Annotated in this window: 71 protein-coding genes and 2 other annotated features (1 of these 73 cut by a window edge); of the genes, 69 read left to right on the top strand and 2 right to left on the bottom strand. The window is 39.3% G+C overall.

Annotation, left to right across the window (positions count from 1 at the left end; translation table 11 throughout):
• From clpC to AC1M36_RS25405, 67 genes are all read left to right on the top strand, one after another.
• Positions 1–2191: the 3' portion of an ATP-dependent protease ATP-binding subunit ClpC gene (gene clpC, locus AC1M36_RS25735; protein WP_336453913.1), read on the top strand. 245 nt of this gene lie to the left of the window's left edge; the window shows 2191 of its 2436 coding nt (coding positions 246–2436); its start codon lies off the left edge, out of view; its stop codon occupies positions 2189–2191.
• Between the two features lie 95 nt (positions 2192–2286).
• Complete coding sequence (gene radA / locus AC1M36_RS25730; RefSeq protein WP_336453914.1) at positions 2287–3663, top strand: DNA repair protein RadA; 1377 nt, start codon at positions 2287–2289, stop codon at positions 3661–3663.
• 3 nt (positions 3664–3666) lie between these two features.
• Positions 3667–4740 (top strand): DNA integrity scanning diadenylate cyclase DisA, encoded by a 1074-nt coding sequence (gene disA / locus AC1M36_RS25725; RefSeq protein WP_174102806.1) that lies wholly within the window; start codon positions 3667–3669, stop codon positions 4738–4740.
• A gap of 160 nt (positions 4741–4900) precedes the next feature.
• Positions 4901–6013 (top strand): PIN/TRAM domain-containing protein, encoded by a 1113-nt coding sequence (locus AC1M36_RS25720; RefSeq protein WP_336453915.1) that lies wholly within the window; start codon positions 4901–4903, stop codon positions 6011–6013.
• 16 nt (positions 6014–6029) lie between these two features.
• The gene (gene ispD, locus AC1M36_RS25715; RefSeq protein WP_336453916.1) at positions 6030–6713 is read left to right on the top strand and encodes a 2-C-methyl-D-erythritol 4-phosphate cytidylyltransferase; all 684 of its coding nucleotides are present in this window, start codon (positions 6030–6032) and stop codon (positions 6711–6713) included.
• Between the two features lie 106 nt (positions 6714–6819).
• Positions 6820–7296 (top strand): 2-C-methyl-D-erythritol 2,4-cyclodiphosphate synthase, encoded by a 477-nt coding sequence (gene ispF, locus AC1M36_RS25710; protein ID WP_336453917.1) that lies wholly within the window; start codon positions 6820–6822, stop codon positions 7294–7296.
• An 89-nt stretch (positions 7297–7385) separates the two neighbouring features.
• Positions 7386–8843 carry a glutamate--tRNA ligase gene (gltX, locus tag AC1M36_RS25705; RefSeq protein ID WP_336453918.1) on the top strand — a complete coding sequence of 486 codons (1458 nt, stop codon included), beginning with the start codon at positions 7386–7388 and terminating at the stop codon, positions 8841–8843.
• 48 nt (positions 8844–8891) lie between these two features.
• Positions 8892–9139, top strand: a binding site (T-box leader).
• Between the two features lie 284 nt (positions 9140–9423).
• Positions 9424–10089, top strand: a complete 666-nt coding sequence (gene cysE / locus AC1M36_RS25700; protein WP_241818111.1) for a serine O-acetyltransferase — start codon at positions 9424–9426, stop codon at positions 10087–10089.
• Positions 10070–11467 (top strand): cysteine--tRNA ligase, encoded by a 1398-nt coding sequence (gene cysS, locus AC1M36_RS25695; protein ID WP_336453919.1) that lies wholly within the window; start codon positions 10070–10072, stop codon positions 11465–11467. Before cysE ends, cysS begins: the two co-directional genes overlap by 20 nt.
• Positions 11468–11469: 2 nt before the next feature.
• Entirely contained in the window at positions 11470–11877 is a 408-nt protein-coding gene (locus tag AC1M36_RS25690) for a Mini-ribonuclease 3 (RefSeq protein ID WP_336453920.1), read from the top strand.
• Positions 11874–12617, top strand: coding sequence for a 23S rRNA (guanosine(2251)-2'-O)-methyltransferase RlmB (gene rlmB / locus AC1M36_RS25685; protein WP_026593154.1), 744 nt, complete (start codon positions 11874–11876; stop codon positions 12615–12617). The genes AC1M36_RS25690 and rlmB overlap by 4 nt, the downstream gene beginning before the upstream one ends.
• A 2-nt stretch (positions 12618–12619) precedes the next feature.
• Complete coding sequence (locus tag AC1M36_RS25680) at positions 12620–13132, top strand: NYN domain-containing protein (RefSeq protein ID WP_017150116.1); 513 nt, start codon at positions 12620–12622, stop codon at positions 13130–13132.
• Between the two features lie 67 nt (positions 13133–13199).
• Positions 13200–13859, top strand: coding sequence for an RNA polymerase factor sigma-70 (locus AC1M36_RS25675; protein ID WP_479846327.1), 660 nt, complete (start codon positions 13200–13202; stop codon positions 13857–13859).
• 130 nt (positions 13860–13989) lie between these two features.
• On the top strand, positions 13990–14136 hold the full coding sequence (gene rpmG, locus AC1M36_RS25670) for a 50S ribosomal protein L33 (RefSeq protein WP_002055487.1): 147 nt from the start codon (positions 13990–13992) through the stop codon (positions 14134–14136).
• A gap of 32 nt (positions 14137–14168) precedes the next feature.
• Positions 14169–14348, top strand: a complete 180-nt coding sequence (gene secE, locus AC1M36_RS25665) for a preprotein translocase subunit SecE (RefSeq protein ID WP_003194325.1) — start codon at positions 14169–14171, stop codon at positions 14346–14348.
• 131 nt (positions 14349–14479) lie between these two features.
• Positions 14480–15013: a transcription termination/antitermination protein NusG gene (gene nusG, locus AC1M36_RS25660; RefSeq protein WP_174102814.1), complete on the top strand. Its 534-nt coding sequence runs from the start codon at positions 14480–14482 to the stop codon at positions 15011–15013.
• 169 nt (positions 15014–15182) lie between these two features.
• Complete coding sequence (rplK, locus tag AC1M36_RS25655; protein WP_001085872.1) at positions 15183–15608, top strand: 50S ribosomal protein L11; 426 nt, start codon at positions 15183–15185, stop codon at positions 15606–15608.
• A gap of 182 nt (positions 15609–15790) precedes the next feature.
• Positions 15791–16483: a 50S ribosomal protein L1 gene (rplA, locus tag AC1M36_RS25650; protein ID WP_336453921.1), complete on the top strand. Its 693-nt coding sequence runs from the start codon at positions 15791–15793 to the stop codon at positions 16481–16483.
• A 49-nt stretch (positions 16484–16532) separates the two neighbouring features.
• Positions 16533–16676 (top strand) — a sequence feature (ribosomal protein L10 leader region).
• Between the two features lie 40 nt (positions 16677–16716).
• A complete protein-coding gene (gene rplJ / locus AC1M36_RS25645; protein ID WP_017150118.1) occupies positions 16717–17217 on the top strand; it encodes a 50S ribosomal protein L10 in 501 nt (166 codons plus the stop codon).
• A 67-nt stretch (positions 17218–17284) separates the two neighbouring features.
• Complete coding sequence (gene rplL, locus AC1M36_RS25640) at positions 17285–17644, top strand: 50S ribosomal protein L7/L12 (RefSeq protein ID WP_336453922.1); 360 nt, start codon at positions 17285–17287, stop codon at positions 17642–17644.
• Between the two features lie 75 nt (positions 17645–17719).
• Positions 17720–18319 carry a class I SAM-dependent methyltransferase gene (locus AC1M36_RS25635; protein ID WP_336453923.1) on the top strand — a complete coding sequence of 200 codons (600 nt, stop codon included), beginning with the start codon at positions 17720–17722 and terminating at the stop codon, positions 18317–18319.
• Between the two features lie 290 nt (positions 18320–18609).
• Positions 18610–22143, top strand: a complete 3534-nt coding sequence (gene rpoB, locus AC1M36_RS25630) for a DNA-directed RNA polymerase subunit beta (protein WP_336453924.1) — start codon at positions 18610–18612, stop codon at positions 22141–22143.
• 37 nt (positions 22144–22180) lie between these two features.
• On the top strand, positions 22181–25795 hold the full coding sequence (gene rpoC / locus AC1M36_RS25625; protein WP_479846326.1) for a DNA-directed RNA polymerase subunit beta': 3615 nt from the start codon (positions 22181–22183) through the stop codon (positions 25793–25795).
• 113 nt (positions 25796–25908) lie between these two features.
• The gene (locus tag AC1M36_RS25620; RefSeq protein WP_336453926.1) at positions 25909–26157 is read left to right on the top strand and encodes a ribosomal L7Ae/L30e/S12e/Gadd45 family protein; all 249 of its coding nucleotides are present in this window, start codon (positions 25909–25911) and stop codon (positions 26155–26157) included.
• A 115-nt stretch (positions 26158–26272) separates the two neighbouring features.
• The gene (rpsL, locus tag AC1M36_RS25615) at positions 26273–26695 is read left to right on the top strand and encodes a 30S ribosomal protein S12 (protein WP_011983241.1); all 423 of its coding nucleotides are present in this window, start codon (positions 26273–26275) and stop codon (positions 26693–26695) included.
• A 29-nt stretch (positions 26696–26724) separates the two neighbouring features.
• On the top strand, positions 26725–27195 hold the full coding sequence (gene rpsG / locus AC1M36_RS25610; protein WP_001137493.1) for a 30S ribosomal protein S7: 471 nt from the start codon (positions 26725–26727) through the stop codon (positions 27193–27195).
• Between the two features lie 207 nt (positions 27196–27402).
• Positions 27403–29481 (top strand): elongation factor G, encoded by a 2079-nt coding sequence (gene fusA / locus AC1M36_RS25605; RefSeq protein WP_336453927.1) that lies wholly within the window; start codon positions 27403–27405, stop codon positions 29479–29481.
• Positions 29482–29598: 117 nt separating this feature from the next.
• Entirely contained in the window at positions 29599–30789 is a 1191-nt protein-coding gene (gene tuf, locus AC1M36_RS25600) for an elongation factor Tu (protein ID WP_336453928.1), read from the top strand.
• A 390-nt stretch (positions 30790–31179) separates the two neighbouring features.
• Positions 31180–31488, top strand: coding sequence for a 30S ribosomal protein S10 (gene rpsJ / locus AC1M36_RS25595; RefSeq protein WP_001040596.1), 309 nt, complete (start codon positions 31180–31182; stop codon positions 31486–31488).
• Positions 31489–31523: 35 nt separating this feature from the next.
• Complete coding sequence (gene rplC / locus AC1M36_RS25590) at positions 31524–32156, top strand: 50S ribosomal protein L3 (protein ID WP_336453929.1); 633 nt, start codon at positions 31524–31526, stop codon at positions 32154–32156.
• 25 nt (positions 32157–32181) lie between these two features.
• Positions 32182–32805, top strand: coding sequence for a 50S ribosomal protein L4 (gene rplD / locus AC1M36_RS25585; protein WP_336453930.1), 624 nt, complete (start codon positions 32182–32184; stop codon positions 32803–32805).
• Positions 32805–33095 (top strand): 50S ribosomal protein L23, encoded by a 291-nt coding sequence (gene rplW, locus AC1M36_RS25580; RefSeq protein WP_174102825.1) that lies wholly within the window; start codon positions 32805–32807, stop codon positions 33093–33095. Before rplD ends, rplW begins: the two co-directional genes overlap by 1 nt.
• Positions 33096–33123: 28 nt before the next feature.
• Positions 33124–33954 carry a 50S ribosomal protein L2 gene (gene rplB, locus AC1M36_RS25575; RefSeq protein ID WP_026593168.1) on the top strand — a complete coding sequence of 277 codons (831 nt, stop codon included), beginning with the start codon at positions 33124–33126 and terminating at the stop codon, positions 33952–33954.
• Between the two features lie 60 nt (positions 33955–34014).
• Positions 34015–34293, top strand: a complete 279-nt coding sequence (rpsS, locus tag AC1M36_RS25570) for a 30S ribosomal protein S19 (RefSeq protein ID WP_336453931.1) — start codon at positions 34015–34017, stop codon at positions 34291–34293.
• Between the two features lie 17 nt (positions 34294–34310).
• The gene (gene rplV, locus AC1M36_RS25565; protein WP_011983250.1) at positions 34311–34652 is read left to right on the top strand and encodes a 50S ribosomal protein L22; all 342 of its coding nucleotides are present in this window, start codon (positions 34311–34313) and stop codon (positions 34650–34652) included.
• Positions 34653–34655: 3 nt separating this feature from the next.
• Entirely contained in the window at positions 34656–35315 is a 660-nt protein-coding gene (gene rpsC, locus AC1M36_RS25560; RefSeq protein ID WP_336453932.1) for a 30S ribosomal protein S3, read from the top strand.
• A gap of 1 nt (position 35316) precedes the next feature.
• The gene (gene rplP / locus AC1M36_RS25555) at positions 35317–35751 is read left to right on the top strand and encodes a 50S ribosomal protein L16 (protein ID WP_336453933.1); all 435 of its coding nucleotides are present in this window, start codon (positions 35317–35319) and stop codon (positions 35749–35751) included.
• On the top strand, positions 35741–35941 hold the full coding sequence (rpmC, locus tag AC1M36_RS25550; RefSeq protein ID WP_000855718.1) for a 50S ribosomal protein L29: 201 nt from the start codon (positions 35741–35743) through the stop codon (positions 35939–35941). Before rplP ends, rpmC begins: the two co-directional genes overlap by 11 nt.
• A gap of 20 nt (positions 35942–35961) precedes the next feature.
• Entirely contained in the window at positions 35962–36225 is a 264-nt protein-coding gene (gene rpsQ / locus AC1M36_RS25545; protein ID WP_011983253.1) for a 30S ribosomal protein S17, read from the top strand.
• Between the two features lie 43 nt (positions 36226–36268).
• A complete protein-coding gene (gene rplN, locus AC1M36_RS25540; protein WP_011983254.1) occupies positions 36269–36637 on the top strand; it encodes a 50S ribosomal protein L14 in 369 nt (122 codons plus the stop codon).
• A 38-nt stretch (positions 36638–36675) separates the two neighbouring features.
• Positions 36676–36987, top strand: a complete 312-nt coding sequence (gene rplX / locus AC1M36_RS25535) for a 50S ribosomal protein L24 (protein ID WP_026593170.1) — start codon at positions 36676–36678, stop codon at positions 36985–36987.
• 26 nt (positions 36988–37013) lie between these two features.
• Complete coding sequence (rplE, locus tag AC1M36_RS25530) at positions 37014–37553, top strand: 50S ribosomal protein L5 (protein WP_017150134.1); 540 nt, start codon at positions 37014–37016, stop codon at positions 37551–37553.
• Positions 37554–37586: 33 nt separating this feature from the next.
• Positions 37587–37772, top strand: a complete 186-nt coding sequence (rpsN, locus tag AC1M36_RS25525; protein WP_001085700.1) for a 30S ribosomal protein S14 — start codon at positions 37587–37589, stop codon at positions 37770–37772.
• 29 nt (positions 37773–37801) lie between these two features.
• Positions 37802–38200: a 30S ribosomal protein S8 gene (gene rpsH, locus AC1M36_RS25520; RefSeq protein WP_000245511.1), complete on the top strand. Its 399-nt coding sequence runs from the start codon at positions 37802–37804 to the stop codon at positions 38198–38200.
• A gap of 31 nt (positions 38201–38231) precedes the next feature.
• Positions 38232–38771 (top strand): 50S ribosomal protein L6, encoded by a 540-nt coding sequence (gene rplF / locus AC1M36_RS25515; RefSeq protein WP_336453934.1) that lies wholly within the window; start codon positions 38232–38234, stop codon positions 38769–38771.
• A 31-nt stretch (positions 38772–38802) separates the two neighbouring features.
• Positions 38803–39165, top strand: coding sequence for a 50S ribosomal protein L18 (rplR, locus tag AC1M36_RS25510; RefSeq protein WP_017150136.1), 363 nt, complete (start codon positions 38803–38805; stop codon positions 39163–39165).
• A gap of 21 nt (positions 39166–39186) precedes the next feature.
• Complete coding sequence (gene rpsE / locus AC1M36_RS25505; protein WP_017150137.1) at positions 39187–39687, top strand: 30S ribosomal protein S5; 501 nt, start codon at positions 39187–39189, stop codon at positions 39685–39687.
• Positions 39688–39703: 16 nt separating this feature from the next.
• A complete protein-coding gene (rpmD, locus tag AC1M36_RS25500) occupies positions 39704–39886 on the top strand; it encodes a 50S ribosomal protein L30 (RefSeq protein WP_001085234.1) in 183 nt (60 codons plus the stop codon).
• 33 nt (positions 39887–39919) lie between these two features.
• Complete coding sequence (rplO, locus tag AC1M36_RS25495; protein WP_017150138.1) at positions 39920–40360, top strand: 50S ribosomal protein L15; 441 nt, start codon at positions 39920–39922, stop codon at positions 40358–40360.
• Positions 40360–41661: a preprotein translocase subunit SecY gene (gene secY, locus AC1M36_RS25490; RefSeq protein ID WP_336453935.1), complete on the top strand. Its 1302-nt coding sequence runs from the start codon at positions 40360–40362 to the stop codon at positions 41659–41661. The genes rplO and secY overlap by 1 nt, the downstream gene beginning before the upstream one ends.
• Positions 41662–41715: 54 nt before the next feature.
• Positions 41716–42366 carry an adenylate kinase gene (locus AC1M36_RS25485; protein WP_097898926.1) on the top strand — a complete coding sequence of 217 codons (651 nt, stop codon included), beginning with the start codon at positions 41716–41718 and terminating at the stop codon, positions 42364–42366.
• Positions 42366–43112: a type I methionyl aminopeptidase gene (gene map / locus AC1M36_RS25480; protein ID WP_336453936.1), complete on the top strand. Its 747-nt coding sequence runs from the start codon at positions 42366–42368 to the stop codon at positions 43110–43112. The genes AC1M36_RS25485 and map overlap by 1 nt, the downstream gene beginning before the upstream one ends.
• A gap of 63 nt (positions 43113–43175) precedes the next feature.
• A complete protein-coding gene (infA, locus tag AC1M36_RS25475) occupies positions 43176–43394 on the top strand; it encodes a translation initiation factor IF-1 (protein WP_001029884.1) in 219 nt (72 codons plus the stop codon).
• 35 nt (positions 43395–43429) lie between these two features.
• A complete protein-coding gene (gene rpmJ / locus AC1M36_RS25470) occupies positions 43430–43543 on the top strand; it encodes a 50S ribosomal protein L36 (protein ID WP_000868344.1) in 114 nt (37 codons plus the stop codon).
• A gap of 21 nt (positions 43544–43564) precedes the next feature.
• The gene (gene rpsM, locus AC1M36_RS25465; RefSeq protein WP_000090789.1) at positions 43565–43930 is read left to right on the top strand and encodes a 30S ribosomal protein S13; all 366 of its coding nucleotides are present in this window, start codon (positions 43565–43567) and stop codon (positions 43928–43930) included.
• A gap of 24 nt (positions 43931–43954) precedes the next feature.
• Positions 43955–44344, top strand: a complete 390-nt coding sequence (gene rpsK / locus AC1M36_RS25460; protein WP_000101801.1) for a 30S ribosomal protein S11 — start codon at positions 43955–43957, stop codon at positions 44342–44344.
• 180 nt (positions 44345–44524) lie between these two features.
• Entirely contained in the window at positions 44525–45469 is a 945-nt protein-coding gene (locus AC1M36_RS25455; protein WP_000569645.1) for a DNA-directed RNA polymerase subunit alpha, read from the top strand.
• A 35-nt stretch (positions 45470–45504) separates the two neighbouring features.
• A complete protein-coding gene (gene rplQ, locus AC1M36_RS25450; RefSeq protein WP_000331491.1) occupies positions 45505–45867 on the top strand; it encodes a 50S ribosomal protein L17 in 363 nt (120 codons plus the stop codon).
• Between the two features lie 111 nt (positions 45868–45978).
• Positions 45979–46821: an energy-coupling factor ABC transporter ATP-binding protein gene (locus AC1M36_RS25445; protein ID WP_336453937.1), complete on the top strand. Its 843-nt coding sequence runs from the start codon at positions 45979–45981 to the stop codon at positions 46819–46821.
• The gene (locus AC1M36_RS25440; RefSeq protein WP_336453938.1) at positions 46797–47678 is read left to right on the top strand and encodes an energy-coupling factor ABC transporter ATP-binding protein; all 882 of its coding nucleotides are present in this window, start codon (positions 46797–46799) and stop codon (positions 47676–47678) included. Before AC1M36_RS25445 ends, AC1M36_RS25440 begins: the two co-directional genes overlap by 25 nt.
• On the top strand, positions 47666–48460 hold the full coding sequence (locus AC1M36_RS25435) for an energy-coupling factor transporter transmembrane component T family protein (RefSeq protein WP_336453939.1): 795 nt from the start codon (positions 47666–47668) through the stop codon (positions 48458–48460). Before AC1M36_RS25440 ends, AC1M36_RS25435 begins: the two co-directional genes overlap by 13 nt.
• 14 nt (positions 48461–48474) lie before the next feature.
• A complete protein-coding gene (truA, locus tag AC1M36_RS25430; protein ID WP_336453940.1) occupies positions 48475–49218 on the top strand; it encodes a tRNA pseudouridine(38-40) synthase TruA in 744 nt (247 codons plus the stop codon).
• 152 nt (positions 49219–49370) lie between these two features.
• Positions 49371–49808 (top strand): 50S ribosomal protein L13, encoded by a 438-nt coding sequence (rplM, locus tag AC1M36_RS25425; protein ID WP_001260793.1) that lies wholly within the window; start codon positions 49371–49373, stop codon positions 49806–49808.
• A gap of 21 nt (positions 49809–49829) precedes the next feature.
• Positions 49830–50222: a 30S ribosomal protein S9 gene (gene rpsI, locus AC1M36_RS25420; protein WP_000079986.1), complete on the top strand. Its 393-nt coding sequence runs from the start codon at positions 49830–49832 to the stop codon at positions 50220–50222.
• Between the two features lie 649 nt (positions 50223–50871).
• Positions 50872–51300 carry a DUF2521 family protein gene (locus AC1M36_RS25415; protein ID WP_336453941.1) on the top strand — a complete coding sequence of 143 codons (429 nt, stop codon included), beginning with the start codon at positions 50872–50874 and terminating at the stop codon, positions 51298–51300.
• Between the two features lie 66 nt (positions 51301–51366).
• Positions 51367–52080: an N-acetylmuramoyl-L-alanine amidase CwlD gene (gene cwlD / locus AC1M36_RS25410; protein ID WP_174102836.1), complete on the top strand. Its 714-nt coding sequence runs from the start codon at positions 51367–51369 to the stop codon at positions 52078–52080.
• Positions 52081–52228: 148 nt separating this feature from the next.
• On the top strand, positions 52229–53296 hold the full coding sequence (locus tag AC1M36_RS25405; protein WP_336453942.1) for an Mrp/NBP35 family ATP-binding protein: 1068 nt from the start codon (positions 52229–52231) through the stop codon (positions 53294–53296).
• Positions 53297–53369: 73 nt separating this feature from the next.
• Here AC1M36_RS25405 and gerD read toward each other — a convergent pair whose 3' ends face one another.
• Positions 53370–53990 carry a spore germination lipoprotein GerD gene (gene gerD / locus AC1M36_RS25400; RefSeq protein WP_479846325.1) on the bottom strand — a complete coding sequence of 207 codons (621 nt, stop codon included), beginning with the start codon at positions 53988–53990 and terminating at the stop codon, positions 53370–53372.
• A 138-nt stretch (positions 53991–54128) separates the two neighbouring features.
• Here gerD and AC1M36_RS25395 point away from each other — a divergent pair, with 138 nt between their 5' ends.
• Positions 54129–54746 (top strand): KinB-signaling pathway activation protein, encoded by a 618-nt coding sequence (locus AC1M36_RS25395; RefSeq protein WP_336453944.1) that lies wholly within the window; start codon positions 54129–54131, stop codon positions 54744–54746.
• A gap of 123 nt (positions 54747–54869) precedes the next feature.
• Here AC1M36_RS25395 and pdaB read toward each other — a convergent pair whose 3' ends face one another.
• The gene (gene pdaB / locus AC1M36_RS25390) at positions 54870–55634 is read right to left on the bottom strand and encodes a polysaccharide deacetylase family sporulation protein PdaB (protein ID WP_336453945.1); all 765 of its coding nucleotides are present in this window, start codon (positions 55632–55634) and stop codon (positions 54870–54872) included.
• Positions 55635–56037: 403 nt separating this feature from the next.
• Between pdaB and AC1M36_RS25385 the strand changes: the two genes are divergently transcribed.
• On the top strand, positions 56038–56256 hold the full coding sequence (locus tag AC1M36_RS25385; protein WP_241818096.1) for a hypothetical protein: 219 nt from the start codon (positions 56038–56040) through the stop codon (positions 56254–56256).
• Positions 56257–56467: the final 211 nt, after the last annotated feature.

Below are 56467 nucleotides of genomic sequence, written 5' to 3'. Positions count from 1 at the left end.
ACGTGCAAAAAAAGTAATTGAGTTATCGATGGATGAGGCTCGTAAGCTTGGTCATTCTTATGTCGGAACGGAACACATTTTACTAGGGTTAATCCGTGAAGGAGAAGGTGTTGCAGCGCGTGTTTTAAATAATTTAGGTGTAAGTTTAAATAAAGCAAGACAACAAGTATTGCAGCTCCTTGGAAGCAATGAAGCTACATCAGGCCATCAAGGTGGTGCATCAGCCAATGCAAATACACCAACACTTGATAGTTTAGCGCGAGATTTGACAGTTGTTGCACGTGAAGGACGTTTAGATCCTGTTATTGGCCGTAGTAAAGAGATTCAACGTGTTATTGAAGTATTGAGCCGCAGAACGAAGAATAACCCAGTATTAATTGGAGAACCTGGAGTCGGTAAAACAGCAATTGCTGAGGGCTTAGCACAACAAATTGTAAATAATGAAGTTCCGGAAACGTTACGTGATAAGCGTGTTATGACATTAGATATGGGTACAGTGGTTGCTGGTACAAAGTATCGTGGTGAATTTGAAGATCGCTTAAAGAAAGTGATGGATGAAATTCGACAAGCGGGTAATATTATCTTGTTTATCGATGAACTTCATACATTAATTGGTGCAGGTGGTGCAGAAGGTGCGATTGACGCATCTAATATTTTGAAACCGTCATTAGCACGTGGTGAATTGCAATGTATTGGAGCGACAACATTAGATGAGTATCGTAAATACATTGAAAAAGATGCAGCGCTAGAAAGACGGTTCCAACCAATTCATGTTGACGAACCAAGCTTAGAAGAGTCCATTCAAATTTTAAAAGGGCTACGTGATCGTTACGAGGCGCATCACCGAGTTTCCATTACAGATGATGCAATTGATGCATCTGTAAAACTTTCTGATCGTTATATTACAGATCGTTTCTTACCTGATAAAGCGATTGACTTAATTGATGAAGCTGCTTCAAAAGTACGCCTACGTTCTTATACAACACCACCAAATTTAAAAGAGCTTGAAGTGAAGCTTGAAGAAATTCGAAAAGAAAAGGATGCGGCGGTACAGAGCCAAGAGTTTGAAAAGGCAGCTTCTTTACGAGATATGGAACAGCGCTTACGTGAAAAGTTAGAAGATACAAAACGTCAATGGAAAGAGCAGCAAGGAAAAGAAAACTCAGAAGTAACAGTAGAAGATATTGCAAATGTTGTTTCTACATGGACGCGTATTCCAGTTTCTAAACTTGCACAAACAGAAACAAATAAGCTATTGAATCTAGAATCTATTTTACATGACCGTGTAATTGGTCAAGAGGAAGCTGTTGTCGCGGTAGCGAAAGCAGTACGACGTGCACGAGCGGGTTTAAAAGATCCAAAACGTCCAATTGGTTCATTTATTTTCTTAGGACCAACTGGTGTAGGTAAAACAGAATTGGCAAGAGCGTTGGCGGAATCTATGTTCGGTGATGAAGATGCAATGATTCGTATTGATATGTCTGAGTATATGGAGAAACATTCTACTTCTCGCTTAGTGGGATCTCCTCCAGGATATGTGGGATATGAAGAAGGTGGTCAATTGACTGAAAAGGTTCGCCGTAAACCATATTCTGTTGTTCTATTAGATGAAGTAGAGAAAGCTCATCCAGATGTATTTAATATTTTATTGCAAGTACTAGAAGATGGACGCTTAACAGATTCTAAAGGGCGTACTGTTGATTTCCGTAATACAATTGTTATTATGACATCTAACGTTGGTGCGGAAGCGCTAAAACGCAATAAACATCTTGGCTTTAACGTACAAGATGAAGGCCGTGATTACTCGGATATGAAGAGTAAAGTAATGGATGAATTGAAAAAAGCATTTCGTCCAGAATTCTTAAACCGTATTGATGAAATTATTGTGTTCCATATGCTTGAGAAAAAACATATTCAAGAGATTGTAACGCTTATGGTTAATCAACTAGTGAATCGATTAAAAGAACAAGAGATTGAATTAGAGTTAACAAGCAAAGCGATTGAAGCAATTGCTGATAAAGGATTTGATCGTGAGTATGGTGCTCGTCCACTTCGCCGAGCAATTCAAAAACATGTGGAAGATCGATTATCAGAAGAGCTTCTAAAAGGAGCAATTGAGAAAGGTCAAAAAGTTGTCTTTGATGCTGAAGGAGAATCATTTGTCATTCGCAGTGCAGAAAAGGTAAAATAAGTATAGACAAACGAAGAGGGCTAAATAATAGCCCTCTTTCTTGTACAAGAAGGATACATGTTTACATATGAAAGTGAAGTGAAGTAAAAAATAAAATGGCTAAAAAGAAAACGAAATTTATATGTCAAGAATGTGGGTATCAGTCACCAAAATATATGGGAAAGTGCCCTGGATGTGGGCAATGGAATACGCTTGTTGAAGAGATGGAACAAGTTGTATCATCAAGACGTATTAATTATGCAAATGCGATTCAAACGGAAGTAACAAAGCCAAGGCGTCTTACAGAAGTAGAAACAAAATCAGAGGCACGGATTGAAACGAAATTTCAAGAATTTAATCGTGTACTCGGTGGAGGAATTGTTGATGGGTCCCTCGTACTTATTGGGGGAGACCCTGGAATTGGAAAATCAACATTATTACTACAAATATCATCGCAATTAGCAGATTCTTCGTATGATGTATTGTATATATCTGGTGAAGAATCAGCAAAACAAATTAAACTTCGTGCAGATCGTCTACATGTAAATGGGAGCAATTTATTTGTTGTTTCGGAGACGGATTTACAGAGAATTGCGGCACATATTGATGAAATGAACCCTTCCTTTGTTGTTATTGATTCCATTCAAACAATTTATTTACCGGAAGTAACCTCAGCGCCAGGGAGCGTTTCACAAGTCCGTGAATGTACAGCGGAACTGATGAAACTGGCAAAAACGAAAGGGATTCCGATTTTTATCGTAGGACATGTAACGAAAGAAGGCGCAATTGCAGGACCACGTATGTTAGAACATATGGTGGATGCGGTTCTTTATTTTGAAGGAGACCGTCATCATACATATCGTATTTTGCGAGCTGTTAAAAATCGTTTTGGATCTACAAATGAAATGGGTATATTTGAAATGAAGGAATTAGGTCTTGCAGAAGTATTAAATCCTTCTGAGATTTTTTTAGAAGAGAGACCTGTTGGAGTTGCTGGCTCTACAGTTGTTGCTTCTATGGAAGGAACAAGACCGGTTTTAGTAGAAATACAAGCATTAATTTCTCCTACTAGTTTTGGAAATCCACGAAGAATGGCTACGGGGATTGATCATAATCGTGTATCGCTTATTATGGCGGTGTTAGAAAAAAGAGCAGGCTTATTATTACAAAATCAAGATGCTTATTTAAAGGTTGCTGGAGGATTACGATTGGATGAACCTGCAATTGATTTGGCAGTTGCTTTAAGTATTGCATCGAGTTTTAGAGATAAGTCCACGGCACCAACCGATGCTGTAATAGGAGAAGTTGGGTTAACTGGAGAAGTAAGAAGGGTATCGAGGATTGAACAACGAGTACAAGAAGCGGCTAAATTAGGATTTCAGCGCGCCATCATCCCACGAAAAAATTTAGGGGGTTGGACAATTCCTGACGGGATTGAAGTAGTCGGTGTCTCTAATTTAGGAGAGGCGCTTCGTTTGACATTAGGAGGCTAGGCTATGGAAGAAAACAAGCAACGTGTCAAAAGTATGATTAATATTTTACAGCTTGTTGCACCAGGGACACCTTTGCGAGAAGGAATAGATAATGTACTTCGCGCGCAAACAGGTGGCTTAATTGTCCTTGGATATAACGATCAGATTAAAAGCATTGTTGATGGAGGATTTCATATTAATTGCGCATTCTCTCCTGCTAGTTTATACGAACTAGCAAAAATGGATGGAGCTCTTATTTTAAATGAGACGGGTAGTAAAATTTTAATTGCAAATGCACAATTGGTTCCTGAGTCATCTATTGATTCCATTGAAACAGGAATGCGCCATCGTACAGCAGAGCGTGTAGCGAAGCAAACGGGAAGTCTTGTTGTGGCTATTTCACAAAGACGTAACGTAATTACGCTATATCAGGGAAGTTTACGTTATACCTTAAAAGACATAGGTGTTATTTTGACAAAGGCAAATCAAGCGATTCAAACTTTAGAAAAATACAAGGCAGTATGGAATGATGGTATTACGAACTTGGGTATTCTAGAGTTTGAGGAAGTTGTTACGATGTCTGAAGTAGTCCATGTCTTGCATAGCGTCGAGATGGTTCTTCGTATTAAGAATGAAATCCTAAGTTATATTCATGAATTAGGGACGGAAGGTAGACTCATTCGGTTACAACTTACTGAGCTATTGGCAGATTTGGAAGCAGAGGCAGCATTATTAATTAAAGATTACTATCAAGAGAAGACACAGGATCACTATCAAATTTTGAAAAAATTGCAGGAACTTGCAAATACACAGCTTTTAGAAGATAGTGATTTAGTGAAATTGCTTGGTTACCCAGGGCAAATGAGCTTAGAGGAAAGTGTTACACCAAGGGGATATAGGATTACAAGTAAAATTTCTAGGGTACCTCCTCTTATTATTGAAAACTTAATTAATCGATTTAAAACATTGCAAGGTGTTTGTCGTGCGAGTATTAACGATTTAGATGATGTAGAAGGAATTGGAGAAGTTCGGGCGAAAAAAATACGAGAAGGTTTAAAACGAATCCAAGAGCATTTATATATGAGTAGACACAATTAAGAATATTACATTGATTTCATAATATAACGACACTAGCACATTTTTGGTATATGATATGATATATTGGTAAATAAAGCAATTTATGAAAAGACACGTCCGCTTTTGCATTCGGCGTTTTGATTAGCAAAACAATGGTTAATAATGAGTAGGAGGTGGTTGGATGTTAAAACGGATCGTACAGCTCTTCTTTTTAGTAATCGGGGGAGCATTAGGGATTTATTTAATCCCGAAATTTATTAATGTATTGGACATTGGAGCGGTTCCTTTACTTGAAGGTTCATATGTTCGTGCAATTATTGGTGCAATTATTTTATTCTTAACAACATTTTGGCTCGTAGATTATATTGTTCAGCTTATTAAACATATTGAAGAAGCCCTTGTAAAGGCACCTGTAACAGATGTGTTATTTGGTACGCTAGGATTAATTTCGGGTCTTATTGTTGCATATTTAATTTTGATACCAATTCGTGAATTTACAATTCCAGTCATTAGCACTGTATTACAAATCTTCTTTACACTTTTACTCGGTTACTTAGGATTCCAAGTAGGATTTAAAAAGAGAAATGAATTGCTAGGGTTATTTACATTACCACAACGCGGAGGTAAAAAGAAAAATAATAATAGCGAAAATGAAGAGGCTGAAGCGGTAGTAGAAGAAACTTCTTCACATTGGAAAATTCTCGATACAAGTGTAATTATTGATGGACGTATTGCTGATATTTGTCAAACAAAGTTTCTAGAAGGAACAATTGTGATTCCTCAGTTTGTATTAGAAGAGTTGCAGCATATTGCTGATTCTTCAGATGCATTAAAGCGTAATAGAGGACGTAGAGGATTAGATATTTTAAACCGTATTCAAAAAGAGATGCCAATTCCAGTAGAGATTTATGAAGGCGATTTCGAAGACATTCAAGAAGTGGACAGCAAGCTTGTGAAATTAGCAAAGATAACTGGTGGTACTGTTGTCACGAATGATTTTAATTTAAATAAGGTTTCTGAACTACAAGGAGTAACGGTTCTGAACATTAATGATTTAGCAAATGCGATTAAACCAGTTGTGCTCCCTGGTGAAGAACTAAGTGTCTATGTTGTCAAAGATGGAAAAGAACAAAATCAAGGTGTTGCTTATTTAGATGATGGTACGATGATTGTAGTAGAAGACGGTAGGGAATATGTTGGTTCACAACTTGATGTACTCGTTACGAGTGTACTACAAACATCTGCTGGTCGAATGATTTTTGCGAAGCGTAAGTTATTAGAAAAAGCATTATAAGTAGAGGATTATTAGCATGTATACATTAATTATTCCGGCTGCAGGCCAAGGGAAGCGAATGGGTGCTGGTAAAAATAAATTATTTTTGCTTATTAATGAAGTTCCTATTATTGTGCATACATTACGCGCCTTTGAAAAAGATAAAGCATGTAAAAATATTGTTATGGCAATTAATAAAGAAGAACGCCCTTATTTTGAAGAGTTAATACAGAAGTATCATATTCTGAAGGATGTGCAGTTTATTCAAGGCGGAGCTGAAAGACAAGATAGTGTGTATAACGCTGTTCAACATGTGAAGGATGTTGATTACGTTCTTGTACACGATGGAGCCCGTCCGTTTGTAACGAATAAAATGATTCATGCCGTATTAACTACAGCGAAGCAGAAGGGTGCTTCTATTTGCGCAGTACCTGTTAAAGATACGGTAAAAAAAGTAGAACAGAATACAGTTGTTGAAACGGTTGAACGTTCTCAATTGAGAGCGGTACAAACACCACAAGGGTTTTCGGTTCCTCTTTTACTAGAGGCGCATAGGAGTGCGAAGCAAGGGTGCTTCATCGGTACAGATGACGCAAGTCTTGTAGAACGCATAGGGAAAGAAGTAGGGGTAGTAGATGGTAGTTATTACAATATTAAAGTGACAACACCAGAAGATTTATTAATTGCTGAAAGTTTCCTGCGTGTTCAGAAGGAACAATAGTGATGGTATAATGTTAAGAAAAGCTCGGTAATTACCGAGCTTTTCTTAATAGATTCATCGACACAAGGTCATGAGTTTCAGTAGTTTAGCTTAAGGAGGATGTAAAATGTTTCGAATTGGACAAGGTTTTGATGTACACGAATTTGCAGAAGGTAGACCGTTAATTATCGGTGGAATTACGATTCCACATGAGAAAGGTTTATTAGGTCACTCAGATGCAGATGTACTTTTACATACAATTGCTGATGCATGTTTAGGGGCAATTGCTGCAGGCGACATCGGAAAACATTTTCCAGATACAGATCCTGCCTTTAAGGATGCAGATTCAGCTGTGTTATTGCAGAAAGTTTGGGAGTTTGTGCGTAAGCAAGGATATGAATTAGGTAATTTAGATTGTACAATTATTGCGCAGAAGCCAAAAATGGCCCCACATATTGAAAGTATGCGTAAGCGTATTAGTGAACTATTAGAAACTTCTATAGACAATGTGAATGTGAAGGCGACAACCACTGAAAAATTAGGATTTACAGGGAGAGAAGAAGGGATTGCTTCTCAAGCTGTTGTATTATTACAGAAAAAATAGTTGTTTTTGATTCGCAAGATGGATAATCATATTTTTTTGGTGTACAATTATAGAATGTGTTGACATTAAGAATGGAAGGTGTACCAATTATGGAAAAGCAAGTGAGAGTGCGCTATGCGCCAAGTCCAACAGGACACTTACATATCGGAAATGCGCGTACGGCATTATTTAATTATTTATTCGCTCGTCATCAAGATGGTAAGTTTATTATTCGTATTGAAGATACTGATGTAAAACGTAACGTTGCTGGTGGTGAAGAAAGCCAATTAAAATACTTGAAATGGCTTGGCATGGACTGGGATGAAGGTGTTGATGTTGGTGGTGAATATGGACCATATCGCCAAACAGAACGTTTAGATATTTATAAAAAGTTATACGAAGATTTACTAGAGCGTGGTTTAGCTTATAAATGTTATATGACAGAAGAAGAGTTAGAAGCAGAGCGTGAAGGACAAATCGCTCGTGGTGAAACACCTCGTTATGCTGGTAATCACCGTGATTTAACGGAAGAACAAATCAAGCAATTTGAAGCGGAAGGCCGCATTCCAAGTATTCGTTTCCGTGTACCAGCTGACCGCGACTACACATTTAAGGATATCGTAAAAGATGAAGTTGCTTTCCACTCAAATGACTTTGGTGATTTTGTTATTGTGAAAAAAGATGGTATTCCAACTTACAACTTTGCGGTAGCAGTAGACGATCATTTAATGGAAATCACACACGTTCTTCGTGGTGATGATCATATTTCTAACACGCCGAAACAAATGATGATTTATGAAGCATTTGGTTGGGATATCCCTCAGTTCGGTCATATGACATTAATCGTAAATGAGAGTCGTAAAAAATTAAGTAAACGCGATGAATCTATTATTCAATTTATTGAGCAATATAAAGAGCTTGGATATCTTCCAGAAGCAATCTTTAACTTTATCGCATTACTAGGTTGGTCACCAGTTGGTGAAGAAGAAATCTTCTCTAAAGATGAATTTATTGAAATGTTTGATGCAGCTCGCTTATCAAAATCACCTGCATTATTCGATTCTCAGAAACTTAAATGGATGAACAACCAATATATGAAAAAGCAAGATCTAGATGCTGTTGTTGCATTAAGCTTACCGCATTTAGTGAAAGCTGGTCGTGTAAGTGAAAACTTAAATGAACAAGAACAAGCTTGGGTTCGTGATGTAATTGCTTTATACCATGAACAGATGAGTTTTGGGGCTGAAATTGTAGAGCTTTCTGAAATGTTCTTTAAAGATCATGTAGATTATGAAGAAGAAGGACAAGAAGTATTGAAAGGTGAACAAGTACCTGAAGTACTTCGCGCATTTGCAGCAGGATTAGAAGCTTTAGAGGAAGTAGAGCCGGCGGCAATTAAGAAAGCGATTAAAGCTGTTCAAAAAGAAACGGGTCATAAAGGTAAAAACTTATTTATGCCAATTCGTGTTGCAACTACTGGCCAAACACATGGACCAGAACTTCCAAATGCAATTGCACTTCTTGGAAAAGAAAAAGTTTTAAATCGTATTCGTAAAGTAATTGGTTAACATTTAGCGAATTTAGAAATATAATAAGAATACTTTAAAATCTAATAAAGGAAAGCGACGAGAAGGAGAAGTAGAAAATCAGGCTTTTTACAGAGAGAACCACCTTTTGGCTGGAAGTGGTTTATAAGCGGTTTTTTGAAATGCCCCTTCGAGTCTTCTGCTGAACAACGAAGAGTTTCGGGAAACGTCATAAGGACGCAAAGTAAGCAGAAGCGGTATAAACCGTTATCATGATGAGTTTGAGGCTGTATGTAAGCCTAAACAGAGTGGAACCGCGCTTATAAGGCGTCTCTGTCAATTTGACAGGGGCGTCTTTTTTTATACCATGTAAATAAGGTGAGGGTATAAGTTTTTGTACAGATGGATAAAGCCTAGGTAACAAGTAAGATTTTAATTGGTGGTTATTTTCTTTATTTCTCACTAATTATGAACGTTCACTAATCGGACCTTTACGGATGGTCTATCTCTAACTTAACTCTTTTGTTGTTGTTAAATGTTGAGTTGGAAGTACGATTGTCCGCGAATAGCGAGGTAAATCGGTTCACTCAGAAAAGTAGCCCATAAAGGGGAGGGGACATCGATGTTTAAGAGGCTTCGAGAAGATATTGAAGTCGTTTTTGAACAAGATCCAGCGGCGCGAAGTTATTTCGAGGTCATTTTAACTTACTCTGGATTACATGCAGTTTGGGCACACCGAATTGCACATGCCTTTTATAAACGGAATTTTTTCTTTATTGCACGTTGGATTTCACAAGTTAGTCGTTTCTTTACCGGTATTGAGATTCATCCGGGAGCTACAATTGGTCGTCGTTTTTTTATTGATCATGGTATGGGGGTTGTTATTGGGGAGACGTGTGAAATCGGAGACAATGTAACAATTTATCAAGGAGTTACATTAGGTGGTACAGGGAAAGAAAAAGGAAAAAGGCATCCAACAATCCAAGATAACGTACTTATTGCGACTGGCGCAAAAGTACTCGGATCCATTACAGTTGGGGAGAATTCTAAAATTGGTGCAGGATCTGTTGTATTGAAAGAAGTTCCTGCGCATTCGACAGTTGTAGGTATACCTGGTCGAGTCGTAATTCAAAATGGAGTAAAGATAGGTCAGGAATTGAACCATTCAGATCTGCCAGATCCAATTTTTGATAAATTAAAAGTGATGGAAGCTGAACTTGAGAAATTAAAAAAGCAACTGGGAGTAAAAGTGGAAAGGAAGGATGAAAATGACTATTCACATTTATAATACGTTAACACGTGAGAAAGAGGAGTTTGTTCCTTTAGAAGAAAATAAAGTGAAGATGTATGTATGCGGACCGACAGTATACAACTATATTCATATCGGAAACGCAAGACCGCCTATGGTATTTGATACAGTACGTCGCTACCTGGAGTATAAAGGCTATGAAGTGCAGTATGTTTCCAATTTTACGGATGTAGACGATAAGTTAATTAAAGCAGCAAATGAATTAGGAGAAGATGTTCCGACAATTGCAGATCGCTTTGTTGAAGCGTACTTTGAAGATGTAACTGCATTAGGTTGCAAGCACGCTACGGTTCATCCTCGTGTAACAGAAAATATGGATATCATTATTGAGTTTATTGAGGAACTTGTGAAAAAAGGATATGCATATGAGTCTGAAGGCGATGTTTATTACAAAACAAAGGAATTTGAAGGTTACGGTAAATTATCACATCAGCCAATTGCAGACCTGCGCCATGGTGCACGTATTGAAGTTGGGGAAAAGAAACAAGATCCGCTTGATTTTGCCTTATGGAAGGCAGCGAAAGAGGGAGAAATCTTCTGGGAGAGCCCTTGGGGCAAAGGTCGTCCAGGATGGCACATTGAATGCTCTGCAATGGCGCGTAAATATTTAGGTGATACAATTGATATTCATGCTGGTGGGCAAGATTTAGCATTCCCTCACCATGAAAATGAGATTGCACAATCAGAAGCATTAACTGGAAAAACATTTGCACGTTACTGGATGCATAATGGATATATTAATATTAACAATGAGAAAATGTCTAAATCATTAGGGAACTTCATTTTAGTTCATGACATTATTAAGGAATATGACCCGCAGTTAATTCGTTTCTTTATGTTATCTGTACATTATCGTCATCCAATCAACTTTAGTGAAGAGTTATTACAGAGTACAAATAATGGATTAGAGCGCATTAAAACAGCTTATGGTAACTTAAAGCACCGTATGGAAAGTAGCACAGATTTAACAGACCATAATGAAAAATGGTTAGCTGAAATAGAGAAATTCCAGTTAGCATTTGAAGAAGCGATGAACGATGATTTCAATACAGCAAATGCAATAACTGAGTTATATAATTTAGCAAACCATGCAAATCAATATCTATTGGAAGAACACACATCAATAGCTGTAATTGAAGCGTATGTAAAACAGTTTGAAACGTTATTCGGTATTTTAGGATTAGAATTAACGAAAGAAGAATTGCTTGATGAAGAGATTGAGGCACTAATTCAAAAACGTATTGAGGCTCGTAAAAATCGTGACTTTGCATTGTCTGATCAAATTCGTGATGATTTGAAAGAGCGTAATATTATTTTAGAAGATACCGCCCAAGGTACAAGATGGAAAAGAGGATAAGCATGATTGATGCAAAGCAATTAAACAGCTTAGCGTTAGCATATATGGGTGATGCGGTATATGAACAATATATCCGCTATCACCTTCTTCAAAAAGGAACGGTTCGTCCTAACCAATTACATCGTTTAGGGACAAGCTTTGTTTCGGCGAAAGCACAAGCGAAAGTTGTTTATCATTTACTAGAAACAGCATTTTTAACAGAGGAAGAAGAAGCAGTCTTAAGAAGAGGACGTAATGCGAATTCGGGTTCTGTTCCTAAAAATACGGATGTACAAACATATCGCTATAGTACTGCTTTTGAGGCATTGCTTGGTTATCATTATTTATTGAACAATAGCGACAGATTAGAAGAACTTGTATATAAAGCAATTGATGTTTTAGAAGCGAAGGAAGGGGGCACATCAATATGAGTAGTGAATATATTATCGGACGTAACCCTGTAATTGAAGCGTTACGATCAGGAAGAGATATTAATAAAATCTGGATTGCAGAAGGTGCAGCTAAAGGACAAGTGCAAATTGTATTAGCGTTAGCGAAAGAAAATAAAATTATTTTGCAGCATGCACCAAAGAAAAAGTTAGACCAACTCGTTGAGGGGAATCACCAAGGGGTAATTGCACAGGTAGCGGCCTATCAATATGCAGAATTAGAAGATTTATTTGAAGCGGCTGCTAAACGTAATGAAGATCCATTCTTCTTAATTCTAGATGAAATTGAAGATCCGCATAATTTAGGTTCTATTATGCGTACGGCAGATGCAACAGGCGCACATGGAATTATTATCCCGAAAAGAAGGGCTGTCGGTCTGACAGCATCAGTTGCAAAAGCTTCAACAGGAGCAATTGAATATATTCCTGTTGCTCGTGTGACAAACTTATCACGAACAATCGATGATTTAAAAGAGCGCGGTCTTTGGATTGCGGGTACAGATGCAAGAGGGAAAACGGATTATCGTAATTTAGATGGTAATATGCCGATTGGATTAGTAATTGGTAGTGAAGGAAAAGGTATGAGCCGTATTATTGGTGAAAAATGTGATTTCTTAATCAACTTGCCGATGGTTGGTAAAGTTACATCCTTAAATGCTTCAGTAGCTGCAAGTCTGTTAATGTATGAGGTATATCGTAAACGTCACCAAATTGGTGAGTGAAAATGAATGATATCTTAATCGTTGATGGTTATAACATTATTGGGGCTTGGAGAGATTTAAAAAAATTAAGGGATGTAGATTTACAAGCATCAAGAGACGCGCTAATTGATAAAATGGCGGATTATCAAGGTTACACAGGAACAAGAGTAATGATTGTATTTGATGCTTATACAGTTCAAGGTATTGAAAAGAAAATGAAGCAATCGCGTGTTGAAGTTATTTTCACAAGAAAGAATCAAACCGCTGATGAAAAAATTGAACAGCTCGCGATTGAACTTCGTAATATTAATACACAAATTTATGTTGCTACTTCTGATTATACGGAACAGTGGGTTATTTTTGCACAAGGAGCGCTTAGGAAGTCAGCCCGTGAACTAGAAATAGAAGTGCAGGCTATGGAACAACAAGTGCGCCATCAAACGCAAGAGGTAAAAGAGAAACAACCAGCTATGCGAACAATATTCAGTAAAGATATTACAGAAAAATTAGAAAAATTAAGGCGAGGAGAGCGTTGAAGCATTGACGCTCTTCAAGCGCTTACTGTATAATATTTCTAAATAAATAGCGGTCGGAGGGATCAAAGTGGAAACAGGCTTCGTAAGTACCAACAACATTACGTTTCGCGATTTAGAGGATGAGGCAATAGTTGAGTTAGTTCGAAAAGGTAATATTGATGCTCTTGAATATTTAATTCACAAGTACAAAAACTTTGTTCGCGCAAAATCAAGATCATATTTTTTAGTAGGGGCAGATCGGGAAGATATTGTTCAAGAAGGTATGATTGGATTATTTAAAGCCATTCGTGATTATAAAGAGGACAAGCTATCTTCTTTTAAAGCATTTGCTGAATTATGTATTACTCGTCAAATTATTACTGCTATTAAGACAGCAACGAGACAAAAACATATTCCTTTAAATTCGTATGTTTCTTTAGACAAACCGATTTACGATGAGGAATCTGATCGTACGCTATTAGATGTTATTTCAGAAGCAAAGGTGACTGATCCTGAAGAGATGATTATTAGTCAGGAAGAATATACCGACATAGAACTAAAAATTTCTGAATTATTAAGCGATTTAGAGAGGAAAGTTCTTTCTTTATACTTAGATGGTCGTTCTTATCAAGAAATCTCAGAGCAGTTAAATAGACATGTGAAGTCTATTGATAATGCCCTGCAGCGTGTAAAAAGAAAGCTCGAACGATATATGGAAATGAGAGAAAATACAACTTTAAATTCATAGTATATGTCGCAGGGGAGAAAATGATTCTCCTGCTTTCTTTTTGTAATGTAGTAAGTGGCATGTCATTGACATTGTCTTTTATTGTATGATACATTTTTAGGGACATAATGTTACAAGGTTGGTGTAACAAATGAGAAAAAAAGTTGTACTCTCATGTGAAGAGTGTAAGAACCGAAACTACTCCACAATGAAAGATACGAGCTCGGTAGAGCGACTTGAGATAAAGAAATTTTGTAAAACATGCAATATGCATACAGTTCATAAGGAAACAAAATAAATAATCGAAACAATACACTGGAGGTCCCGTAAATGCGTTTGACGAACTTTTTCGGCGATGTAGGTCGCGAAATGAAAAAAGTAAGTTGGCCTAAGAAAGATGAATTACTTCGTTCGACAGCTACTGTTATTGCCACAGTTGTGTTTTTTGCAGTTTTCTTTGCAGTAGTTGACATGGGTATTTCTTCTTTAATTCGGTTAATTCTTGGTTAATTCTTGAATAAGAAGCACTTATCCATGATATAATGTTATTTATACGAACTGTGTAAAAGCCCGATGAACGGGTTTTTTCATTTGCACAAAAAAATGTACGTCAGGGAGGGAAGGACGCTCGTCCTAAATGAATGGAAAAAAGTTGGTATGTTGTCCATACTTATTCTGGATATGAAAATAAAGTAAAAGCAAACCTAGAGAAACGTGTAGAATCAATGGGAATGCAAGATAAAATTTTCCGTGTTGTTGTTCCGGAAGAAGTAGAAGTAGAAATGAAAAACGGAAAAGAAAAATTAACAAAAAGAAAAGTATTCCCAGGTTATGTATTAGTGGAACTAATTATGACTGATGACTCTTGGTATGTTGTTCGTAATACACCGGGTGTAACAGGTTTTGTTGGATCTTCTGGATCAGGCTCAAAACCATCTCCTTTATTAGAGGAGGAAGTTGTTACCATTATGAAGCATATGGGAATGGACAATGAAGTGGTTGATTTTGACTTTGAACTTCATGAAACAGTACGTGTAAATGAAGGGCCATTCGCGAACTATACAGGCGCAATCGAAGAGATTGACATGGAAAAACAAAAGATAAGAGTGCTTGTAGATATGTTTGGTCGTGAAACACCGGTCGAGCTGGATTTCCACCAAATTGAAAAATTATAAAATGAAACTTGAAATGAATTGTAAAAAGTGATAATATCTTTTAAGTCAGTACGTCTTCGGTAACGGAGACGTTTTTTGAAAAAGATTTTATCGTTACAGATAAAATATGAAGTGGGAGGGCAAATCACTGCCCAATTGACCACATCACGGACTTAAGGAGGTGTGTCTCGTGGCTAAAAAGGTAATTAAAATGGTAAAACTTCAAATTCCTGCAGGTAAAGCTAACCCAGCTCCACCAGTTGGTCCAGCATTAGGACAAGCGGGTGTTAACATCATGGGCTTCTGTAAAGAGTTCAACGCTCGTACAGCAGATCAAGCTGGTCTTATCATTCCTGTTGAAATTACGGTATTCGAAGACCGTTCATTCACTTTCATTACTAAAACTCCTCCTGCTGCTGTTCTTCTTAAGAAAGTAGCTGGTATCGAGTCTGGTTCTGGTGAACCAAACCGTAATAAAGTGGCAACTGTTAAGCGTGATAAAGTACGCGAAATCGCTGAAACTAAAATGCCTGACCTAAACGCTGCTAGCGTAGAAGCTGCAATGCGTATGGTTGAAGGTACTGCACGCAGTATGGGTATCGTTATCGAAGACTAATTCGATTTGTTTTTTTTGTAAAAAAGGTTGCGGGTCTGGAATTCCAATTCGCAACCTTTATTATCGTAAATGAGTATCGTTTTTAAATAAATGGATGGGCGCACATCCTCGGGGTTTCCCGGAATGAAGGCGTAAACGTGGGAGGTTATTCCGCTAAAACCACATTCAAGGAGGAAATAAACATGGCTAAAAGAGGTAAAAAGTACGTAGAAGCTGCAAAGCTTGTTGATCGTGCAACTGCTTACTCTGCAACAGAAGCAGTAGAATTAGTAAAGAAAACAAACACAGCTAAATTTGATGCAACTGTAGAAGCTGCATTTCGTTTAGGTGTTGACCCTAAGAAAGCTGACCAACAAATTCGTGGTGCAGTTGTTCTTCCACACGGTACTGGTAAAGTACAACGTGTATTAGTATTCGCTAAAGGCGAAAAAGCAAAAGAAGCTGAAGCTGCTGGCGCTGACTTCGTGGGCGATGCTGATTACATCGGTAAAATCCAACAAGGTTGGTTCGATTTCGATGTAGTAGTAGCAACTCCTGACATGATGGGTGAAGTTGGTAAATTAGGTCGCGTATTAGGACCTAAAGGTTTAATGCCAAACCCTAAAACTGGAACAGTTACTTTCGATGTAACAAAAGCTGTTAACGAAATCAAAGCTGGTAAAGTTGAATACCGCGTTGATAAAGCTGGTAACATCCACGTTCCAATCGGTAAAGTATCTTTCGAAGATGCTAAACTAGTAGAAAACTTCAAAACAATTGCTGATACGCTATTAAAAGCTAAACCAGCTGCTGCAAAAGGTACTTACATGAAGAACGTAACTGTTGCCTCTACAATGGGACCTGGCGTACGTGTAGACGTTTCTACAATCGCGTAAAAATTGGAAGTTGACTTCATAAAGAAGTTTTAATATAATCATTTATGTTGTGAATTTAAATAGTGTACCGTAGACAGTAGGTGCCAATATGGCTTAATTTCCTACCTAGGTGTTAATATACGAAGCGGAATTTTTTTCTGTGACTATATGCCTCCATGTCTACAATTGGGCATGGAGGTTTTTTAGTGCACTTTCGGTACATCTTCTATATAATCTACAGGAGGTGTAATAACATGAGCAAAGCAATCGAAACTAAACAACAAGTTGTGACTGAAATCGCTGATAAACTTCGCGAAAGTAAATCTACAATCGTTGTTGACTACCGTGGTTTAACGGTATCTGAAGCAACTGAATTACGTAAAAACTTACGTGAGGCTGGCGTTGAGTTCAAAGTTTACAAAAACTCTTTAACTCGTCGTGCTGCAGAATCTGTTGAAATGGCTGAGTTGAACGAATTCTTAACAGGACCAAACGCAATCGCGTTCAGTAACGAGGATGTAGTTGCTCCTGCGAAAGTATTAAACGACTTCGCTAAAGATCATGAAGCTTTAGAAATTAAAGCGGGCGTAATCGAAGGTAAACTTGTAACACTTGATGAGGTTAAAGCTATCGCTACTCTTCCATCACGTGAAGGCTTACTTTCTATGCTTCTTAGCGTTCTTCAAGCTCCAATCCGTAACCTTGCACTTGCTACTAAAGCAGTTGCAGATCAAAAGGAAGAGCAAGGCGCTTAATTTTTTAAAAGATAATTACGTGTTATCGATAAAACAATACAAACCTATTTAAGGGAGGATATTTACAATGACTAAAGAACAAATCATTGAAGCAGTTAAATCTATGACTGTATTAGAACTTAACGACTTAGTAAAAGCTATCGAGGAAGAATTCGGCGTAACTGCTGCTGCTCCTGTAGCTGTTGTTGGTGGCGCTGGTGAAGCTGCTGCTGAGAAAACTGAATTTGATGTTGAACTAGCTAGCGCTGGTGGACAAAAAATCAAAGTTATCAAAGTTGTTCGTGAAATCACTGGTCTTGGCTTAAAAGAAGCTAAAGAATTAGTTGACAACACTCCAAAAGTAATCAAAGAAGGCGCTTCTAAAGAAGAAGCTGAAGAAATCAAAGCTAAACTTGAAGAAGTTGGCGCTGCTGTAGAAGTTAAGTAATTAACTTTTGAGGCTTTAAAAAAGCTCGCTCTCATGCGAGCTTTTTTTTTAACTGTAAAGAAAAGAGGTGGCCATATGGCAGACCATTATTTTTCTAACGACCCTTCGAGCAAAAGTGATCGTAAACGATGGGAATATACATTGCGAGGATCTCGATTTGTTTTTTTATCTGACCATGGGGTGTTTTCGAAAAACGAGGTAGACTTTGGTTCTCGTCTTTTAATTGAATCGTTTCAAATGCCAGATGTTAAAGGTGATATATTAGATGTTGGGTGTGGATACGGACCAATCGGGTTGTCGTTAGCGAAAGAGTTTCAAGGGTGTAGTGTTCATATGGTGGATGTGAATGAAAGGGCGCTTGGGCTTGCAAAGGAAAATGCCGCTAATAATAAAATAGATAACGTTCGTATTTTTCAAAGTAGCGTCTATGAAAATGTAGATGGCAAGTATGCTGCTATTCTATCTAATCCTCCAATTCGTGCTGGTAAACATATCGTGCATGAAATTTTAGAAAAAGCTGTGGATCATCTAGTGCCGGGTGGGGAGCTTTGGATTGTTATTCAGAAGAAGCAAGGTGCACCATCAGCGCTTAAAAAACTAGAAGAATCATTTTCTGAAGTTGAGGTTGTAGAAAAGAAAAAAGGATATTATATCATAAAATCAAAAAAACGTTGACGGTTATTTTTGGCTATGTTAACATTATACAATGCCAATATATGATTTTCTGCGTTGAGAAAGATGTATATTTTTGTTTCTCTTGGAAAAGATAGTAAAATCAGCAGATTATGAAACAGAATGATGGTTTTCTTATAGAAGCCATTTTTCTTTTTTGAGCAGGTAGAAAGACTCAACGTATCTATCTTTGAGAGAAAAAGCTACGCTACTAGCGTTAGCTGTATTTATTTGTGATTTTGCACAAATTTTTTTGTGCATTTATAATACTCATGATTTGAGGGGTGAAGCAGTTGACAGGTCAACTAGTTCAATACGGACGCCACCGCCAACGAAGAAGTTATGCCCGTATTAGTGAAGTATTAGAGTTACCAAATCTTATCGAAATTCAAACCTCTTCTTATCAGTGGTTTCTTGATGAGGGTTTGCGAGAAATGTTCCAAGACATTTCTCCGATTGAAGACTTTACGGGAAATCTATCGCTTGAATTTATCGACTACAGCTTAGGTGAACCTAAATACTCTGTGGAAGAATGTAAAGAGCGTGATGTGACGTATGCAGCACCACTTCGTGTGAAAGTTCGTCTAATCAATAAGGAAACTGGTGAAGTAAAAGAACAAGATGTGTTCATGGGAGATTTCCCACTCATGACAGAGACAGGAACATTCGTAATTAACGGTGCAGAACGTGTTATCGTTTCCCAGTTAGTTCGCTCTCCAAGCGTATACTATAGTGGCAAAGTGGATAAAAACGGAAAACGTGGTTTTACTGCTACTGTAATTCCAAACCGCGGAGCTTGGTTAGAGTATGAAACAGATGCTAAGGATGTTGTCTATGTGCGTATCGACCGTACGCGTAAACTTCCTGTAACTGTTTTGTTACGCGCATTAGGGTTTGGCTCTGATCAAGAAATCACCGAGCTTTTAGGTGATAACGAATACTTAAGCAATACGCTAGAAAAAGACAACACAGATAGTACAGAAAAAGCATTGCTTGAAATTTATGAGCGTCTACGCCCGGGTGAACCACCAACAGTAGAAAATGCGAAAAGCTTGCTTGTTTCTCGCTTCTTTGATCCAAAGCGCTACGATTTAGCAAATGTAGGTCGCTACAAGATCAACAAAAAATTACACATTAAAAACAGATTGTTTAACCAACGCTTAGCTGAAACATTAGTAGATCCAGAAACTGGAGAGATTTTAGCGGCAGAAGGAACAGTCTTAGACCGTCGTACATTAGATCGCATTTTACCTTACTTAGAGAAAAACATTGGATTCAAGACAGCGAAACCAATGGGTGGAGTGGTAGAAGGCGATGTTGAGCTGCAATCTATTAAGATTTATGCTCCAGAGTCAGACGGTGAACGTTCTATCAATGTAATTGGGAATGCAAACATCACTCGTGACGTAAAACACATCACGCCAGGTGATATCCTTGCGTCTATTAGCTACTTCTTTAACTTACTATACAAAGTAGGGGATACAGATGATATTGACCATTTAGGAAATCGTCGTCTGCGTTCTGTAGGAGAGTTATTACAAAACCAATTCCGTATCGGTCTTTCTCGTATGGAACGTGTTGTTCGTGAGAGAATGTCGATTCAAGATACAAATGCAATTACGCCGCAAGCGTTAATTAACATTCGTCCGGTGATTGCATCTATTAAAGAGTTCTTCGGAAGTTCTCAGTTATCTCAGTTCATGGACCAAACAAACCCATTAGCAGAGTTAACGCACAAACGAAGACTATCTGCATTAGGACCTGGTGGTTTAACGCGTGAGCGCGCAGGATTTGAAGTACGTGACGTTCACTATTCTCACTATGGTCGTATGTGTCCAATCGAAACGCCAGAGGGACCAAACATCGGTTTGATCAACTCACTATCTTCGTTCGCGAAAGTAAATGAGTTTGGTTTCATCGAAACACCATACCGTCGTGTTGATCCAGAGACTGGTCGTGTAACGGGCCATGTTGATTACTTAACAGCAGATGAAGAAGATAATTATGTTGTAGCCCAAGCGAATATGAAATTATCTGAAGAAGGGGAATTCCTTGATGAAGATATCGTAGCTCGTTTCCGTGGTGAAAACATTGTTACAAATAGAGAGCGCATCGACTACATGGATGTATCTCCAAAGCAAGTAGTGTCTGCAGCGACAGCTTGTATTCCGTTCTTAGAAAACGATGACTCCAACCGTGCACTTATGGGTGCAAACATGCAACGTCAGGCGGTTCCATTAATGAATCCGGAATCTCCAATTGTAGGTACAGGTATGGAGTACGTATCAGCAAAAGACTCAGGTGCTGCAGTAATCTGTAAACACCCTGGTGTTGTTGAACGCGTAGAAGCACGTGAAGTTTGGGTACGCCGTTATGTAGAAGTTGACGGTCAAAAAGTAAAAGGCGATTTAGATCGCTACAAAATGTTGAAATTCATTCGTTCTAACCAAGGAACTTGTTACAACCAACGCCCAATCGTAAGTGTTGGAGATCAAGTTGTAAAAGGTGAAATCCTTGCGGATGGTCCTTCTATGGAAAAAGGTGAGCTAGCACTTGGACGTAACGTGCTTGTTGGCTTTATGACATGGGACGGTTATAACTACGAGGATGCGATCATTATGAGTGAGCGCCTTGTAAAAGATGATGTGTACACTTCTATCCATATTGAAGAATATGAATCAGAAGCTCGTGATACGAAGCTTGGACCAGAAGAAATTACACGTGATATCCCGAACGTTGGGGAAGATGCACTTCGCAACCTTGACGAGCGCGGTATTATTCGCATCGGTGCTGAAGTAAAAGACGGAGACCTACTTGTTGGTAAAGTAACGCCAAAAGGTGTAACAGAATTAACAGCAGAAGAACGTTTATTACACGCAATCTTCGGTGAGAAAGCGCGTGAAGTACGTGATACATCACTACGTGTACCACACGGTGGTGGCGGTATTATCTTAGACGTAAAAGTATTCAACCGTGAAGATGGCGATGAATTGCCACCAGGTGTGAACCAACTTGTACGTGCATATATCGTTCAAAAACGTAAAATTTCTGAAGGTGACAAGATGGCCGGTCGTCACGGTAACAAAGGTGTTATCTCTCGTATTTTACCGGAAGAAGATATGCCATACTTACCAGACGGTACACCAATCGATATCATGTTGAACCCATTAGGGGTACCATCTCGTATGAATATCGGTCAGGTACTAGAGCTTCATCTTGGTATGGCAGCAAGATACCTTGGTATCCATGTTGCAACACCAGTATTCGATGGTGCTCGTGAGGAAGATGTATGGGGCACAATTGAGGAAGCTGGTATGGCGAATGATGCGAAAACAATCCTGTATGATGGACGTACTGGTGAACCATTCGACAACCGTGTATCTGTTGGTGTCATGTATATGATTAAACTTGCGCACATGGTTGACGATAAACTTCATGCTCGTTCTACTGGACCATACTCACTTGTAACGCAACAACCTCTTGGAGGTAAAGCACAATTCGGTGGACAACGTTTCGGTGAGATGGAGGTTTGGGCACTTGAAGCTTATGGTGCTGCTTATACTCTTCAAGAAATCTTAACTGTGAAGTCGGATGATGTTGTTGGCCGTGTTAAGACGTACGAAGCGATTGTTAAAGGCGAAAATGTTCCAGAACCAGGCGTTCCAGAGTCATTCAAAGTATTGATTAAAGAACTACAAAGCTTAGGTATGGACGTTAAAATGATGTCTAGCGACGATACAGAAATTGAAATGCGTGATACGGAAGATGATGATGATCATCAATCAGCAGACAAATTAAGTATCGAAGTTGAGACAACTAAGGAATAATTGGGATAACCTGTAGACTAAAAGGGAGGTAGGCCCCTTGATAGATGTAAATAACTTTGAATATATGAAGATTGGACTTGCTTCGCCTGACAAGATTCGTTCTTGGTCATACGGTGAAGTTAAGAAACCAGAAACAATTAACTATCGTACGTTAAAGCCTGAAAAAGATGGCTTGTTCTGTGAGCGTATTTTCGGACCACAAAAGGACTGGGAATGTCATTGCGGAAAATATAAACGTGTACGTTATAAAGGTGTAGTTTGTGATCGATGTGGCGTTGAAGTAACGCGTGCGAAAGTACGTCGTGAACGTATGGGTCATATCGAATTAGCTGCTCCTGTATCTCATATTTGGTATTTCAAAGGTATCCCGAGCCGCATGGGACTTGTCTTAGACATGTCCCCTCGCGCGCTTGAAGAAGTAATTTATTTCGCTTCTTATGTTGTAACAGAAAGTGGAGATACACCACTTGATAAGAAGCAATTGCTTTCTGAAAAAGAATACCGTGCATATCGTGACCGATATGGCAGCACATTCCAAGCTGCTATGGGCGCAGAAGCGATTAAGAAGCTATTACAAGACATCGATTTAGATAAAGAAGTAGACTTCTTAAAAGAAGAATTAAAAACAGCACAAGGACAACGTCGTACTCGTGCTATTAAACGTCTAGAGGTATTAGAAGCATTCCGTAACTCTGGAAATGAGCCATCTTGGATGATCTTAGATGTTCTTCCAGTTATTCCACCAGAACTACGCCCAATGGTACAGTTGGATGGTGGACGTTTTGCGACTTCTGACTTAAACGATTTATATCGTCGTGTAATTAACCGTAACAACCGTTTAAAACGTCTATTGGACTTAGGTGCACCAAGTATCATCGTTCAAAACGAAAAACGTATGTTACAAGAAGCTGTAGACGCATTAATCGATAATGGTCGTCGTGGCCGTCCAGTTACTGGACCGGGTAACCGTCCGTTAAAATCACTATCTCACATGCTAAAAGGTAAACAAGGACGTTTCCGTCAAAACTTATTAGGTAAACGTGTTGACTACTCTGGTCGTTCCGTTATCGTTGTAGGACCGAACTTAAAAATGTACCAATGTGGATTACCAAAAGAGATGGCACTTGAATTGTTCAAACCTTTCGTTATGAAAGATTTAGTGGAAAAAGGATTAGCACACAACATTAAGAGTGCGAAACGTAAAATCGAGCGTGTACAACCTGAAGTTTGGGATGTTTTAGAATCTGTAATTAAAGAACACCCAGTACTTCTAAACCGCGCTCCAACGCTTCACCGTCTTGGTATCCAAGCGTTCGAACCTACATTAGTAGAAGGACGCGCAATCCGTCTTCATCCACTTGTATGTACTGCATACAACGCGGACTTTGATGGTGACCAAATGGCGGTTCACGTTCCGTTATCATCAGAAGCGCAAGCAGAAGCTCGTCTTCTTATGTTAGCAGCACAAAACATCTTGAACCCGAAAGATGGAAAACCAGTTGTTACACCATCTCAGGATATGGTATTAGGTAACTATTACTTAACACTTGAGCGTGAGGGCGCAATTGGTGAAGGTATGGTGTTCAAAGATGCAAATGAAGCATTGCTTGCATATCAAAATGGATATGTACATCTTCATACTCGTGTCGCTGTTGCTGCAAATTCAGTGAACAACAACGAAACATTTACTGAAGAGCAAAAAGGTAAGCTTCTATTAACAACAGTTGGTAAATTAATATTTAACGAAATCTTACCGAAGTCGTTCCCATATATTAACGAACCAACAAATTCAAACCTTGAAAAAGAAACACCAGCGAAATACTTCGTTGAAAAAGGTGCGAACATTAAAGAAATTATTGCTAGTCGCGAAGAAGTGGCACCATTTAGCAAGAAAATCCTTGGTAACATCATTGCGGAAGTGTTTAAACGTTTCCAAATTACAGAAACGTCTCGCATGCTTGACCGTATGAAGAACTTAGGATTCAAATATTCTACAAAAGCTGGTATTACAGTTGGGGTAGCAGATATTCTTGTATTAGGTGAAAAGGATGAGATTCTCCACGAAGCACAAGCAAAAGTAGATAAAGTAATTAAACAATTCCGTCGCGGTTTAATCACGGAAGAAGAACGTTACGATCGCGTTATCTCTATTTGGAGTAATGCAAAAGATGTTATCCAAGGAAAACTGATGAAATCCTTGAATAAACGCAACCCAATCTTCATGATGAGTGACTCTGGTGCCCGTGGTAACGCATCGAACTTCACTCAGCTTGCTGGTATGCGTGGTCTGATGGCCAACCCATCTGGTCGTATCATTGAACTTCCAATCAAGTCAAGTTTCCGTGAAGGTTTAACAGTACTTGAATACTTCATCTCTACGCATGGTGCGCGTAAAGGTCTTGCTGATACAGCGCTTAAGACAGCCGATTCTGGTTACTTAACACGTCGTCTTGTAGACGTTGCACAAGATGTTATCGTTCGTGAAGACGATTGTGGAACAGATCGTGGCTTATTAATCGGTGCGATTAAAGAGGGTAATGAAGTAATCGAGTCATTATATGATCGTCTTGTAGGACGTTTTGCAAGAAAGACTGTAAAACACCCTGAAACAGGTGAAGTATTAGTTCGTGAAAATGAATTAATTACGGAAGATATCGCTCATGTCGTTGAAAACTCAGGTGTGGAAACAGTACACATCCGTTCAGCGTTCACATGTAACACGCGCCACGGCGTATGTAAGAAATGTTACGGTCGTAACTTAGCTACTGGTACAGACGTAGAAGTAGGGGAAGCGGTAGGAATTATCGCAGCTCAATCTATCGGTGAGCCAGGTACACAGTTAACGATGCGTACGTTCCATACAGGTGGGGTTGCCGGAGACGATATTACGCAAGGTTTACCTCGTATCCAAGAGATCTTCGAAGCTCGTAATCCGAAAGGTCAGGCAGTTATCAGTGAAATCGACGGTGTTATCGCGGCGATTAACGATGTTAAAGATCGCCAAGAGGTAGTTGTACAGAATGAGGTTGAAACTCGTACTTACGCAATTCCTTACGGTGCTCGTCTGAAAGTAGTTCCAGGACAGTCAATTGGTCACGGAAAAGAGTTAACAGAAGGTTCTATTGATCCGAAAGAATTACTAAAAGTAACGGACATTACAGCAGTTCAAGAATACTTACTACGTGAAGTTCAAAAAGTATACCGTATGCAAGGGGTAGAAATTGGCGACAAACACGTAGAGGTAATGGTTCGCCAAATGCTTCGTAAAGTTCGTGTAATTGATGCTGGTGAAACAGATGTATTACCAGGAACATTATTGGATATCCATCAGTTTACTGATGCGAATGCAAAAGTGTTGTTAACAGGTAAACAACCTGCAACAGCAAGACCAGTACTTCTTGGTATTACAAAAGCTTCACTTGAAACAGATTCATTCTTATCTGCAGCGTCGTTCCAAGAAACAACTCGCGTTCTAACAGATGCAGCAATTAAAGGCAAACGCGATGAACTTCTAGGATTGAAAGAAAATGTTATTATCGGTAAACTTGTTCCAGCTGGAACAGGTATGAATCGTTATCGCAAAGTGGATCTTGTTAAAACAGCGCAAGATGACATGAATGTGGAAAACGATGAAGTTTACGTGGAACAGTAAAATTTTCCGTCGTAAAATTTGTATAAAAACAGATAATCCTAGTTGACATTGTGCGAGTCAAAATGTTACTATAAGCAAGGTTGCTCCTGAACGATGCTTTGGAGGATATGTATATGTCTTATCAAAAAGTATCAAATGCTGAAAATGTGGTCGTTGGTCATAAACGAACATTGGAAGCAATCAAAAATGGTACAGTTAAAGAAGTTGTCATTGCAGAAGATGCTGACATGCGCTTAACCCATGTTATCACTCGCACTGCTTTGCAACATAACGTGCCCATAACCAAAGTTGAGTCGATTCGTAAGCTTGGAAAAGTTTCGGGGATTCAAGTGGGAGCTTCAGCAATAGGAATAATAAGTTAAAACTGTTTTTGTGAGGAGAGAGCACCTGCTCTCCCTTGCAAAAACTTTGTTTTCAACTAATAATGAACCACCTGGATATGTGGTCATACAAACATGCGAAGGGAGGATAACTCAAATGCCTACTATTAACCAATTAGTGAGAAAAGGTCGTACTGATAAAGTATGGAAATCTAAATCACCTGCGTTAAACAAAGGTTTCAACTCTTTAAAGAAAAAATCAACTGATATCTCTGCACCTCAAAAACGTGGTGTATGTACTCGTGTTGGTACAATGACTCCAAAGAAACCAAACTCAGCTTTACGTAAATATGCTCGTGTACGTTTAACAAATGGTATCGAGGTAACTGCATACATCCCAGGTATCGGTCATAACTTACAAGAACACAGCGTAGTATTAATTCGCGGTGGTCGTGTAAAAGACTTACCAGGGGTACGTTACCACATCGTTCGTGGTGCGCTTGACACAGCTGGTGTTGACAAGCGTATGCAAGGCCGTTCTAAATACGGTACTAAAAAACCAAAAGCAGCTAAGAAATAATAAAACTGAACTGAAAGGAGGAACTCAATATGCCTCGTAAAGGACCTGTTGCGAAACGTGACGTGTTACCAGATCCAATGTACAATTCTAAACTAGTAACACGCCTAATCAACAAAATGATGGTTGACGGTAAAAAAGGTAAATCTCAAACAATTCTTTATAATGCGTTCGATATCGTTAGCGAACGTACTGGTAAAGAACCAATGGAAGTATTCGAGCAAGCTCTTAAGAACATCATGCCTGTTCTTGAAGTACGCGCTCGTCGTGTTGGTGGTGCTAACTACCAAGTTCCAGTTGAGGTTCGTCCAGAACGCCGTACAACTTTAGGTCTTCGTTGGTTAGTAAACTATGCTCGTCTTCGTGGTGAAAAAACTATGGAAGAGCGTCTTGCTAACGAAATCTTAGATGCAGCTAACAACGCTGGTGCATCTGTTAAGAAACGCGAAGACACTCATAAAATGGCAGAAGCTAACAAAGCATTTGCTCATTACCGTTGGTAGGATTCAACGTAAAATAAATGTAAGCATAAACCGCTTTATTTGTCGCTTATGGAAGTGTGGAGAGGGAGAATGCCTCTCCCTTTCAATGGGCGCTCGTTTTACATAATGAGGGTACTGGACATACTGACATATGTAACAAAATAAAGTGGCTTTTTTGCTACTTAAAATAAAAAATCCAATCCATATATGGAAGGAGCAAGACACCAAATGGCAAGAGAGTTCTCTTTAGAAAACACTCGTAATATTGGTATCATGGCTCACATCGATGCTGGTAAAACAACAGCAACTGAGCGTATCTTGTACTACACAGGGCGTATTCATAAAATCGGTGAAACTCACGAAGGTGCATCACAGATGGACTGGATGGAGCAAGAGCAAGAGCGTGGTATCACAATTACTTCTGCTGCAACTACAGCACAATGGAAAGGTCACCGTGTAAACATCATTGACACTCCAGGACACGTAGACTTCACAGTAGAAGTAGAACGTTCTCTACGCGTACTTGATGGCGCGGTAGCAGTACTTGACGCACAATCTGGTGTAGAACCACAAACAGAAACTGTTTGGCGTCAGGCTACTACTTACGGCGTACCTCGTATCGTATTCGTTAATAAAATGGATAAAATCGGTGCAGACTTCTTATACTCTGTAGGAACAATCCACGATCGTTTACAAGCAAACGCACATCCAATTCAGTTACCAATCGGTGCTGAAGATGAGTTCAATGGTATCATTGACCTTGTTGAAGAATGTGCTTACATGTACGGTAACGATTTAGGAACAGATATTCAACGTATCGAAATTCCTGAAGAGCATAAAGAACTAGCTGAAGAATACCGTGGAAAACTTATTGAAGCGGTAGCTGAGCTTGATGAAGAAATGATGATGAAGTACCTAGAAGGTGAAGAAATCACTGTAGAAGAGCTTAAAGCTGGTATCCGTAAGGCTACAACTTCTGTAGAATTCTTCCCAGTAATCTGTGGTTCTGCATTCAAAAACAAAGGTGTTCAAATTCTGTTAGATGCAGTTATCGACTACCTACCATCTCCATTAGATGTACCTGCTATTAAAGGTACTCTTCCGGATACAGATGAAGAAGTAGAACGTAAGTCTAGCGATGAAGAGCCATTCTCAGCTCTAGCATTCAAAATCATGACTGACCCTTATGTTGGTAAGTTAACGTTCTTCCGTGTGTACTCTGGTGTGTTAAACTCTGGATCATACGTGAAAAACTCAACTAAAGGTAAGCGTGAGCGTGTAGGACGTATCCTACAAATGCACGCTAACAGCCGTGAAGAGATCTCAACAGTTTACGCTGGTGATATCGCTGCTGCTGTAGGTTTAAAAGATACTACTACTGGTGATACTCTTTGTGACGAGAAGAGCCTTGTTATCCTTGAGTCTATGGAATTCCCAGAGCCAGTTATCTCTGTAGCTATCGAGCCAAAATCTAAAGCTGACCAAGATAAAATGGGTACAGCATTATCTAAGCTTTCTGAAGAAGATCCAACATTCCGTGCTCACACTGACCAAGAAACTGGCCAAACAATCATCGCTGGTATGGGTGAACTTCACCTTGATATCATCGTTGACCGTATGCGCCGTGAATTCAAAGTAGAAGCAAATGTTGGTGCACCTCAGGTAGCATACCGTGAAACTTTCCGCTCTGCTGCGAAAGTTGAAGGTAAGTTCGCACGTCAATCTGGTGGTCGTGGACAATTCGGTCACGTTTGGATTGAGTTCGAGCCTAACGAAGAAGGTAAAGGATTCGAATTCGAAAACAAGATCGTCGGTGGTGTAGTTCCACGTGAATACATCCCAGCTGTAGGAGCAGGTCTTGAAGATGCGCTTAAAAATGGTGTACTTGCTGGATACCCAGTAGTAGACATTAAAGCTGCATTAGTTGACGGATCTTACCATGATGTTGACTCCTCTGAGATGGCGTTCAAAATCGCTGCATCTATGGCACTTAAAGCTGCGGTTTCTAAATGTAACCCAGTAATTCTTGAGCCGATGATGAAAGTTGAAGTTGTAATTCCTGAAGAGTACATGGGTGACATTATGGGTGACGTAACATCTCGTCGTGGACGTGTAGAAGGTATGGAAGCTCGCGGTAACGCACAAGTTGTTCGCGCTATGGTTCCACTTTCTGAAATGTTCGGTTATGCAACGTCATTACGTTCTAACACGCAAGGACGCGGAACATTCTCTATGGTATTTGACCATTATGAAGAAGTACCAAAGTCTGTTTCTGAAGAAATTATCAAAAAAAATAAAGGTGAATAATTGATTTTTATCGATTGTTCAAGTATAACTACTTATGTAAGCTTAGAAAGTGGGACTTAAGTTTCACTTTCTAGTCTAAATATAAAATAACCTATATAACTTAAGGAGGAATTTAGAATGGCTAAAGCTAAATTCGAACGTTCTAAACCCCATGTTAACATCGGTACTATCGGCCACGTTGACCATGGTAAAACTACATTAACTGCTGCGATCACTACAGTTCTTGCAAAAGCTGGTGGTGCTGAAGCACGCGGATACGATCAAATCGATGCTGCTCCAGAAGAAAGAGAGCGCGGTATCACAATCTCAACTGCACACGTTGAGTACGAAACTGAAACTCGTCACTATGCACACGTTGACTGCCCAGGTCACGCTGACTATGTTAAAAACATGATCACTGGTGCTGCTCAAATGGACGGTGGTATCTTAGTAGTATCTGCTGCTGATGGCCCAATGCCTCAAACTCGTGAGCACATCCTTCTTTCTCGTCAAGTAGGTGTACCTTACATCGTTGTATTCTTAAACAAATGCGACATGGTAGACGACGAAGAATTATTAGAATTAGTAGAAATGGAAGTTCGCGATCTATTATCTGAATACGACTTCCCAGGCGATGATATCCCTGTAGTTAAAGGTTCTGCTCTTAAAGCTCTTGAAGGAGAAGCTGAGTGGGAAGAAAAAATCATCGAATTAATGGCTGAAGTTGATTCTTACATCCCAACTCCAGAACGTGACACTGACAAACCATTCTTAATGCCGATCGAGGACGTATTCTCTATCACAGGTCGTGGTACAGTTGCTACTGGTCGTGTAGAGCGTGGAGTAGTTAAAGTTGGTGACGTAGTAGAAATCATCGGTCTTGCTGAAGAGAACGCTTCTACAACTGTAACAGGTGTTGAAATGTTCCGTAAGCTTCTTGACCAAGCTCAAGCTGGTGACAATATCGGTGCTCTACTTCGTGGGGTTTCTCGTGAAGACATCCAACGTGGACAAGTTCTTGCTAAAACTGGCTCTGTAAAAGCTCACGCTAAATTCAAAGCTGAAGTTTACGTTTTATCTAAAGAAGAAGGTGGACGTCACACTCCATTCTTCGCTAACTACCGTCCACAATTCTACTTCCGTACAACTGACGTAACTGGAATCATCCAATTACCAGAAGGTACTGAAATGGTAATGCCTGGCGACAACATCGAAATGACTGTTGAACTTATCGCTCCAATCGCAGTTGAAGAGGGAACTAAGTTCTCTATCCGTGAAGGCGGACGTACTGTAGGTGCTGGTGTAGTTGCTACAATCATCGCTGAGTAATCTTTAAATAGATTATTAAAAACTCAAGGGGTCTTCCCTTGAGTTTTTTGTTTTATAAAAATTGATATTTTATATTTTTGAACGAGTTTCTTCTATAATATATAAATCTGCAAAACAAAACATCCATAAACTGTAAAATCAATTACTACAGATGAAAACTTGAAATTCTTTAAAGTGCCATGTATAATAGCAAAAGTAGAGAAAAGCAGATGCAAACAAAAAGATGCTTGCATCTAGACGAATAACATTGTATAATAGACAATGTTGGTCTTTGACTGCGATGAAGTGGAAGGTTGCTGACACACCCGGCCGCTTTGCCATGGCATGGTGTGAGGAAATTTCCATGGAGAAGGTCTATTTAAGAAATAGGCGAACGAAGGAGGGAAAATAATGGCAAAAGAAAAAATTCGTATCCGTTTAAAAGCTTACGATCACCGTATTCTTGATCAGTCAGCTGAGAAAATTGTAGAAACAGCTAAGCGTTCTGGGGCAACAGTTTCTGGTCCGATCCCATTACCAACTGAAAAAACTGTTTACACAATTCTTCGTGCTGTTCATAAGTACAAAGATTCTCGTGAGCAATTCGAAATGCGCACGCACAAACGTCTAATCGACATCGTGAGCCCTACTCCGCAAACAGTAGACTCATTAATGCGTTTAGATTTACCATCTGGTGTAGATATCGAAATCAAACTATAATTCATATAACTTAAAAAATGTAGGAGGTGTAACTCATGACCAAAGGAATCTTAGGAAGAAAGATCGGTATGACTCAAGTATTTGCTGAAAACGGTGAGCTAATCCCTGTAACAGTAATCGCTGCGACTCCAAACGTTGTTCTTCAAAAGAAAACAACTGAAACTGATGGCTACAATGCAATTCAGTTAGGGTTCGACGACAAACGTGAAAAATTAGCTAACAAACCTGAACAAGGTCACGTTGCTAAAGCATCTACTGCTCCTAAGCGCTTCATTCGCGAAATCCGCGATGCAGACGTGGACGGACTAGAGGTTGGTCAAGAGGTAAAAGTTGAAGTTTTCACTGCAGGTGAAATCGTAGACGTAACAGGAATTTCTAAAGGTAAAGGTTTCCAAGGTGCTATTAAACGCCACGGACAATCTCGCGGACCTATGTCTCACGGTTCTCGTTATCACCGTCGTCCTGGTTCAATGGGCCCAGTTGCTCCGAACCGTGTATTCAAAGGCAAAAAACTTGCTGGACGTATGGGTGGAGACCAAGTTACGGTTCAAAACTTAGAAATCGTTCAAGTTGACGCTGAGCGCAACTTATTATTAGTAAAAGGTAACGTTCCAGGTGCTAAGAAATCTCTTGTAGTTGTTCAAGGCGCTGTGAAGGCTAGCAAATAATTCACAATAGGAAGGAGGAATTCCAATGCCAAAAGTTACTGTATATAACCAAACTGGTTCACAGGTTGGTGAAATCGAATTAGCTGAAGCTATTTTCGGTATCGAACCAAATGAAGCTGTACTTTTTGAAGCTGTAATGATGCAACGTGCATCTTTACGTCAAGGTACACACAAAGTAAAAAATCGCTCTGAAGTGCGCGGTGGAGGTCGTAAACCATGGCGTCAAAAAGGAACTGGACGTGCTCGTCAAGGTTCTATCCGCTCTCCTCAATGGCGTGGTGGTGGTACGGTATTCGGACCTACACCAAGAAGCTATGCTTACAAACTTCCTAAGAAAGTTCGTCGCTTAGCAATCAAATCTGCATTAGCTACTAAAGTAGTTGAGAACAACGTTGTAGTTCTTGAAGACCTAGTGTTAAATGCACCAAAAACAAAAGACATGGTAGCAGTACTTAAAGGATTAGCTGTTGAGAAGAAAGCTCTTATCGTAACTGCTGATGCAAACGAGTCTGTAGAGTTATCTGCTCGCAACATTCCTGGAGTAACAGTAATCACTGCTGATGGCGTAAACGTTTTAGACGTGCTTCATCATGATAAGCTAATCATGACAAAAGCGGCAGTGGAAAAAGTAGAGGAGGTGCTTGCATAATGAGAGATCCTCGTGATATCATTAAGCGCCCAGTTATCACTGAACGTTCTATGGAAATGATGGCTGAAAAAAAATACACGTTCGATGTGGACGTTAAATCTAATAAAACAGAAGTTAAAGATGCTGTAGAAGCGATCTTTGATGTTAAAGTAGAGAAAGTAAACATCATGAACTACAAGCCGAAAGCAAAACGCGTTGGTCGTCACGCTGGTTTTACTAGCCGTCGTCGTAAAGCGATCGTTAAGCTAACTGCTGACAGCAAAGAAATCGAAATCTTCCAAGGTGTTTAATTCTTACTAAAGAAGGAGGGAAATTGAGATGGCAATTAAAAAGTATAATCCAACTACTAATGGTCGTCGTAACATGACTACGAATGATTTCGCTGAAATTACGACTGACAGACCGGAAAAGTCTTTACTTGCACCTTTAAGCAAAAAGGCTGGTCGTAATAACCAAGGTAAAATCACTGTACGTCACCAAGGTGGCGGACATAAGCGTCAATACCGTATCATCGACTTTAAACGTAACAAAGATGGAATTCCAGGACGCGTTGCTACGATCGAATACGATCCAAACCGCTCTGCGAATATCGCATTAATTAACTACGTTGACGGTGAAAAACGTTACATTCTTGCTCCTAAAAACTTAGAAGTAGGTATGGAAATTATGTCTGGCGCTGATGCTGACATTAAAATCGGTAACGCATTACCATTAATCAACATTCCAGTAGGTACTGTTGTTCATAACATCGAACTTAAACCAGGTCGTGGTGGACAATTAGTTCGTTCTGCTGGTACATCTGCTCAAGTACTTGGTAAAGAAGGTAAATACGTACTTGTACGTTTAACTTCTGGTGAAGTTCGCTTAGTATTATCTGCTTGTCGTGCTACTGTAGGTCAAGTTGGTAACGAATCACACGAACTTATCAAGATTGGTAAAGCAGGTCGTTCTCGTTGGTTAGGTAAGCGCCCAACAGTTCGTGGTTCTGTAATGAACCCAGTTGATCACCCACACGGTGGTGGTGAAGGTCGTTCACCAATCGGACGTAAGTCTCCAATGTCTCCATGGGGTAAACCAACTCTTGGATTCAAGACTCGTAAGAAAAACAAAGCGTCTGATAAATTCATCGTTCGTCGTCGTAAAAAATAATGGGGTTGTAGTACGGTTCACTTCTGGAACCGTACGGCAATCACGAAGGGAGGCACCAAAATGGCTCGTAGCTTAAAAAAAGGACCATTTGTCGATGATCACTTAATGAGTAAAGTTGCAAAGTTAAACGAAACTGAGCAAAAGCAAGTTGTTAAAACTTGGTCTCGTCGTTCAACAATCTTCCCTCAGTTCATCGGTCACACAATCGCTGTATATGACGGTCGTAAACACGTACCTGTATACATCACTGAGGACATGGTTGGCCACAAGTTAGGTGAATTCGCACCAACTCGTACGTATAAAGGTCATGATGCTGACGATAAGAAAACTAGAAGATAATGAGAGGAGGCACTTCAATGCAAGCTAAAGCAGTAGCGAGAACAGTTCGTATTGCTCCTCGTAAAGTTCGCCTAGTAGTAGACTTAATCCGAGGTAAGCAAGTGGGTGAAGCGATCGCTATCCTTAACCACACGCCAAAAACTGCTTCTCCAGTTGTAGAGAAAGTTTTAAAATCTGCAATCGCAAACGCAGAGCATAACTACGAAATGGATGTAAACAACTTAGTTGTAGAGAAAGTTTTCGTTGACGAAGGTCCAACGTTAAAACGTTTCCGTCCACGTGCAATGGGTCGTGCAAGCCAAATTAACAAACGCACAAGCCACATCACAGTTGTGGTATCAGAAAAGAAGGAGGGATAATCGATGGGTCAAAAGGTTAATCCAGTCGGTCTTCGTGTCGGTGTTATTCGTGATTGGGAATCTCGCTGGTTCGCTGAGAAAGATTACGCTACACTTCTTCATGAAGACATCAAAATTCGTGAATACATCACAGCTCGCTTAAAAGATTCTTCTGTTTCTAAAGTAGAAATCGAGCGTGCAGCAAATCGTGTAAATGTTACAATTCACACTGCAAAACCTGGTATGGTAATTGGTAAAGGTGGTACAGAAGTTGAAGCACTTCGTAAAGCTCTTAACCAATTAACAGGCAAGCGTGTACACATCAACATCTTAGAAGTTAAGAGAGCTGATCTTGACGCTAAATTAGTAGCGGAAAATATCGCTCGTCAATTAGAAAACCGTGTATCTTTCCGTCGTGCACAAAAGCAAGTTATTCAACGTGCTATGCGCGCAGGTGCTAAAGGTATTAAAACACAGGTTTCTGGTCGTCTTGGCGGAGCAGATATCGCTCGTGCAGAATCTTACAGTGAAGGAACTGTTCCACTTCATACACTTCGCGCTGATATTGACTATGCAACAGCTGAAGCTGATACAACATACGGTAAATTAGGCGTAAAAGTATGGATCTACCGTGGAGAAGTCCTTCCTACAAAAAAGAAAGCTTCTGAGGAAGGAGGAAAATAATATGTTAATGCCTAAACGCGTAAAATATCGTAGAGAGCATCGTGGTAAAATGCGTGGTCGTGCAAAAGGTGGTACTGAAGTTGCTTTTGGCGAATTCGGTCTTCAAGCACAAGATGCTTCATGGATCACTAACCGTCAAATCGAAGCAGCTCGTCGTGCAATGACTCGTTACATGAAACGTGGCGGTAAAGTTTGGATTAAAATTTTCCCTTCTAAACCTTACACTGCAAAACCTCTAGAAGTACGTATGGGTTCCGGTAAAGGGGCACCAGAAGGCTGGGTAGCAGTAGTAAAACCTGGGAAAGTTATGTTTGAAATCGCGGGTGTATCTGAAGAGGTAGCACGCGAAGCATTACGTCTTGCAGCTCACAAGTTACCTGTGAAATGTAAATTCGTAAAACGTGAAGAAAATGGTGGTGAATCTAATGAAAACTAATGATATTCGTGAATTAACCACTGCCGAAATCGAAACAAAAGTTAAAGCGTTAAAGGAAGAGTTGTTTAACCTTCGCTTCCAGCTTGCTACAGGACAATTAGAGAATCCAACACGCATCCGTGAAGTGCGTAAAGCGATCGCTCGTATGAAAACTGTAGTTCGTGAAAGAGAGATCGGAATTAATCGATAAATTGAGGGGAGGTTTGCAAAGTGAGCGAACGTAACCAACGCAAAGTTTATACTGGTCGTGTTGTATCTGACAAAATGGACAAAACGATTACAGTTTTAGTTGAAACTTACAAAACTCATTCCTTGTACGGAAAGCGCGTTAAGTATTCTAAGAAGTACAAAGCGCATGATGAGCAAAACCAAGCAAAAGTTGGCGATATCGTAAAAATCATGGAAACTCGCCCGCTTTCTGCTACTAAGCGTTTCCGTTTAGTTGAAATCGTTGAAGAAGCGGTTATTATCTAAATAGACGAATCGGAATTTTAAGTCCGAAGGGAGGTTTCATAACATGATCCAACAAGAATCTCGTTTGAAAGTTGCTGACAACTCTGGTGCACGTGAACTTTTAACAATTAAGGTATTAGGCGGCTCTGGTCGTAAATATGCTAACATCGGTGATATTATCGTTGCTACGGTAAAACAAGCAACACCAGGTGGCGTTGTTAAAAAAGGTGACGTTGTTAAAGCAGTAGTAGTACGTACGAAGAGCGGTGCTCGTCGTCCAGATGGTTCTTACATCCGTTTTGATGAAAACGCAGCTGTTATCATTAAAGATGACAAGAGCCCACGCGGTACTCGTATCTTCGGACCAGTAGCTCGTGAACTACGTGATAGCAACTTCATGAAGATCGTTTCTTTAGCTCCAGAAGTTCTATAATTTAAGGTATTGCCTTGCTAAGGAGGTGCAGAATTAAGATGCATGTAAAAAAAGGTGATAAAGTACAGGTAATCACTGGTAAAGACAAAGGAAAACAAGGTGTTATCCTAGTTGCTTTCCCAAAACAAAACCGTGTTATCGTTGAGGGTGTTAACATCGTTAAGAAGCACTCTAAGCCATCTCAATTAAATCCACAAGGTGGAATTATCACGAAAGAAGCACCTATCCACGTTTCTAATGTTATGCCATTAGATCCGAAAACTGGTGAACCTACTCGTGTAGGCTACAAAGTGGAAGATGGTAAAAAAGTTCGTATTGCAAAAAAATCTGGTGAATTATTAGATAAATAATTTTCTTAAGAAAGGAGGTCACTTCATTGAATCGCCTTAAAGAGAAGTTCCAAAAGGAAATTACTCCTGCTCTAATGAGCAAGTTTAACTATAAATCTGTAATGCAAGTACCGAAGATCGAAAAGATCGTTATCAACACTGGTGTTGGTGATGCGGTAGCAAACTCTAAAGCATTAGACAATGCTGTAGAAGAATTAACTCAAATCGCAGGTCAAAAACCTGTAATCACTCGTGCTAAGAAATCTATCGCTGGTTTCCGTCTACGTGAAGGTATGCCAATCGGAGCGAAAGTTACTTTACGCGGTGAGCAAATGTATGAGTTCTTCGACAAATTAGTATCTGTTTCTTTACCACGTGTACGTGATTTCCGTGGTGTATCTAAGAAATCTTTCGATGGTCGTGGTAACTATACATTAGGTGTTAAAGAGCAACTTATCTTCCCTGAGATTGATTATGATAAAGTAAGCAAAGTCCGCGGTATGGACATCGTAATCGTTACTACAGCGAACACTGATGAAGAAGCTCGTGAACTTTTAACACAATTCGGTATGCCATTCCAAAAATAATGGAAGCCAACGCTAAGTAGAGGAGGCGAAAACGTGGCTAAAAAATCTATGATTGCGAAACAAAAGCGTACTCCTAAGTTTAAAGTACAAGAGTATACACGTTGCGAGCGCTGCGGTCGTCCGCATTCTGTATACCGCAAATTTAAACTTTGCCGTATTTGTTTCCGTGAACTTGCATATAAAGGTCAAATTCCTGGTGTTAAAAAAGCTAGTTGGTAAAACCCACAAATGGGAAGGAGGTAAAACACATGGTGATGACAGATCCAATTGCAGATATGCTTACTCGCATCCGTAATGCGAACATGGTACGTCATGAGAAATTAGAGGTTCCTGCTTCTAAAATCAAAAAAGAGATCGCTGAACTTTTAAAACGTGAAGGTTTCATTCGTGATGTAGAATACATCGAGGATAACAAACAAGGTATCCTTCGTATTTTCCTGAAATATGGTGCAAACAATGAACGTGTAATCACTGGATTAAAACGTATCAGTAAGCCTGGCTTACGCGTTTACGCAAAAGCTGACGAAGTACCACGTGTACTTAACGGATTAGGTATCGCTCTTGTTTCTACATCTAAGGGAGTAATGACGGACAAAGACGCTCGTCAATTACAAACTGGTGGAGAAGTAGTAGCATACGTTTGGTAATTAATATTGAAACGAACGGAGGTGTGACAACATGTCTCGTATTGGTAAAAAGATTCTTGAAATCCCTGCAGGTGTTACTATCACAGTAGCAGAAAACAATACTGTAACAGTAAAAGGACCTAAAGGTGAATTAACTCGTACATTCAATGCTGATATGTCTATCAAAATTGAAGAAAACATCCTAACAGTAGAGCGTCCATCTGAACAGAAGGAACACCGTGCATTACACGGTACAACTCGTGCTTTACTAGGTAACATGGTTGAAGGTGTAACTACAGGTTTCGCTCGCGGACTTGAATTAATCGGGGTTGGTTACCGTGCTCAAAAACAAGGTAACAAACTTGTATTAAACGTAGGTTACTCTCATCCAGTTGAAATGACTCCTGAAGCGGGTCTTGAAGTTGAAGTTCCTGCTCCAACTAAGATCGTGATTAAAGGTATCGATAAGCAACGTGTTGGCGAATTCGCTGCTAACGTTCGTGCTGTACGTGCTCCAGAACCTTACAAAGGTAAAGGAATTCGTTACGAAGGTGAAGTTGTTCGTCGTAAAGAAGGTAAAACTGCTAAGTAAGCCCGTTAGGTGAAAGAAAGGAGTGACAAGAATGATCACTAAAGCTGATAAAAATGCGACTCGTAAGAAAAGACATGCACGTGTACGTGCTAAACTTACTGGTACTGCAGAGCGTCCACGTTTAAACGTGTTCCGTTCTAACCAACACATTTACGCTCAAGTTATTGATGATGTGAATGGTGTAACATTAGTAAGTGCATCTACTCTTGATAAAGACCTTGCTCTTAACGGTACAGGCAACACTGAAGCTGCTACGAAAGTTGGCGAATTAGTTGCTAAGCGTGCTGTAGAGAAGGGTGTTAAAGAAGTAGTATTTGATCGCGGTGGTTACTTATACCATGGCCGTGTTAAAGCTCTAGCTGAAGCTGCTCGTGAGGCTGGATTACAATTTTAATGGTCAAAGGAGGGAAAATTGATGCGTCGCATTGACCCAAGTAAATTAGAACTTGAAGAACGTGTAGTTACGATAAACCGTGTTGCGAAAGTTGTTAAGGGTGGTCGTCGTTTCCGCTTTGCTGCACTAGTTGTAGTTGGTGATAAAAACGGTCATGTTGGATTCGGTACTGGTAAAGCTCAAGAGGTACCAGATGCTATTCGCAAAGCTATCGAAGATGCTAAGAAAAACTTAATCGAAGTACCATTAGTTGGTACATCAATTCCACACGAAATCATCGGACATTTCGGAGCTGGTGAAGTATTCCTAAAACCTGCTGCTGAAGGTACTGGAGTAATCGCTGGTGGACCAGTTCGTGCGGTTCTTGAATTAGCTGGTGTACAAGATATTCTTTCGAAATCTCTTGGTTCTAACACACCAATTAACATGATTCGCGCTACTGTGAACGGATTAAGCGAACTTAAGCGTGCTGAAGATGTTGCAAAATTACGCGGTAAATCTGTAGAAGAGCTACTAGGTTAAGAAGGAGGGAAAACAAATGGCGAAAAAGTTAGAAATTACCCTCACTCGTAGTGTAATTGGTCGTCCGCAAGATCAACGTGCGACTGTAGAAGCTTTAGGTCTTAAAAAGTTGAATTCAACTGTAGTTAAGGAAGAAACTCCTGCTATTCTTGGTATGATCAACAAAGTTTCTCACCTTGTAACTGTAAAAGAAGCTTAAGGATAACTCATTAATATAAGGAGGTGCCTGGGAATGAAACTTCATGAATTAAAACCTGCAGAAGGTTCTCGTAAAGTACGTAACCGTGTCGGTCGCGGTATCGGTTCTGGTAACGGTAAAACTGCTGGTAAAGGTCATAAAGGACAAAACGCTCGTTCTGGCGGTGGTGTTCGTCTTGGCTTCGAAGGTGGTCAAACTCCATTATTCCGTCGTTTACCAAAACGCGGCTTCACAAACATTAACCGCAAAGAGTTTGCTATTGTAAACTTAGCGACGTTAAACCGTTTTGAAGATGGTACAGAAGTAACACCTGAATTATTGCTGGAAACTGGCGTTATCAGCAAGTTAAACGATGGTGTTAAAGTTCTTGCAAGCGGAGCAGTTGAGAAAAAACTAACTGTTAAAGCGCACAAGTTCTCTTCAAGTGCTAAAGAAGCAATTGAAGCAGCTGGCGGAACAGTTGAGGTGATCTAATGTTTCGTACAATCTCCAACTTTATGCGCGTTGCTGAGATAAGACGTAAAATATTATTCACTTTAGCGATGTTAATCGTATTCAGGATTGGCACGTTTATCCCAGTGCCATTTACAAATGGAGACGTACTGAAAGCACAAGATCAGTTAAATGCATTAGGAATCCTAAATACATTTGGCGGTGGCGCTTTGAAAAACTTCTCCATCTTCGCGATGGGAATCATGCCGTATATTACAGCATCCATCATCGTGCAATTATTGCAGATGGATGTTGTTCCTAAATTTTCGGAATGGGCGAAGCAAGGCGAAATGGGCCGTCGTAAATTAACACAATTCACGCGTTACTTTACAATTGTTCTTGCGTTTATTCAGGGGTTTGGTATGTCAATCGGTTTTAACGGTATGGTAGGTGGGCAGTTAATTTTGAATCCAGGTTGGAGCACTTATTTATACATTGCTACGGTACTGACTGCTGGTACTGCATTTTTAATGTGGTTAGGTGAACAGATTACAGCAAAAGGTGTAGGGAATGGTATTTCCATCCTTATCTTTGCTGGTATTGCCGCAGCGATCCCAAGTGTAATATCTCAAGTGTATCAACAACAGTTTCAAAATGTCGGAGATCAACTGTTCATGAGTATCGTTAAAGTTGTATTGATTTTACTAGCTGTGCTAGCAGTTGTTGTTGGAGTTATCTTCATTCAGCAAGCTGTTAGAAAGATCCCAATTCAATATGCGAAGCGTGTAACAGGAGGAAATGGTAGTTATGCTGGAGCACAAAACACACATTTACCGCTTAAGGTAAATAGTGCGGGTGTTATTCCAGTAATTTTTGCTGTTTCATTCTTAATTACACCTCCAACTATTGCACAGTTCTTCCCGAAACATGATGTATCGCAGTGGATTATCCAAAACTTTAACTATTCTCACCCAGTGGGAATGATAATATATGTAGCGCTCATCGTAGCCTTCACATATTTCTATGCATTTGTTCAGGTTAATCCAGAGCAAATGTCAGAGAACTTAAACAAGCAAGGTGGATATGTTCCAGGTATTCGTCCGGGTAAGAATACAGAACAATATCTAACAAAAATCTTGTATCGTTTGACCTTTGTAGGATCTATTTTCCTAGCAGCGATTGCAGTTCTACCAGTTATCTTTACGAAACTGGGGAATCTTCCTCCATCTGCTCAGATCGGTGGAACGAGTATGTTAATCGTTGTCGGCGTTGCTTTAGAAACAATGAAGCAGCTAGAAAGCCAACTGGTAAAACGCCATTACAAAGGGTTTATCAAGCAGTGAGTAAGTGGGAAGATGTGTCTTCCCTACATGCTCATGTATTGAGGGGGAACAAAGATGAACTTAATTTTAATGGGGCTTCCTGGTGCTGGTAAAGGTACACAAGCCGAACAGATTGTTGCCAAGTATAACATCCCTCACATTTCAACAGGAGATATGTTCCGTGCAGCTATGAAAGCTGAAACTGAACTTGGTTTACAAGCGAAATCTTTTATTGATAAAGGTGCCCTTGTTCCAGATGAAGTTACAATTGGAATCGTTCGTGAACGTTTAAGCCAAGAAGACTGTGTGAAAGGCTTCTTATTAGACGGTTTTCCACGAACAGTTGCACAAGCATCCGCTCTTGAAGAGATAATGAAAGATCTTGGCAAAAAAATCGACTATGTTTTAAACATTAATGTGGATTCAGGATTGTTATTAAAACGTCTTACAGGCCGTCGCATTTGTAAAGAGTGCGGTGCGACTTACCACTTAGAATTCAATCCACCAGCAAAAGCTGATGTGTGCGATAAATGTGGTGGCGAATTATATCAACGCTCTGATGACAATGAAGAAACTGTAGCGAATCGTTTAGAGGTAAATATTAAGCAAACAAAACCTTTGCTTGATTTCTATGAAGAGCTTGGTTACTTACAAAGCATTAATGGTGAGCAAGATATCAATAAAGTATTTGCTGATATCGATGTTCTCATCGGAGGCTTAGCGTAATGATCATTTGCAAAACTCCTCGCGAGATAGAGATCATGCGAGAAGCGGGCAAGATCGTTGCTTTAACTCATCAAGAGTTGAAAAAGCATATTGCTCCAGGAATTACAACGAAAGAGCTCGATCAAATAGCGGAAAAGACGATTCGAAAATATGGTGCTACGCCATCTTTTAAAGGATACAACGGATTTCCGGGAAGCATCTGTGCTTCTGTAAATGAAGAGCTTGTACATGGGATTCCAGGAAAGCGCAAGCTCCAAGAAGGCGATATCATCAGTATCGATATTGGTGCGAAATACAATGGGTACCATGGAGATTCTGCATGGACGTATCCAGTAGGAAACATTTCTGAATCTGTTCAAAAGCTACTTGATGTCACAGAAAAATCGTTGTATCTTGGTCTAGAACAAATAAAACCAGGCGAAAGATTATCCAATATCTCACATGCGGTTCAAACGTATGCTGAAGACAATGGATTCTCGATCGTTAGGGAGTATGTTGGTCACGGAATCGGGCAAGACTTACATGAAGACCCTCAAATCCCGCACTATGGTCCACCAAATAAAGGTCCTAGATTAAAGCCGGGCATGGTCATCTGTGTTGAGCCGATGGTGAACCAAGGAAGACGATATGTAAAAACACTATCTGATGACTGGACAGTGGTAACGGTAGATGGTAAATGGTGTGCCCACTTCGAGCACACGATTGCTCTTACAGAAGCAGGATACGAAATCCTTACCACTTTATAAGTAGCTGGCTCTCCGGGATTTCAGAGCAGTGTAAAATGTTACTGAAGAAGGGAGAACTATTGAATGGCTAAAGATGATGTAATTGAAGTCGAAGGTACCGTTCTTGAAACGTTGCCAAATGCTATGTTCAAAGTAGAATTAGAGAATGGGCATGTCGTATTGGCTCACGTTTCTGGTAAAATCCGTATGAACTTCATTCGTATTTTACCAGGAGACAAAGTTACGGTAGAATTATCTCCGTACGATTTAAATCGTGGTCGTATTACGTACCGTTTTAAATAATATAGCACTCCGTAATCTTTAAGGAGGTTCGAGACATGAAAGTAAGACCGTCAGTTAAACCAATCTGCGAAAAATGTAAAGTTATTCGTAGACGTGGAAAAGTAATGGTTATTTGTGAAAACCCTAAACATAAACAAAAACAAGGTTAATCAGAAGGAGGTGCATTCGGAATGGCACGTATCGCAGGTGTAGATATTCCTCGTGACAAACGCGTTGTTATTTCTTTAACTTACGTATTCGGCATTGGTCGCACAACTGCTGAAAAAATTCTTGCTGAAGCTGGTGTTTCTGAAGAAACACGAGTTCGTGATTTAACGGAAGACGAATTAGGACGTATCCGTGATATCATCGATCGTATTAAAGTTGAGGGAGACCTTCGTCGTGAAGTATCTCTTAACATTAAACGTCTAATGGAGATCGGTTCTTACCGTGGTCTTCGTCACCGTCGTGGTTTACCAGTTCGTGGTCAAAACTCTAAAAACAATGCTCGTACACGTAAAGGTCCACGTCGTACAGTAGCAAATAAAAAGAAATAATAAGTAAAGGAGGTTGAACTAACAATGGCACGTAAAACAAACACTCGTAAAAAACGTGTGAAAAAGAATATTGAAGCTGGTGTAGCTCATATTCGTTCTACTTTCAACAACACAATCGTAACACTTACAGACACTCACGGTAACGCGCTTTCTTGGTCTAGTGCTGGTGCACTTGGTTTCCGTGGATCTCGTAAATCTACTCCATTCGCTGCGCAAATGGCTGCTGAAACTGCTGCTAAAGTTGCAATGGAGCACGGTTTAAAAACTTTAGAGGTTACTGTAAAAGGTCCTGGTGCTGGTCGTGAAGCTGCAATTCGTGCTCTTCAAGCTGCAGGTCTAGAAGTAACAGCAATCAGAGATGTTACTCCAGTTCCTCATAATGGATGTCGTCCGCCAAAACGTCGTCGTGTTTAATTTTTCTGTATAGAATTTTCCCTTTTGTCTATAATGGATATGATGCATTATCGAGAAATTTCGTACAGAAACATCGCTTGTTGTGCACAATCGGGAACTGCCTAAGGGGGACTTTCGGTTAGACAGAGGTTTTTCCTTTGTTTAGCCGGGGTTTCGACGTTTTGAAGGAGGGTTTAGTTAATGATTGAAATCGAAAAACCGAAAATCGAAACGGTTGAACTTAATGAAGATGCTAAGTATGGCAAATTCGTGATTGAACCGCTTGAGCGTGGATATGGTACTACTTTGGGTAACTCCCTACGTCGTATTCTTTTATCCTCACTCCCTGGTGCCGCTGTAACTGCCATCCAAATCGATGGCGTATTACACGAGTTTTCAACAGTTGAGGGCGTAGTAGAAGACGTAACAACGATCATCTTAAACTTGAAAAAGTTAGCTCTTAAAATCTACTCTGAGGAAGAGAAGACGTTGGAAATCGATGTACAGGGCGAAGGTATTGTCACAGCTGCAGATATTACTCACGATAGTGATGTTGAAATCTTAAATCCAGATTTATACATTGCGACGTTAGCAAAGGATGCGCATTTCCGCGTGCGTTTAACTGCAAAGCGTGGCCGTGGGTATACGCCAGCTGATGCAAATAAAAGCGAAGATCAACCAATAGGAGTTATTCCTATTGATTCTATTTATACTCCAGTATCACGTGTTACTTACCAAGTGGAAAAGACACGTGTCGGACAAGTGGCAAATTATGATAAGCTTACGCTTGATGTATGGACGGATGGAAGCATCGGGCCAAAAGAAGCTATCTCTTTAGGTGCCAAAATCTTAACTGAGCATTTAAACATCTTCGTTGGTTTAACTGATGAAGCACAAAATGCTGAGATTATGGTCGAGAAGGAAGAAGATCAAAAAGAAAAAGTTCTAGAAATGACTATTGAAGAACTTGATCTTTCTGTTCGTTCTTATAATTGCTTAAAACGTGCAGGAATTAATACTGTACAAGAGCTTGCGAACAAAACAGAAGAAGATATGATGAAAGTTCGTAACTTAGGACGTAAATCCTTAGAAGAAGTTAAGCATAAGCTTGAGGAATTAGGTTTAGGCTTACGTAAAGACGACTGAGGATTTAATCTCATCAACAAAGGAGGGAACTACGAATGGCATACAGAAAATTAGGCCGTACAAGTGCGCAACGTAAAGCTATGTTACGTGACTTAGCTACTGATTTAATTATCAACGAGCGCATCCAAACGACAGAAACTCGTGCAAAAGAACTTCGTTCTGTAGTGGAAAAAATGATCACTTTAGGTAAACGCGGAGATCTTCATGCTCGCCGTCAAGCTGCATCTTTCATCCGCAATGAAGTTGCTAATGCTGAGACTGGTCAAGATGCACTTCAAAAATTATTCGCTGATGTAGCTCCACGCTATGCTGAGCGTCAAGGCGGATACACTCGTATTGCAAAAATTGGTCCACGTCGCGGAGACGCAGCACCAATGGTAATTATCGAGTTAGTATAATGATAATTAAAAGGGCAGGACAGTTCTTTTCAAGTAACTGGTCGTGGCCCTTTTTTTTTAAATATAGAAAATAGGCTAACTTGATGAAGTAGTGAGAGAGGGTGCCTTGCATTGAAAAAAGAGAAACTTCGCACACAAAATATATCATTTCAATATCCCGGGGCAACTTCTTATGCGCTAAAAGACGTATCATTCTCCTTATATGAGGGAGAATGGGTTTCTGTAATTGGACAAAATGGTTCAGGGAAGTCTACACTGGCAAAATTATTAAATGGTTTATTTTTACCGGAATCAGGAACGATTATTGTAAATGATACAATGATTTTATCTGAAGAAACGGTATGGGATATTCGAAAACAAATAGGTATGGTATTTCAAAACCCAGATAATCAATTTGTTGGGACAACGGTGCAAGATGATGTTGTATTTGGTCTTGAAAATATCGGGATGCCTCGGGAACAGATGGTAGAACGGGTGAATCAAGCACTTAAGATGGTCCGAATGGAAGATTTTCTTAATGAGGAGCCTCATTCGTTATCTGGTGGACAAAAGCAACGTGTGGCGATTGCAGGTGTGTTAGCATTGCAACCATCTATTTTAATATTGGATGAAGCAACATCGATGCTAGACCCACAAGGACGACGTGAAGTAATTGAAACGGTTAGGAAGCTTGTGGATACAAAAGGCATTACCGTATTATCGATTACGCATGATTTGGAAGAAGCTGCACAGTCAGATCGTGTTATCATTTTGAATCAGGGAGAAATATTAGAGGCAGGTATGCCAGAGCAAATTTTTAATTCCTCTCATATGCTTAGGGAAATCGGGTTAGATGTACCATTCTCAGTAAAAATAGCAGAATTATTAAAAAGAAATGATATTCCACTGCAAAATACGCATCTTACAATGGAAAGCTTGGTGAACGAACTTTGGAGATTACATTCCAAACAGTAGAGCATCGTTATCAATATAAAACTCCATTTGAAAGACGCGCGCTTTATGATGTAAACGTGTCGTTTCCAAGTGGGGGGTATTATGCCATTATCGGCCATACTGGTTCGGGCAAATCAACGATGATTCAACATTTAAATGGTTTATTGCAACCGACAAATGGTACGGTTCAAATTGGGAAGCATTTGATTTCCTCGCAAAAGAAAGAAAAGAAATTAAAGCCACTGCGAAAAAAAGTAGGGGTTGTCTTTCAATTTCCAGAGCATCAGTTATTTGAAGAAACCGTTGAGAAAGATATTTGTTTTGGGCCCTCAAATTTCGGAGTATCGGAAGAAGAGGCAAGACAAAAGGCAAGGGATGCAATTGAGCTTGTAGGACTAGATCCAGAGCTATTAGCGCGTTCTCCATTTGAGTTAAGTGGTGGACAGATGAGACGTGTTGCAATAGCAGGTGTACTTGCAATGGAACCTGAAGTTCTCGTATTAGATGAACCGACAGCAGGGCTTGACCCTAAGGGACAACAAGAGCTTATGGAGATGTTTTATAAGCTTCATAAGGAGCAGGGTTTGACAGTAATCTTAGTTACTCATAATATGGAGGATGCTGCCAAGTATGCAGATCAAATTGTGGTTATGCATAAAGGAACGGTCTTTTTGCAAGGAACAGCAGAGGAAGTATTCTTACATGCAGATGAGTTAGAACAAATCGGTGTAGACCTTCCAATGTCTTTAAAGTATAAACGTGCAATTGAAGAGAAGTTTGGTATTTCGATTCCAAAGGCTACCTTATCTTTAGAGGATCTTACTCATGAAGTTGTACAGGTGTTACGAAAAGGTGGTCATGAATCATGCAGCAGTTGATTATTGGGAGATATATTCCAGGTAAGTCGCTCATTCATCAACTTGATCCACGTGCGAAGCTGTTGATTGTCTTTTTATATGTATTTGTTGTCTTTTTAGCAAATAATGCGATTTCATATGGACTTTTATTTTTATATGCACTCATTGCTTTATTTTTTGCAAAAGTGCCGATTCGTTATGTACTTTCGGGCTTAAAACCAATCTTATGGATTTTTCTGTTTACATTTTTTCTGCATATTTTTACAAATAAAGAAGGGGATGTACTTCTTCAGCTTGGTTGGTTTTCGATACATGAAAAGGGATTAGAGCAAGGGATATATATTTCTATACGATTTTTTGTCATTATTTTAATGACGACATTATTAACACTAACAACAACACCTATTGAAATTACTGACGGTATGGAAACGTTGTTAAAGCCGTTAAAGCGTATAAAGGTTCCTGTGCATGAAATCGCATTAATGATGTCCATTTCTCTTCGTTTTATCCCCACATTAATGGATGAGACGAGCAAAATTATGAAAGCACAAGCATCCCGTGGTATTGATTTTGCTGGCGGGCCGATAAAAGATCGATTAAAGGCGGTTATTTCTTTACTTGTACCGCTTTTTATTAGTGCATTTAAACGTGCTGAGGACTTAGCGATTGCAATGGAAGCACGTGGGTATCAAAGCGGTGAGGGACGTACTAAATTTAGGCAGCTACGCTGGAAAACAAGTGATACGTTAACAATAGTGAGTTTACTTTGTTTAGCGTGTATTCTAGCATGGGTGCGATCATAATGGAGAATAGAGAAATGGAAAGAATAAAATGTACAGTTGCATATGATGGCATCAACTTTTGCGGTTATCAAATTCAACCGCAGCATCGTACTGTGCAACAAGAAATAGAGAAAGCACTGCAAAAATTGCATAAAGGAGAGCTTGTTCGTGTTCAGGCATCAGGGCGGACAGATTCTACTGTTCATGCAAGAGGACAGGTGATCCATTTTGATACATCGTTATCGCTTGAAGAATGGCAATGGATGAATGCTTTAAATACGATGTTGCCAGATGATATTGTGGTCTTGCAAGTAGAGAAAAAAACAGAAGATTTTCACGCGCGATACGGTGTGGAAAGAAAAGAATATCGTTACCGGGTATTATTATCTAAAACAGCTGATGTATTCCGTAGAAATTACGTATATCAGTATCCATATCCACTCGAGATAGAATCTATTCGTAAGGCAATTCCTTATTTTATTGGTACGCATGATTTTACTTCATTTTGCTCGGCAAAAACTGACAAAAAAGATAAAGTGCGAACAATTTATGAAATAGATTTAATCGAACAAGAAGATGAATTAATTTTTCGTTTTGTAGGCAATGGATTTTTATATAATATGGTGCGAATTATTGTTGGTACGCTACTTAGCGTAGGACAAGGAAAACTTGATCCTGACAGCATTCCAGAGATTTTAAAAAAACAAGATCGTCGTTTTGCTGGGAAGATGGTGCCAGGGCATGGGCTTTATTTATGGCAGGTAAACTATAACAACTAATCCTGGTGTAACATTTGCTTGACATTAGAAACTCAAAAGGATATCATAACATATGGTATTGTTTCTAAAACCACGATTAGCCCCGGAAGGAAATCGTGTTTAAGATAAACAATAGATTTTTTCTATGGAAAAGATAACGAGGAGGGAAACAAATGCGTACGACTTTTATGGCAAAAGCTAACGAAGTTGAGCGTAAATGGTATGTGGTTGACGCTGAAGGTCAAACTTTAGGTCGCCTTGCTAGTGAAGTAGCATCCATTTTACGTGGTAAAAACAAACCTACATTTACACCACACGTTGACACGGGTGATCATGTAATTATTATTAACGCTGAGAAAATTCATTTAACAGGTAATAAATTAAACGATAAAATTTACTACCGTCACACTAACCACCCAGGTGGTCTTAAACAAAGAACAGCTCTAGAAATGCGTACAAACTACCCTGTACAAATGTTAGAGCTTGCAATTAAAGGCATGCTTCCAAAAGGACGTTTAGGACGTCAAGTGTCTAAAAAATTAAATGTGTATGCTGGAGCAGAGCATCCACACCAAGCACAAAAACCAGAAGTTTACGAACTTCGCGGATAATTAATTAAAGGAGGGCTTACTTTGGCACAGGTTCAATACTATGGTACTGGACGTCGTAAGAGTTCAGTAGCGCGCGTACGCCTAGTTCCAGGCGAAGGACGCGTTATCATTAACGGTCGTGATTTTGAAAACTATATCCCATTTGCTGCATTACGTGAAGTAGTGAAACAACCTCTAGTTGCAACAGAAACTTTAGGTAACTACGATGTACTTGTAAACGTAAATGGTGGTGGATACACTGGTCAAGCTGGTGCTATTCGTCACGGTATTTCTCGCGCTTTATTAAAAGCTGACCCAGAATACCGTCTAACATTAAAACGTGCAGGTCTATTAACTCGTGACGCACGTATGAAAGAGCGTAAAAAATACGGTCTTAAAGGCGCACGTCGTGCACCTCAGTTCTCAAAACGTTAATTTTTGCGAACTTCAAACCCCAGCCATTTGGCTGGGGTTTTTATTATGCCTAATGGAACTATATGTTGAGGCTTCCATCATCGATTGTGAGTTTATGGAATAAATCTATTTTGATTTTTAACATATAAATCGCTGCTACGAAGAGTGAAAAGTGACCTGCACTCCTATATTTCTTTTGTTTTAGTTTCTCATAGGACAGGTGACAGTTGCTATTCATGGCTAGATGTTCTCTTCCATCTAAAGAGAAAGATTTTATTCCGCATTAACGGGCACTAAGACCCCTATCTTAATATTGAAAGAGAGATGACAAAGATATAGGTGGGAGTGAGAGAAAAGCCCACTGATTAAAGCTTCACTTTATATTGCCTTTTCCTTATATAATTATCCTCAAGTATTTTTAGTCCTCTTATTTATCCCACATTAGCGGTTAGGAACACTCCCACCTCAAAATTCAGAGAAAGCAATGTCCAGCTCTAGCGGCTAGAATCTCCGGTCGTTTCGCCTCCTCGGACGAGGCAAAAAGCGCCTCTCTGTCGGGGGGTGATTAAAGTTTCACTTTATAGCTTGGAATATTTTAGTGCTACCTTCTCACGTATGCTTCTTCTTCAGAAGCTTAGACTAATACGTATTAGGGAGGTTTATAAGTACTATGAATGTCATTGTTACCTTACAAGAAAAACAAAAAGAAAAGCAGTTGAAATATGAGCGAAAGATGCTTCGCGAATTATCATTAAAAACGTTAAGGTCCAATATTCGTGATGCTTTCGATATGAAAGAATTGCACAGGCAGTATGAGGATTATTGTATTGAACTGGGAATTGAATCGTACTTATTAGGAGCAAGATATAGCAAATTTGGCTATTATGGTGAATCTTTTTTTGATGTGAAATATAGAGCATTAGAAGAGGAACAGCAATTAACGGAGATGTTGTTTCAATTTTTAACAAGCACGACTATGCGGGAGATAGAATCGAACGATGAGGAATTGCTTTATGAATCTTGTGCGCAATTTATTAGTTCATGGTGGCGTGAGGGATACGAAAAGGGTGAAAGAAGATATCGCTTAAAGCTGCATTAAGAAAAGCATAAACTTTCCTCTTGTCCCATATAAGTAATTAGAGGGACTAGCTGGAGGAGGAAAGGTATGAAGAGAATTCGGATTATCTCTTTTATGCTTGCTGCAGTTGTACTGTTTTTCTTGGTAAAACAAGAATTTCAAATTACAAAGTCGTGGCGGGCTTGGAACTTACCCTTATCTGGGAAAGTAATTGTATTAGACGCTGGGCATGGTGGACCAGATGGAGGGGCAGTTGGTGGTCAGGACATAGTGGAAAAAAATATTACGCTTGAAATTACAAAAATGGTACAAGATTATTTGCAGGAGCAAGGAGCTTTAGTTATTTTGACGAGAGAGGGAGATTATGATTTAGCTGACAAAAGTACAAAATCATATAGTAGACGTAAGGCAGAAGATTTAAAAAAGCGTGTAGAAATTATTAATAAGCCCGATGTAGACTTTTTTGCGAGCATTCATTTAAATGCCCTGACGAGTAGTGGATCAAAAGGAGCACAAACGTTTTATTACCGCTCTTTAATCGAAAATGAACGAGCAGCGAAGTTTATACAGGCTGAATTACGAACGAGTTTAGAAAATACAAACCGTTCTGCTAAAACGATCTCTCATGTTTATTTGCTTAAGTATGCAAAAACACCTGGTGCTTTAATTGAAGCTGGTTTTTTATCCAATGTAAATGAACGATATATGTTAAATTCGGAGAAATATCAGCAAAAGGTGGCAGCTGCTATATACCGTGGAATACTACGTTATTTTACGGAGAAAGGGAATCCTCCTGAATAAGGAGGGTTTTTTGAATTCCTCTCGTTAACGAAGTTTTCGGAAAATATGTTATACTGGAAATGAAAACGCATTTATTTTTGGAATGAAAATATACAAACCCAATTCATTTAACATTACTTTACTTTTCATACAGGGGGCTGGGCTGATTATGGTAACGAAAGAGCAAGTAGTGAAAGCACTTGAAGGGATTACTGATCCATTTCTACATAAAACATTGAAAGAAACAAATGCAATTAAAGAGGTAACTGTAAAGCCTGAGAAAGAGCATGTCAGTGTTAAAATTGCGATTGTAAAAACAGGGACTGCTGAACAAATGCAATTGCAGTCAGCTATTGTAAAGCTTGTGAAAGAACTTGGAGCCGCAACGGTTGGTTTGCGTTTTGCTGAATTTACAGAGGACGAGCTAGCTCAATTTGCGCCGCCTCAGGAAGAACAAGGAAGCGAATCTTTACTATCACCGCATTCTAAAACAACATTTTTAGCGGTTGCAAGTGGAAAAGGTGGGGTTGGTAAATCAACGGTTTCTGTAAACCTTGCAATTTCATTAGCTCGTTTAGGAAAGAAAGTTGGTATTATTGACGCTGATATATATGGCTTTAGTGTACCAGATATGATGGGAATCGAAAAACGTCCAATCGTAAGGGGCGATAAAATTATTCCTGTAGAGCGTTTAGGGGTAAAAGTAATTTCAATGGGCTTCTTTGTAGAAGACAATGCTCCTGTTATTTGGAGAGGACCAATGCTTGGTAAAATGTTAAATCACTTTTTCACAGAGGTGGAATGGGGAGATTTAGATTATTTAGTATTAGACTTACCACCAGGTACAGGGGATGTGGCCTTAGATGTGCATTCAATGCTACCATCTTGTAAAGAAATTATTGTAACAACACCTCATCCAACAGCGGCATTTGTAGCAGCTCGTGCAGGTGCTATGGCACTTCGTACTGAACATAGTATTCTTGGGGTTGTTGAAAATATGGCTTACTTCGAAAGTAAAGTAACCGGTGAGAAAGAGTATGTGTTTGGCAAAGGCGGAGGAGATAAATTAGCTGCAGAATTACAAACAGATGTATTAGGGCGAATTCCACTTCAGCAACCAGATTGGAATAAAGATGATTTTGCACCATCAGTATACGAGGATACACATAAAACAGGTGTCATCTACAGGACAATAGCTGAGCAAGTTATTGATAGAACATCAGTTAAACAAAAATAAACCTCTACGAGTAGAAAATTTCCCCGCCTTACATATGTAGAGGTGGGGAAATTCTTATGTGTAGAGATTCGTTTTACTTTTGTTCTTGTCTTTCGTCTTGTGATCCGCCTTCTCCGCCACCTTCTTTTTTCTCAGCTCCGCCACCTTTTTCAGCTTTTTCAATACCTTTACTAATGATATCAATCATCTTAGTTTGGAAGAGTGGGCTTTCAGCAGTCTCTGTTAATACTTGTTGCAAATATTGACGATACTCTTTGCTTTTCATTGTTTGTAGCATCATTTTTTCCACTTCGGGATTTTTCATAATTTCTATAACACCTGCTTGGTATTCAGGGTCTTTTAATAGAGTCTTCATTAAGGTTGTTTGTTCTTTTTCGATACCTTTGGCGAATTTCGTTGAAAACTCAGGATCCTTAAATAGTTTTTCCCAAAGCTGCTGCCCCTTTTCAGATACCATTGCATCTTCAATCGTTTTTTTGACTACGGCTTCATCTAATATAAGTGCTTGTTTCACTTTCTCATCTGTTAATACATCTTGGATTGCTTTCTTCCCTTGATCAGTTTTTAAAATATCGACAATCATTTTTTTTGTTTGATCGTAATCTAATTCAGATTTCGCTTCTTCTCCTTGCGCACATGCGGTAAGTGTAGTGAAAAGAAGTGAAGAAACTAAAATGAGCAGCATCCGTTTCATTAGTTGGAGCTCCTTTCAACACAGTTCTCTTTTTTAATATAAATATCTTAGAGGAATTTATACATGTTCATGGCTAGCTTTTTGAAATTGTCATTGATACAATTTAAGTAGAAATATATCAATAATGGGGGATGGGTTGTGAATAGCCGAAAATGGGTACGACTATTTTTAACGACGTTACTGCTTGGGGGAATTAGTACAATCCTTATTGGTTTTATTTTAGGATGGGACAAGTACGCTAAATTTTTTCAAAATTTCGACGGAAAAGAGATTCTAATGATTTCTTTTTGGTTACTTGGGGTTGGATTTATTTTTAGTGTAATTAGTCAAATGGGCTTTTTTGCGTATTTAACAGTTCATCGTTTTGGACTAGGAATGTTTCGGTCGTCTTCTCTTTGGAACGCAGTTCAGCTCTTTTTCATTGCATTTGTACTGTTTGATTTCGTTTATTTAAGGTCGGTACTCGTTGCAAATGGAGAAGTTTCGTTTGGAAATAATATTCTTGTGGCTGGAATATTATTTTTATTTGGGGCAATTGTAGCCTATATAAAGAGTAAAGAGACGAATAAGAAAGCATTTATACCTGCTTTATTCTTTATGGTCGTCGTAACAATTCTTGAATGGGTACCGGCGCTCCGGATTAATGATACCGATTGGTTATATTTAATGGTTATCCCGCTTCTTTTGTGTAATGCATATCAGTTACTCATATTACATCGTTTAATAGGACAACAAAAAAGTAAGTCAGCAAGTTAAGAAGATGAGAGTGAAAAAGAGTACAACGCCTTTTGTGTGAGGTGTTGTACTCTTTTTAGTATAGATTGACTTTTACTCGCTATTGGTAGGTGGGGAATGAAGAACTCCCTAGTGATTAAAGTTTTACTTTATATCATTACTTTTTGCATCTGTATTAGAAATAAGTTGTGATACCGATACTTGCTCATAGCCATCACTTTTTAATTTTTGCAGAAGCAGCGGTAAAGATTTATTTGTTTGAAGTGCCGAATCAGAAGCGTGTAATAAAACGATGTCTCCCCCTCGTAAATTGTTAGCAACGGTTGATACAATTTTATTTACACCAGGATTTTTCCAGTCGTTTGAATTATTACTCCAGTGTACAACAGTATATCCGAGAGATTCTGCAACTTTAAGAACAGTTTTATTAAATTCCCCGCTAGGAGGGCGCAAGAGCTTGACTTGTTTTATGCCGAGCTTTGTAAATACATCTTGCGAACGTAAAAGATCTCTCCGCATTTCGTTTGCTTCCAAAGAAGTGTAGGATGTATAGTTATATCCCATACTGCCAATTTCGTGTCCATCCTGTATAATCCGTTCCACAATGTCAGGGTGTCTCTCTGCCCATGCTGCAGAGAGGAAGAAAGTCGCATTTTTAATTTCCCTTTCTTTTAAAGTGTCCAGAATCGGAAGCGCCTTTTTATCTCCCCAACTAATATCGAATGTTAACGCAACTTGTTTTTTTGCGGTATCGCCTTTGTAAATGACTTTTGGACCAGTTGCAGTTGAAAAAGCAGATTGATGAGAATATGTCTTTAAAAAGAGAAGCCATGCTGTAAATAAGGATAGTACAATAATTAAACTAATGTGCTTAAATTTACGTTTACTTGTTATAAAAAAGAAAAACATAATACTCCGCCCCTTTGTCCAATCCTTTTCAGTTACTTATATGCTCAAAAAGTTGAAAAGAGAACTGAACGATTAATATCGTAGGAAATGGATATAATGGACAATATAGTGTGATTTTTAATTTTAAGGATGATGCATTCGTCCTTAGAGTTGATGAATATATCACGTTACTTCGTATACATATACCCAATTCGGATTTTCTAATATATAAGTTGCTGCTATGAAAATAAAAAGAAATCTCCACTTGTTTTTTCTCTTTGTTTTTACTCAGCGTGAGGCGGAAAAAGGATCTGACCGCTTTTGTGTATGATCGGATACCCTCTCCTATCTAAAAGGAAATGGCTTATAGCGGTTTATCAATTTGCATTTACATAGACATATGAGTAATTGTTGAGGTGATAGTTTGCTTGGGATTATGATTACAAAAGAAGAACAGAAAGAAATAGAATATGTATTGAAGAGAGAGTTAGATGAACTTTTATTTGATTTTGCAGATGAGCGAATACATGATGTTGTAAAAAAGACAATGGAAGAACGATATAAAATTATTTTTTGTTTGTTTCGAAGAGTAGCAAATGCAGAAGAGTGCACCCGTTATGTAAGAAAAAGAATTTTTTATTAAAAGTTGTTGACGATAGGATTCAATCTATGATAAATTAATAACCGTCGCTGATGCGAGAAACGCAGAAAGCGAAAAAAGAAATTGAAAAACTTAGTTGACATCGAAAAACGAAGATGTTAACATAAGGAAGTCGCAAATGAGCGACAAACGAGTTCTTTGAAAACTGAACGAAACAAACAACGTGAAACGTCAATTTTTATTTTAGATGCTA

Source organism: Bacillus sp. Medicinal_06, assembly GCF_056711665.1.
This window is presented reverse-complemented; position numbering and strand designations above follow the sequence as displayed.

Coding starts and splice junctions, on each gene's coding strand:
- gerD (WP_479846325.1), bottom strand. CDS start 53,990: ATGAAACGGATGCTGCTCATTTTAGTTTCTTCACTTCTTTTCACTACA.
- disA (WP_174102806.1), top strand. CDS start 3,667: ATGGAAGAAAACAAGCAACGTGTCAAAAGTATGATTAATATTTTACAG.
- rplF (WP_336453934.1), top strand. CDS start 38,232: ATGTCTCGTATTGGTAAAAAGATTCTTGAAATCCCTGCAGGTGTTACT.
- rpsG (WP_001137493.1), top strand. CDS start 26,725: ATGCCTCGTAAAGGACCTGTTGCGAAACGTGACGTGTTACCAGATCCA.
- AC1M36_RS25720 (WP_336453915.1), top strand. CDS start 4,901: ATGTTAAAACGGATCGTACAGCTCTTCTTTTTAGTAATCGGGGGAGCA.
- radA (WP_336453914.1), top strand. CDS start 2,287: ATGGCTAAAAAGAAAACGAAATTTATATGTCAAGAATGTGGGTATCAG.
- rplW (WP_174102825.1), top strand. CDS start 32,805: ATGAGAGATCCTCGTGATATCATTAAGCGCCCAGTTATCACTGAACGT.
- rpsS (WP_336453931.1), top strand. CDS start 34,015: ATGGCTCGTAGCTTAAAAAAAGGACCATTTGTCGATGATCACTTAATG.
- cysE (WP_241818111.1), top strand. CDS start 9,424: ATGTTTAAGAGGCTTCGAGAAGATATTGAAGTCGTTTTTGAACAAGAT.
- AC1M36_RS25415 (WP_336453941.1), top strand. CDS start 50,872: ATGAATGTCATTGTTACCTTACAAGAAAAACAAAAAGAAAAGCAGTTG.
- AC1M36_RS25690 (WP_336453920.1), top strand. CDS start 11,470: ATGATTGATGCAAAGCAATTAAACAGCTTAGCGTTAGCATATATGGGT.
- rplD (WP_336453930.1), top strand. CDS start 32,182: ATGCCAAAAGTTACTGTATATAACCAAACTGGTTCACAGGTTGGTGAA.
- secY (WP_336453935.1), top strand. CDS start 40,360: ATGTTTCGTACAATCTCCAACTTTATGCGCGTTGCTGAGATAAGACGT.
- AC1M36_RS25455 (WP_000569645.1), top strand. CDS start 44,525: ATGATTGAAATCGAAAAACCGAAAATCGAAACGGTTGAACTTAATGAA.
- pdaB (WP_336453945.1), bottom strand. CDS start 55,634: ATGTTTTTCTTTTTTATAACAAGTAAACGTAAATTTAAGCACATTAGT.
- rpsC (WP_336453932.1), top strand. CDS start 34,656: ATGGGTCAAAAGGTTAATCCAGTCGGTCTTCGTGTCGGTGTTATTCGT.
- AC1M36_RS25405 (WP_336453942.1), top strand. CDS start 52,229: ATGGTAACGAAAGAGCAAGTAGTGAAAGCACTTGAAGGGATTACTGAT.
- rpsH (WP_000245511.1), top strand. CDS start 37,802: ATGGTGATGACAGATCCAATTGCAGATATGCTTACTCGCATCCGTAAT.
- map (WP_336453936.1), top strand. CDS start 42,366: ATGATCATTTGCAAAACTCCTCGCGAGATAGAGATCATGCGAGAAGCG.
- rplQ (WP_000331491.1), top strand. CDS start 45,505: ATGGCATACAGAAAATTAGGCCGTACAAGTGCGCAACGTAAAGCTATG.
- rplO (WP_017150138.1), top strand. CDS start 39,920: ATGAAACTTCATGAATTAAAACCTGCAGAAGGTTCTCGTAAAGTACGT.
- rplX (WP_026593170.1), top strand. CDS start 36,676: ATGCATGTAAAAAAAGGTGATAAAGTACAGGTAATCACTGGTAAAGAC.
- rpmC (WP_000855718.1), top strand. CDS start 35,741: ATGAAAACTAATGATATTCGTGAATTAACCACTGCCGAAATCGAAACA.
- truA (WP_336453940.1), top strand. CDS start 48,475: ATGGAAAGAATAAAATGTACAGTTGCATATGATGGCATCAACTTTTGC.
- AC1M36_RS25435 (WP_336453939.1), top strand. CDS start 47,666: ATGCAGCAGTTGATTATTGGGAGATATATTCCAGGTAAGTCGCTCATT.
- rpsL (WP_011983241.1), top strand. CDS start 26,273: ATGCCTACTATTAACCAATTAGTGAGAAAAGGTCGTACTGATAAAGTA.
- cysS (WP_336453919.1), top strand. CDS start 10,070: ATGACTATTCACATTTATAATACGTTAACACGTGAGAAAGAGGAGTTT.
- tuf (WP_336453928.1), top strand. CDS start 29,599: ATGGCTAAAGCTAAATTCGAACGTTCTAAACCCCATGTTAACATCGGT.
- fusA (WP_336453927.1), top strand. CDS start 27,403: ATGGCAAGAGAGTTCTCTTTAGAAAACACTCGTAATATTGGTATCATG.
- rplR (WP_017150136.1), top strand. CDS start 38,803: ATGATCACTAAAGCTGATAAAAATGCGACTCGTAAGAAAAGACATGCA.
- AC1M36_RS25635 (WP_336453923.1), top strand. CDS start 17,720: ATGGCAGACCATTATTTTTCTAACGACCCTTCGAGCAAAAGTGATCGT.
- rplC (WP_336453929.1), top strand. CDS start 31,524: ATGACCAAAGGAATCTTAGGAAGAAAGATCGGTATGACTCAAGTATTT.
- AC1M36_RS25485 (WP_097898926.1), top strand. CDS start 41,716: ATGAACTTAATTTTAATGGGGCTTCCTGGTGCTGGTAAAGGTACACAA.
- rpsM (WP_000090789.1), top strand. CDS start 43,565: ATGGCACGTATCGCAGGTGTAGATATTCCTCGTGACAAACGCGTTGTT.
- ispF (WP_336453917.1), top strand. CDS start 6,820: ATGTTTCGAATTGGACAAGGTTTTGATGTACACGAATTTGCAGAAGGT.
- rplJ (WP_017150118.1), top strand. CDS start 16,717: ATGAGCAAAGCAATCGAAACTAAACAACAAGTTGTGACTGAAATCGCT.
- AC1M36_RS25680 (WP_017150116.1), top strand. CDS start 12,620: ATGAATGATATCTTAATCGTTGATGGTTATAACATTATTGGGGCTTGG.
- rpmJ (WP_000868344.1), top strand. CDS start 43,430: ATGAAAGTAAGACCGTCAGTTAAACCAATCTGCGAAAAATGTAAAGTT.
- nusG (WP_174102814.1), top strand. CDS start 14,480: ATGGAAAAAAGTTGGTATGTTGTCCATACTTATTCTGGATATGAAAAT.
- ispD (WP_336453916.1), top strand. CDS start 6,030: ATGTATACATTAATTATTCCGGCTGCAGGCCAAGGGAAGCGAATGGGT.
- rpmD (WP_001085234.1), top strand. CDS start 39,704: ATGGCGAAAAAGTTAGAAATTACCCTCACTCGTAGTGTAATTGGTCGT.
- rpsE (WP_017150137.1), top strand. CDS start 39,187: ATGCGTCGCATTGACCCAAGTAAATTAGAACTTGAAGAACGTGTAGTT.
- rpsK (WP_000101801.1), top strand. CDS start 43,955: ATGGCACGTAAAACAAACACTCGTAAAAAACGTGTGAAAAAGAATATT.
- rplA (WP_336453921.1), top strand. CDS start 15,791: ATGGCTAAAAGAGGTAAAAAGTACGTAGAAGCTGCAAAGCTTGTTGAT.
- rplV (WP_011983250.1), top strand. CDS start 34,311: ATGCAAGCTAAAGCAGTAGCGAGAACAGTTCGTATTGCTCCTCGTAAA.
- cwlD (WP_174102836.1), top strand. CDS start 51,367: ATGAAGAGAATTCGGATTATCTCTTTTATGCTTGCTGCAGTTGTACTG.
- gltX (WP_336453918.1), top strand. CDS start 7,386: ATGGAAAAGCAAGTGAGAGTGCGCTATGCGCCAAGTCCAACAGGACAC.
- infA (WP_001029884.1), top strand. CDS start 43,176: ATGGCTAAAGATGATGTAATTGAAGTCGAAGGTACCGTTCTTGAAACG.
- rplL (WP_336453922.1), top strand. CDS start 17,285: ATGACTAAAGAACAAATCATTGAAGCAGTTAAATCTATGACTGTATTA.
- rlmB (WP_026593154.1), top strand. CDS start 11,874: ATGAGTAGTGAATATATTATCGGACGTAACCCTGTAATTGAAGCGTTA.
- rplM (WP_001260793.1), top strand. CDS start 49,371: ATGCGTACGACTTTTATGGCAAAAGCTAACGAAGTTGAGCGTAAATGG.
- secE (WP_003194325.1), top strand. CDS start 14,169: ATGCGTTTGACGAACTTTTTCGGCGATGTAGGTCGCGAAATGAAAAAA.
- AC1M36_RS25620 (WP_336453926.1), top strand. CDS start 25,909: ATGTCTTATCAAAAAGTATCAAATGCTGAAAATGTGGTCGTTGGTCAT.
- rplB (WP_026593168.1), top strand. CDS start 33,124: ATGGCAATTAAAAAGTATAATCCAACTACTAATGGTCGTCGTAACATG.
- rplP (WP_336453933.1), top strand. CDS start 35,317: ATGTTAATGCCTAAACGCGTAAAATATCGTAGAGAGCATCGTGGTAAA.
- rpmG (WP_002055487.1), top strand. CDS start 13,990: ATGAGAAAAAAAGTTGTACTCTCATGTGAAGAGTGTAAGAACCGAAAC.
- rpsJ (WP_001040596.1), top strand. CDS start 31,180: ATGGCAAAAGAAAAAATTCGTATCCGTTTAAAAGCTTACGATCACCGT.
- rplN (WP_011983254.1), top strand. CDS start 36,269: ATGATCCAACAAGAATCTCGTTTGAAAGTTGCTGACAACTCTGGTGCA.